This is a genomic window from Nocardia brasiliensis, assembly GCF_042691675.1.
Taxonomy (GTDB): Bacteria; Actinomycetota; Actinomycetes; order Mycobacteriales; family Mycobacteriaceae; genus Nocardia; species Nocardia brasiliensis_D.
The window spans coordinates 220,915-278,585 of sequence record NZ_CP170507.1; the positions used below are offsets into that span (position 1 = coordinate 220,915).

Below are 57,671 nucleotides of genomic sequence, written 5' to 3' on the forward strand. Positions count from 1 at the left end.
GTTCCGTGGTCCGGATGCGACCGGCCGGATAGAGACGGTGCCCCGCGACGTGGACGGTTCGGTCGGTGACCTCCCCCCGGGTCTCGGTGAGCGTCATCAAAGCCGAATCGAAATAGACCGGCAGCCACCGCGGCCGACCGGTTCCCCTGATCTCCAGCCAGGACCGGCTGAGCAGCCGATGCTGTTGCCGAATTCGGGAAACACCCACGCTACGTGCACTACCCGAAGGCCAGAACGCGAGCACCCCCACCGCAACAGCCATCCGATACCCCGAGTACCCGACAATCCCCAACCCCACCGTAGCCAGCCCCGCCACCTGGTCCAGATCGCCGAACGGCGCCCAGGCGAGGCATACCGCCAGGGCGCCGATCGTCACGCTGATCGGATAGGCCAGGGGATGGCCTGATCCGAAACTCACTTCAGGAAGCCCACTTTGGTGTAGTCGGGGGAGGCGAGGCCGAACGCGCCGTAGTTGGCGAGGTTGTCGCGGACGGCGTACGTTCCCGACGCCTGCTGCAGCGGAACGGAATAGCCCTCGGCCCAGATCATTTGATCGCACTGGTTGGCCAGCTCGATGGCCTTGTCCGGATCGAGTTCCGAGATGGTGCGTTCGATCAGCGCGTTCAGCTCCGGCGAACCGATGCGTGCCTTATTGCCCATCAGATTGTTGGGGTCATAGGCGTATATCTGTGGGAGTGCACTGAGCGGGAGAACACTGCCGCTCCAACTGAACTGGGCGATATCGAAATTGCCCGGGTCGATGACATTCTTGAACAACCCGGCACCGGGCACGGTTTGAATATTCACCTTCACCCCGACCCTCGCCAGGTTTTGCTGCACGATCTGGGCAGTCTGCACCCACCCGTCCTGCTGGTACATGACATCCCGGAGCTCGAGCTTGCGCCCGTCCTTCTCGCGCACGTCGCCGTTGAGCTTCCAGCCCAGCTCATCCAGCATCCGCGCGGCCGCGTCAGGGTCGTAGGCGATGGGTGCCGAATTATCTTGGTAGCCCTTCTGGCCCGCCATGAAGATGTGATTGTTGAGCGGCTTCGGATTGTCGACCACACCGTTCTGAGACGCGGTGACGATGCCCTGCCGGTCGATCGCCTTCGAGATCGCGATGCGCAGCTTGGGGTCCTCGAGCAGCGCACCAGGTGCGCCGTTGAAGGTCAGGTGTGACCAGCTCGGCTCTGGGGTACGTCGGATGACAATATTCTTGGAATTGCGTGCGCCGGTAACGTTCTCGATGCCGGACATGTAGGCGTAGTCGAGCTCGTTGTTCTGAATCGCGGGCAGCCATGCCGTGCTGTCCAGCACGCTGAAGGTGATCGAGTCCAGCTTCGGTGTGGGACCCCACCACTTCGGATTGCGTCCCAGGATGATTCGGTTCTGGCTACGGTCTATCTCGGTGACCACGAACGGGCCCGCGCTCAGCGTCAGACTGTTCCGATCACGGTCGTTGAACGCTTCAGGGGTCGCCGTGGTTTCCTTCGGGTACAGGTAGCCGAACTGGCCCTTCCATTCGGCATAGGGCTTGTTGAAGGTGACGATCGCCTGCCGATCGTCGACCCCGCGTTCAACCTTCTCAACACGTTCGAAACCGCTGGTGGAAGACACGAGGAACCGGTTGTCCCGGCCACTCTGCGCAGCGGCCTGCGAGCGCAGATCCTCCCAAGTGATCGGTGAACCGTCGGACCACACGGCCCTCGGATTGATCGTGTAGGTGACCTGCTGCGGGCTGGTACTTGTCAGCTTCACATCGGTGAAGAAGTTGTGATCCACGGAGAGCTCGCCCGCGGCGTTACTGGTGAACGGCGAGGGCATGGTCGGCGCGGCAATGGCCGAGGTGTTCTCGGTGCCCCCGTCGACGTGCAGATAGTTGAACGTTTCCGGCAATGCGGTCAGCGACAGCCGTAAATTGCCGCCATCGCGCAGTTCGCTCGGATCCTTCGGGTTGATGTCATTCGTGCTGCCGATGTCACTCGTGCCCGGCGTGACGCTGCCGTTGTCGGAGCAACCAGCCACGATCAGCCCGACGGCGACGCACGGGATAGCGAATCGCGCGCCTAGCGAGCGAATCCTCATACGGGGACCTTCCTATTCGATAGACAACCGGGAACGCCTACTTCACGAAACCGATCTTCGTGTAGTCGTAGGAGGCGAGACCGGCGGCGCCGAAGTTAGCGAGGCCGTCGCGCACCGCGACGGCCCCGGCAGACTGCACGATGGGCAGCGAGAAACCGATCTCGAAAATCATTCGATCGGCCTTGTTAGCCAGCTCGATCGCCTTCTGCGGGTCGAGTTCGGAGATGACTTCCTCGATCAGAGCGTTGAGCTCCGGGGTGCCGATTTTGCCTTTGTTGCTCTGCGGGAGCGCGGGGTCGTAGGCGTAGATCTGGGGCAGCGCGCCCAGTGGAAGTACGCCGCCGGACCAGGTGAACTGGACGATGTCGAAGTTGCCCGGATCGACGACATTGGTGAAGAGCCCATTGCCCGGAACGGTCTGGATGTTGAGTTTGACGCCCACCTTCGCCAGGTTCTGTTGGGCGATCTGCGCGATCTGCACCCAGGAGTCCTGCTGGTACATCACGTCGCGAAGCTCGAGCTTCCTGCCGTCCTTCTCACGGACGTCGCCGTTGAGTTTCCAGCCCAGTTCGTCCAGCATGCGCGCGGCCGCATCGGGGTCGTAGGCGACCGGGGCGGAGTTGTCCTGATAGCCCTTCTGGCCCTCCATGAAAATATGGTTGTTCAGCGGCTTCGGATTCTCGACCACCCCGTTCTGGGTCGCGGTGGCAATACCCTGCCGGTCGATCGCCTTCGAGATCGCCACCCGCAGTTTCGGATCCTCGAGAATCGAGCCGGGTGCGCCATTGAAAGTGAAGTGCGAGAAACGGACGCCGGGAGCACGACGCACCTTGATGCCTGCCGTGTTGGTCGCGGTCTTCACCTCATCGATGCCGGACACGGTCGCATAGTCGAGCTCGTTGTTCTGCAACGCATTGATGCGGGCCGAATAGTCGAGGACGCTATAGGTGACGGTGTCCAACTTCGGTGTGTCGCCCCACCACTTCGGGTTGCGGCTGAGGACGATTCGCTGCTGCGCCTTATCGATCGAGGTGACCATGAACGGTCCGGCCGACACCGGCAGGCTATTACGATTGACGTCGTTGAACGCCTGCGGCGACTCCATCGACGCCTTCGGGTACAACTCGGAGAACAGACCCTGCCACTCTGCGTAATGCTTACCGAAGGTGACGATCGCCTGCCGATCGTCGGCGCCGCGTTCGACCTTGTCTACTCGGCTGTAGCCCTGGGTTGCGGCCACCTGGAATTCGGTGTTACGGCCGCTCAGCGCATTCGCCTGCGCTCGAAGGTCTTCCCAGGTGATCGGGGTGCCATCGGACCAGACGGCCTCGGGATTGATGGTGTAGGTGATCTGCTGCGGGTTGGTGCTGGTGAGCTGCACATCGGTGAAATAATTGTGATTGACGGACAACTCACCCGCCGCGTTCGAGGTGAACGTGCTCGGCACAGCCCAGGCAACCAGGTCCGATACCTCGCCATCCGCGTCGACGTGGTGTGGATTGAAGGTCGGCGGGAAGTTGGTCAGGGTGAGCCGCAGGTTGCCACCATCCCGGAGCTCGCTCACATCCTTCGGATTGATGTCATTCACCGCGCCGATGGTGCTCGAACTCGTCTGCGGATCACCCTCCGAGCCGCACCCCGCCACGATCAGCGCCAGAGCGACGGCTGGTGCGGCGCATCTAATTCCGATGGATCGAACGGTGCGGGCTTTGCCAGCGGATGATTTCATTTCACAAATCCGATCTTGGTGTAGTCGTAAGAAGCGAGTCCGGGGGACCCGAAGTTGGCGATGTCGGCGCGTACGCCCCAGTTACCCTCCGATTGCGTCAGCGGTAGGGAATGGCCGATTTCGAAGACCTTTCGGTCGACCTCGTTGGCCAGTTCGATCGCCTTTTTCGGGTCCAGTTCGGAGAGGGTGCGATCGATGAGGGCGTTGAGTTCCGGGGAGCCGATCTGGCCGAAGTTGTTCTGCCAGTTGCCGGGGTAGTAGCCGTAGGTCTGCGGAATGCTGCTCAGGGGGAACGCATCGCCGACGTAGACGAATTGGGCGACGTCGAAATCGCCGGGGATGATGACATCGGTGAAGTAGCCTGCGCCCGGCTTGGTATCGATGACCAGTTTGACGCCGAGTTGCGCGAGGTTCTGCTGGATGATCTGGGCGATCTGCACCCAGGTGTCGTCCTTGTACATCACGTCGCGGATGACCAGCTTGCGGCCGTCCTTCTCGCGGGTATCGCCGTTGAGTCGCCAGCCGAGCGCGTCGAGTTCCTTTGCGGCGGCGGCCGGATCGAACGGCAAGCTGTTGTCCCGGTAGCCCGCCTGTCCCGCCAGGAAGACGTGGTTGTTCAGCGGCTTCGGCTGCTCGACGAGACCGTTCTGCACCGCGGTAGCGATGCCCTGCCGATCGATCGCCTTCGAGATCGCCACGCGCAGTGCGGGATCGGCGAGAATGGAGCCCGGTGCGCCGTTGAAGGTGAGGTGCCGCCAGCGATTACCGGGTGCGCGGCGGATGACGACGCCCGAGGAATTCCGGACGGTCGTCACGTCGTCGAGGTTGTTCAGCAGCACGGCGTCGAGTTCGTTGTTCTGCAGGCCGCCCACCCAGGCGTTGCGGTCGAGCACGCTGTAGGTGATGGTGTCGAGCTTCGGTTTGTCGCCCCACCAATTCGGATTGCGGCCCAGCACGATTCGGCCCTGTCCGCGATCGGTGGACTGCACCAGGAACGGGCCCGCGGTCGGTCCCATGTTGTCGACAAGGCCCTTGTTGAACGTTTCCGGGTCGGCGGTCACCGATTTGGGAAACAGCGCCATGTTGCCCGCGAACTGTCCGCGCCATTCGGTGAAGGGCTGTTTGAACGTGATGACGGCCTGCCGGTCGTCGACACCGCGCTCCACCTTCTCCACCCGGTCGAAGCCGACGGTGATGGCGATCAGGAAACGCTTGTCGGTGCCGTCGAGTGCCTTGGCTTGCGACCGAATATCTTCCCAGGTGATCGGATTGCCGTCGGACCATACGGCTTTCGGATTGATCGTGTAGGTGACCTGCTGTGGGTTGGTGTTGGTCAGCGCGACATCGGTGAAGTAGTCCTTGTTGACGCTGAGCTCGCCCGCCGCGTTGGTATCGAACGCACGCGGCATCAACGGCCGCTCGATCTCGGCGATCTCGGCATCGTTGCCGTCGACGGACAGGGTGTTCCAGTTCGCCGGGTAAGCGGTGGTGGCCAGCCGCAAGTTGCCCCCGTCGCGCAGTTCATCCACGCTTTTCGGGTTGATATCGCTGGTGCTGCCGATCGCGCCGGACACACCACTGGCCGACTCGTTGTCACCCGAGCCGCAGCCTGCCGCGACCAGGCCTAGCGCGATCACCGGTATCGCCCATCGCAGTGCCGGTATTCGGCTCGCTCGGATCGGCATCGCGCTCTCCTTCTATCGACTGACGGCGGGGACGGGCACCGCTTCGATCAGCTCACGCGTGTACTCGTGCCGCGGGTCGGCGAAAATCTGTTCCGCCGGACCGGATTCGACGATTTTGCCGCGGTACATCACGGCGATATCGTGGGCCAAGTTGCGGACCACCGACAGGTCATGCGAGACGAACAGATAGGACAGTCCGCGCTCGACCTGCAGGTCGCGCAACAGGTTCAGCACACCGGCCTGGATGGACACGTCCAGCGAGGACACGGGCTCGTCCAGCACCAGGATCTCCGGGTCCAGCGCGAGCGCGCGGGCGATGCTGATCCGCTGTTTCTGGCCGCCGGAGAAGTCGGCGGGATAGCGTTCGGCGTGATCGCGGCGCATGCCGACCTGTTCGAGCAGTTCCGGCACCCGGCGGCCGATCTCGTCGCGTGAGCGTCCGTCGATGCGCATCGGCTCGGCCAGCGCGTCGAAGATCGGCAGTCGCGGATCGAGGGACGCGGTGGGGTCCTGGAAGACGATCTGCATCTTCCGGCGGATCTCCCGCTTCCGCGCCTTGGTCAGGGTCGCGACATCGCTGCCCATGATTTCGATGGTGCCCGATTCCGGCTCGACCAGGTCGAGAATCTGGCTGAGCGTTGTCGATTTGCCGGAACCGGACTCGCCGACCAAGGCCAGCGTGCGGCCCGCCCGCACCTCGAAGCTGATGCCGTCGACCGCGCGGATCTCACCCTTGCGGCGCTTGAACAGGATGCCGGAGGTGATCGGGAAGGTTTTCACCAGCTCCGAAACGCGCAGCACCACTTGGTCGCTGATCTCGGCCTCGACCCGCGGCTCGGTCACTTCCTGGCGGTAGGCCTCGAACAGGTCGTCGGTGCCGACCTCCGCGGTGCGGATGCAGGCGGCGGAATGCCCGGGATTGGTCTTCTCCAACGGCGGTTCGGCGACCCGGCATTCATCGATCGAGATCGGGCAGCGCGGCGCGAACGAGCAGCCGGGCGGTAGCGCGTGCATGGCCGGTGGTGCGCCGACGATCGGGATGAGCGGCTGCCGGGCCGGGCGGTCCAGCCGCGGGATGGAGCCGAGCAGGCCCACCGTGTACGGCATCCGCGGTGCATTGAAAAGCTCCGTGGTGGTGGCGGTTTCGACGATCTTCCCGGCGTACATCACCGCGACCCGGTCGGCCAGCGTCGCGGCGATGCCCATGTCATGGGTGATCATGATGACGCCGGCGCCGGTGATGTCGCGCGCCTTGCGCAGCAGGTTCAGGATCTGCTTCTGCACGGTGACGTCGAGCGCGGTGGTCGGCTCGTCGCAGATGATCAGCGCGGGATCGTTGGCGATCGCCATGGCGATGACCACACGCTGGCGCATGCCGCCGGAGAACTCGTGCGGAAACGCCTTGGCGCGCAGCTCGGGTTCGTCGATGCCGACCAGTCCGAGCAGTTCGATCGCCTTGGCCGCCGCTTCGTTCTTGGTCATCTTGCCGTGCGCCAGCAGGGCTTCGGCGATCTGCTCACCGACCCGGTACACCGGAGTCAGCGCCGAGAGCGGGTCCTGGAACACCATGCTGATGGAACTGCCACGCAGCCTGGACAATTCGCGGTCGCCGAGGCCGAGCAGCTCGCGGCCGCGCAATCGGATCGAGCCGTTGATCCGCGCCTGCTCCGGCAGCAGGCCGATCACCGCCAGCGACGACACCGACTTGCCGGAACCGGATTCGCCGACGATGGCGAGCACTTCGCCGTCGGAGACGGTGTAGTCGACTCCGCGCACCGCCTCGATGCGGCCCTCTTCGCTGGGGAAGGAGACGCGCAGGTCGGTGACCTCCAGTAGCGGTGCGGTGAGGTCAGTCCCGGTCATACTTTCGCCTTCTTCTTCGAGCGCGCCCGCTTGGCACCGGGATCGAATGCGTCGCGCAGTCCGTCACCGACCAGGTTGGCGCACAACACGATGGTGATCAGCAGGCCACCGGCGAACAGGAACAGCCACGGATAGGTCAGCGCCGACTTGGTGCCGGACGCGATCAGTGAACCGAGCGAGACGTCCGGGGGCTGGACACCGAAACCGAGGAAGCTGAGCCCGGTTTCGGCCATGATGGCCGCGCCGACCGCGAGCGTGGTGTCGATGATCAGGATCGAGGCGATGTTCGGCAGGATGTGGCTGACGATGACGGTGCGCGTCGGCGCGCCCATATACCGTGCGGCCCTGACGAATTCGCGATCGCGAAGGCTGAGCGTCAGGCCGCGCACGATGCGGGCGCTGATCATCCAGCCGAACACGCTGAGCAGCAGGATCAGCAGCAGAATCGAGCCGCTGCCCTTGGTCCGCGGCGCGAACAGCGCGACGATGATGAAGCTGGGCACCACGAGCAGCAGGTCGACCAGCCACATGATCGCGCGGTCGGTCCAGCCGCCGAGCAGTCCGGCGGTCGCGCCCGCGGTGGCGGCGATGGTGGTGGAGATGATGGCCACGCACAGGCCGATCAGCAGCGACTTCTGCATGCCGCGCAGGGTCTGGGCGAGCACATCCTGGCCGATCTGCGTGGTGCCGAAGGGGTGCTCGGCGCTGGGCGGCTTCAACAGCGCGGTGTAGTCGAGCTGCTGGTAGTCATACTGCAGTAGTGGCGGTAGTGCGAAGCTGGCGATGAAGAGCAGGATCAGGATCACGCCGCCGATCACCGCGGGCTTGTTGCGCAGGAAGCGGCGCAGGACCAGCTTGCTCCGCCCGGCCGCGGCGGGCTCGGGAGCGCCTTGGACGATGATTTCGGCTTCGGTCATCGCACACGCACCCGGGGATCGAGAATCGCCAACACGATGTCGGAGAGCAGGCCGGACACCAGCACCACCAATCCGGCGAACGCGGTCACCGTGACCACCACGTACAGGTCCTGGGCATTGATCGAATCGACCAGCCACTCGCCGACGCCGTGCCAGCCGAAGATCTTCTCGGTGAACGTCGCGCCGGTGATCAAGCCGAGCAGGCTGTAGGCGAACAACGTCGCCATCGGGATCAGCGCGGTGCGCAGGCCGTGCTTGTACAACGCCTTGCTACGGGTCAGTCCCTTGGCGCGGGCGGTGCGGATGAAATCGCTTTGCAGCACGTCGAGCATGGCGTTGCGTTGGTAGCGGCTATAGCCCGCCATGCCGCCGAGCGCGAGACCGGCCGTCGGCAGCACCAGATGCTGGAGGCGGTCGAGCAGTTGTGGCCAGAATCCGTCGATCCGGTTCGCCGAGGTCTCCCCGGTGTAGAGGAATATCTGCGCTCCGGTGAGCGAATTGATTTCCAGTGCACCGTATTTCAACAATGTCGCGAGTAGGAACACCGGGGTGCTGAGCACGAGTAGCGAGATGACCGTGGTGAAGTAGTCACTGAATTTGTATTGTCGGATCGCGCCCGCCGCACCGATCAGGACGCCCAGCACGGTGCCGACCAGCGAACCGATGATCAGCAGCCGCAAACTCACCGCGACCCGGCGCGGCAGCTCCTCGCTCACCGGCTGACCGGCCAGGGTCTTGCCGAAATCCCCTTCCGGTATGCCCTCGAGCCAGGTGAGGTAGCGCTGCGGGATCGGGTCGTTGAGGTGCAGCTCCTCGGCCTTGGCATCGATCACCGCCTGGGGTGGGCGCGGGTTGCGTTGTTCCAGACTGTCCAGCGGACGAAACGTCAACGACGCCAAGCTGAAGGTCAGGAACGACGCCAGCAGCAACAGCACGACATAGTGAAGCGCGCGTCGTAGCAGGAAGCCGGTCATCAGTCCTCGTGGTCTTTCGGCTGGCTGGACCAGCGTCGAGTATTAGCCCCTGATCATAAGGACGAAGACCCCGCCGTGTGCGGCACGCGGGACTCGGGCATGTCCTTTATTGCGACACCCGCGTTGATAGTCGTTCGACGCCGCAATGGAGGGATCATGGGATATCTGCAATTCCCAGGTGGTAAACCAGTATCCGGAGTGTCGGCCCGATCGGGGCCACGGCCATTACCGCGAGTGCTGGCATGTGTCGGCAGTGCCGGGCAATTGCTGGTGGTGGTATCGGTTCATGGACCGTGGCGGTGTCGGACGGCAGACGCGGGGGTGTCGGGCGGCCTGCTGGTGATACGCCCGCCACTTCGAGACGGTTGTCCGGCAGGATGGAATGGGTGACCCTCCTGCACCTGCCCAAGCCGAAGATGGTGGCCACCGATGTCGACGGCACCCTCATCGATCACGACGAGCGGGTCACCGCGCGCACCAAGGCCGCGGTCGACGCGCTGATCGGCGACGGTGTGCCGTTCGTGCTCGCCACCGGTCGCCCGCCGCGCTGGATCGATCCGGTGGTCGACGGACTCGGGTACGCGCCGCTGTGTGTGTGCGGGAACGGGGCCGTCATCTACGACAGCGCCACCGATCGGGTGCTCGCCAGCAGGACGTTGGACGTGGAAACCCTGTCCTGGATCGCGGACCTGGCCGAGGAGGCCCTGCCCGGGTGCGGGCTCGCCGCCGAACGGGTCGGCGAAAGCGCGCACGACGCGGTCACGCCGCAGTTCGTCAGCTCCCCGCTGTACGAGCACGCCTGGCTGAACCCGGACGACACGTCGGTCGCCCGCCACGAGGTCATCGACGCGCCGGCGATCAAGATGCTGGTCCGCCTACCCGGCGCTCGCAGTACCGACATGCGCACGGTGCTCGCCCCGCTGATCGGCGAGCGCGCCGATATCACCTACTCCACCGAACACGGACTGATCGAACTGTCCGCGCCGGGCGTCACCAAGGCGTCGGGTCTGTCGATCGTCGCCCAGCGGCTCGGCGTCGAGTCCGCGAACATCATCGCCTTCGGCGACATGCCCAATGACGTCCCGATGCTCACCATGGCCGGGCACGGCGTCGCCATGGCCAATGCCCATCCAGAAGCCATCGAGGCTGCTGACGAGGTTGCCGAATCCAACGCCGACGACGGCGTCGCCCGCGTACTCGAACGCTGGTGGATCTGAGCGGTTCGCCCGAATCCGGCTCATACGCATCGGAAGTCGATGTCCGGTGGGTTTCCGATTCGTGTGCCGTATGCCAGAAGGTGTGCGGCCTAGTGCCGTGAACGTGCTCGGAGCTCGCGGCCGGTGACGAGGTTGCGGCGGCGAGCTCCGAGGCTGTGCGTGATCCGGGGTCAGCCTGCTGGTTCAGGGGCAGGCGTGGGGAGGAAGTCTTCGGGGGCGGGGAACTGGAGGACTCCGGGTTCCGGTTCCGTGACCTCAGCCGGGGCCGGGACCTCGGCCGGAGCCGGAGCAGGTGCAGGAGCCTGAGCAGGCGCCGGAGCCGGGACCGCAGCCGGAGCCGCCTGGCCGGGCACCGGACGACTCGCTTCCTGCTGGTAAGTGTCGTTGTAGGTCTTCCAGATCGTGGTGACGATCCCGGTCACCTGATTGAGGATCAGCGAGCCCTTTTGGAAGTCCGAGCGCAGCCCATTCGGTACGACATAGGAGTCGCTCAGCGGAAGGCCGAGCACGCCGGCGTCGCCGCCGAGCTGCAGGAACCGATCGAGGATCGCCCCGATCACCTCGATGACCTTGCCGTCCGGCGCGGTGTAGACGTAGCCGTTGGCGAATTTCGCGTACTGCTGGCCCTGCGCGGCGGGCAGCGGTTCGGTCTGCGCGGGCCCGAGCGGTCCGCGGGGACCACCCTTGTTGGCCCAGTGCTTGGCGATGGGGTTTTCGTCCACCATGCCGAGCAGCTTCTCGGTCAATGCGGCGAGCGCGGCGAGGTCCGGTTTGGCGCGCGGGGTGGCCTGCGGGGCAGGACTGGTCCCGGTGCCGGCGTTCCCGGTGCTGTTGCTCGCGTAAGCGTCGCTGCTGTTTCCGTTGGTCGCGAGGCCGCCGCCGCCCGCGACACTCGCGGCGATATCGCGGATTCGATCCATCAGGTCGTAGGCGGCGTCGCCGGGGCAGCTGGTGTTGCCGACATCGCGGTGGGCGAACACGATCGGCAGATTCACCGCCTGGCCGAGGGCATAGGAGGTGAACTCCGTGCCCTCGGAGTACATGACCGTCTTGCCCTTCGGATCGAGGTGCGCGACCTGGGCGCGCCAGCCGATGAAGTTGCCGATGGCGTCGATCGACTCCTCGCTCGGCTCCTCGGATTCGTAGTTGCCCATCAACGCGACGCCCGCGGTGTTTTCGTTGAAGCCCCCCGCGTGCGCGCCTTGCACGGCGCGGTCGAGTCCGCCCGCGCGGCCCTCGAAGATCTGGCCGTACTTGTCGACCAGCGCGTTGTAGCCGATGTCGCACCAGCCCAACGTCTTTGCGTGGTAGGCGTAGATCGCGCGGACGATGCCCGCGGACTCTTCCTTGCTGTAGTCGTTGCGTCCCGCGGTGTGGTGCACGGTGATGCCGCCGAGGCCGTCCTCACCGGGTTCGTCGTCGTACTCGGGCTCTTGGCAGAGGATGTCCGGATCGGCGCCCCACTGCGCGCGGGTGATCACGGCCGGTCCGCCCGCGGCCACCGGTGCGGCGACCTTGTGCAGCGCACCGTCGATGGCTCCGCGGCCCGGGTCGATGAGCACGGCGGTCAGGTCGACGCCCGACATCTGGGCGGGGTCGTCCGAACGTGGTGTGGCGGCGTCCGGCGCGACGGTGCCGTCCGGGGTGGTCGCCGCGGCGGGCTTGCGGGTCACCAGCATCTGCACGGCGTTGGTATTGCCGACGTAGAGCGGTTCGGTACCGGTCTTGCCGCCTGGCGTGGTGCGATCGGTGCGGCGGGTGTCGACGGGTTCGGTGTCGAACCATGGACCCCAGCTGCCATCGGATCGGCGGGCGCGGACCAATGCCTTCGTGTTGGTCAGATCGGCGGCGGTGAGTGCGACCACGCTGAACGGGGTTTCCCGGGAAAGTTCTTTGACCTGCGCTCCGACCTGTTCGGCCAGGTCGGGCGGGACCGCGCCGGGAGCCAGCGCGGGCGTGTCGGGCGTGGTGCCCGGTTCGAGTCGAGCAGGGTCCGCGATGAATCGGGTGCCGCCGGGAATCGACGGGGTGGGCGCCTGTGCGGTTTGCCCGGGGTTGGGGATTTGTCCAGGATTCGGGTGCTGGCTCGGCGCGGCGGCTTGTCCAGGTAATGGAACTTGCCCCGGTGTGCGGCTCTGTCCGGGAGTGGCGTTCTGTCCAGGTGTAATGCTCTGACCTGGCGCGCTCTGCTGGCCGGGGGCGGCGGGGTGGGGACCGTTTAGCTTGGGGAGCGGAATTTCTCTGGGTAGTTGCACTCCCGGCGGCAATGGTAGGCCTTCGGGAATCGGAATGGACGCTGGTAGCGGCAGCATTCGTAGATCCGACAGACGTAGATCCGGTAGATCCAATCCGGTTAGTTCGCGTAGCGGAAGCACGATGTCGGGGGCCGAATTCAAGACGACCTCGGCGAGTTGCGCCGGTACGGCGGCTAGCTCGGTGCCGGTGGTCGCCCGATAGTCGGGCGAGTCGCTCATCGTGAGCGTCGCGAGCGGGGCCGCTACCGCAAGCGTGGTGACAACCGGGAGGACGTAGGAACGTTTCGGTTTGCGGTAGGGCACGAGCGTCTCCATTCAGGTCGAACCAGTGATCGTGTGCAAAACCAGGGTTGCTTCCTGATGTATCAACGATCACAATAGTCACAACTGTCACATATCTAAACCTGTTGTTGAGGATTATGTGATTGCTCGAATGTAGCTCTCGTAGTGCGGCCGGATGGAACGACATGCCGACAGGTATCGAATCCGCCCGGCCCTGGAAAACCGTGGGAGTGAACGGATGCGACGTCAAACAGCACCGGAACGAAAGAGCACGGGGGGAGCACAAATGCGGGTGAAATCTGCGCGCAGGGGCAAACGGGCATTCCGTCGCGGGCGGGGCAGACGTCCACAACCTGGGCTATCGCTACGTCCGGTACTGGTCTCCGGCGGTGCGGCGCTGGCCGCGGGCACCGTGCTCGTGTTGTGGGCTTGGCCGGGGGAAGCGCCGTATCGAACGTTGGCGGGGCCGGGGCACGGGCGCGGGATGAGTCAGCTCGGGGCGTTCGAGAATGCCCAGCAGGGGTGGATGGCCGAACGAATCCTCGAGCACTACTACCCCGGTGCCGCTCTCGGCACTGTTCCAGCAACCAACGTCGGAGTCCGGCTCACCGCACAAGACGACTCCACGCTCGACACCTACGCACCCGCCGGTCTTCGGGTCGCCGGTCAAGTGGTTCAGGCCGGGCAGGCCGCACATCTCACCCCGCTGCCCGATGGGGGCGCGAACGTGGTGGTGACCCTCGGCTGCGACGGCGAAGTGCTGTGGCAGGCGGCGACCGATGATCCGTGGGTCTACCCGGTCGCGCCGGGCCCGAACCGTCCCGCCGCGGAACACCTGACGCTCTGCGGTGGCACGGCGTATCGCGGCGCGCTCGGTGTGGCCACCGAGAACGGGGCGGCGCGCACCGTGAATCGCGTCGATGTGGAGGACTATCTGCTCGGTGTCGTTCCGGCCGAAGTGCAGGCCAACTGGGCGGACAAGGGCGCCGGCGAGGCGCTGCGGGCGCAGGCGATCGCCGCACGCTCGTATGTGCTTGCCGAGCAACGCTATTCGTACGCGCAGAGTTGTGACAGCAGCGATTGTCAGGTGTATCCCGGCACCGTCAAGGAAGATCCGCGCGCGGCCGCCGCCGTCGCCGCCACCGCGGGGACCGTGCTGCTGCGCGACGGCCGGATCTTGCGGTCGGAGTATTCCTCCGCGCCGGGCGGGGGAGAGCCTGCCGATATCTACACCTTCGACGTCGGCCCGGCGGTGCGCGAACTGGTCCCTACCGCACCCAGCGCTCCGCTGGATCCGCGGAAACGGGCGGCCGTCGGCGAATCGGCGATCGACGTGGAGTACCGGCGGATCGGTGGTGCGGCCAGCACGGTCGGTCGGCCACTCGGCCCGGAGATGGTACTGCCGGAAAACGCCGGGACGTATCGCTTGTTCACCAACGGCGTCATCATTTCTACGGACACCCTCGGCGCCCAGGTCGTCGACTTCACCACCCTGCTGCAGTTGGTGCCGGATCCTGCCGCGCAGGAATCCAATCCATCCGGTTCTGTTGCGCCCCCGGTCGTGTCGCCACCACACGAGTCGGCACCTTCCGGCATCACCTTGTCGCCCTCGACTTCGGTACCGCCCGGCAGCACGGCGGCACCGACAACGGCCTCCACTCCGACACCACCTCCGACACCGGGAGTCCCGATTCCGTCGGGTGCGACGAGCGGTGCGCCGTGGCCCGGAGCGCCGGCGCGAGATACGGCGTAGCGGCGACGAGCGGGCCTGTCGCTCAGCTCAGTCGGGCGCCCCATCGCCGAGCGATTCGGCCAGCGTCCGCAACAAGCCCGCGAGCTGCTGTCGCGATTCCGGGTCCAGCGCCGCGAGTAGCCGCTGCTCGTTCTCCATGTGTTTCGGGAGCAGGTCGTCGATCATCTTGCGACCTGCCGCGGTGAGCCGGACCCGGATCACTCGGCGGTCCTGCGGGCATGGCACGCGCTCGACCCAGTCTTTGGTCACCAACCGGTCGATCCGGTTGGTGATCGCGCCCGAGGTCACCATGGCCACCTTGATCAGCGCGCCCGCGGTGAGCCCCTCGTCGCCGCCGGAGCGGCGCAGGGTGGCGAGCACGTCGAACTCCCAGAACTCCATCCCGAACTCGCTGAAGAACCGCTTCAGGTCCTGCTCGATCAACCGCGACAGCCGTTGGATGCGGCCGAGCACCGCCATCGGCGAGACGTCGACCTCCGGGCGCTCCCGGTTCCAGTGCTGGGTGAACAGATCCACCGCGTCCGCCATGGCTTCTCCTCTCGACTGTAAGAATCTTAACATTGATCTACTTGACGCTGAGACACCTGGGCGGGTAGATATTTCAACGTTGAGATTATCAATGAGGAGCGAACGACATGACCATAAGCACCACCCCGCGCACCGGAAACTCGTACGCGGGCACCCTGGCGCTCACCGCCCTCACCCCCATCGTCTGGGGCTCCACCTACGCCGTCACCACCGAATTCCTGCCGCCGGACCGCCCGCTGTTCACCGCGCTGGTCCGCGCGCTGCCCGCCGGTCTCGCGCTGCTCGCCATCACCAGGATCCTCCCGCGTGGCATCTGGGTCGGGCGCGCCGCCGCGCTCGGCCTGCTCAATATCGGGGCCTTCTTCCCGCTGCTGTTCCTCGCCGCGTACCGGTTGCCCGGTGGCGTCGCGGGCGTGCTCGGTGCGGTCGCGCCGATGTTCGCGCTCGGTCTGGCCACCGTCGTACTCGCCGAGAAGCCCAACGGGCGCAAGGTGATTGCCGGTCTGATCGGCGTCTTCGGGGTTGCGCTCGTGGTGCTGCGCGCCAATGCGCAACTCGATACCGTCGGCGTCGTCGCCGGACTGGCCGGTGCCGCGTCCATGGCGGCGGGCACCGTGCTCACCCAGCGGTGGGGGCGTCCGGAAGGGGTCGGTCCGCTCGCGCTGACCGGCTGGCAGCTCACCGCCGGTGGGCTGTTCATCCTGCCGCTGGCGCTGCTGATCGAGGGTGTGCCGCCCGCGCTGGACGGTCAGGCGGTCGGTGGTTACCTGTACATCGGCATCGTCGGAACCGCGGCGGCCTACTGGCTCTGGTTCCGTGGCATCTCCAAGGTGCCCGCCACCTCGGTCGCCTTCCTCGGTCTGCTGAGCCCGGTGTCCGCCGCCGTGATCGGGTGGATCGCGCTCGGCCAGGCGCTCAGCCCGCTGCAACTGCTCGGCTTGGTCATCGCGCTGGTCGGCACCGTGCTCGGTCAGCTGGCGGGCAAGCCGAAGGTGACCGTCACCGTGCCGAAGCCGGTCGTGCCCGTCTTGGTGGCAGCCCGCTGATCTGCTGATAAAGCGGGTTGACCTTGACGTAACGTCAACTTGCATGCTGGGTACACCGACGAGATGAGAAGGGAGAAAGGTCGTGCGCACCGAATGGTCCATCCAGGATCTGGCCAAGGCGGCCGGTACCACCAGCCGCACGCTGCGCCACTACGGCGAGCTCGGGCTGTTGCCGCCCAGCCGGATCGGCACCAACGGGTACCGCTACTACGACCAGAACTCCCTGGTGCGGCTGCAACGCATCCTGTTGCTGCGAGAACTCGGCCTCGGCCTACCGGTCATCGCCGAAGTCCTTGCCGGGGAACAGGACACCACCGTCGCATTGCGCACGCACCTGGAACTGCTTCGGCAGGAACAGGATCGGATCCGGCGCCAGATCGAGTCGGTGCAAACCACGCTGCACAAGACGGAAAGAGGTGAACAACTGATGGCCGCAGAGGTTTTCGACGGCTTCGACCACACTCAGTACAAGGACGAGGTGATCGAACGCTGGGGCAAGGACGCCTACGACAGCGGTGACAAGTGGTGGCGCTCGCTGAGCGAGGAGCAGAAGCAGGCGCACTTCCAGACCCACCTGGACATCGCCGCCGACTACGGCAGGGCACATGCCGACGGGCTCGCGCCCGACAGCCCCGAGGTCCAGGCGATCGTCGCCCGTCACCACGCGTGGATCGGCGACGGCTGGCAGGGCAGGGCCGTGCTCGAGGAGGCCTTCATCGGCCTCGGCGAGATGTACGTCGCGGACCCCCGGTTCGGGGCCAACTACGACGTGCACGGCAAGGGCACCGTGGAGTTCGTCCGCGACGCCATGAAGGTCTACGCCGAAGCCAACCTGTAGATACACCCGACAGACGGCCGGTACGCATACTTGACGCGTGCCGGCCGTCGCCGGTCCGGCCACCACCGATGGGGAGGATGTTCGACATGACCTACCGAAATCCGGCCGTGGCCGCACCGGCGGTCCCGAGCGGGCTCGTCCCGAAGACCGCGGGCGTGTTGGCATTGCTCGTCGGACTGTGCAACGTCTGGGGTGCACGAACTCTGCTGGAACCGTTCGGGCACGGTCCGGCGGATCTCGACAACTCACTGGCGATCTTCGGCGGACTCGGCGGGTTGCTGGCCGCGTTCGCCCTCATTTACGGTGCCGCCCTGATGTTCCGCCATGATCAGGCCGGTCGGTACACGGTGCTGCTCGCCTCGGGCGTGCTGTCGGCGATCGCCCTTGTGGGTCTTGTCTGTTCGCTTACCGGCTACCAACCGGACTACGCCATCGACTGGTTCCCGGCGCAAGGCCCGATAGCCGATCCGCTCACCAGCGCCTTCGGCGGCCTCGTCGGGATTCTGACCGCCTTCGTCCACCGCGACTGGGTGGCCGGCGTCGCAGGGCTCGCCCTACCGCTGGCCGTATACCTGCTCACTTCCGCCCACTACACCGAAACCTGGGTCGAAGCAGGTTCGGGAGTGGATGGCCGGCGGGAAATGTCCGGCTGAGGGGTGCGGGCGGACATTCAACGGGGGGACCGTGGCCAGTAGGTCTGCTTTTGGGAAACGGGCGGGGAAATTCGGGTGGCTCGGGCACGAAATCGGGCACCGGCGCGGTGTGGGTCTGTGCGTCTCGCGACTCCACCGGGGCCCGGCGCGGACTTCCGATACTCTGGGCTCCCGTGACCGTCGCATCGTCCCCGGGTAACTCCGCCAACTCCACCTCACAGTTCGATCTGATCGTCGTCGGCTCCGGTTTCTTCGGGCTGACCGTCGCCGAACGCGCCGCTAACGAACTCGGCAAACGCGTGCTGGTGATCGATCGTCGCTACCACCTCGGCGGCAACGCCTATTCGGAGCCGGACCCGGACACCGGGATCGAGATCCACAAATATGGGGCGCACCTGTTTCACACTTCGAACAAGCGGGTCTGGGACTACGTCACCCAGTTCACCGAGTTCACCGGGTACCAGCACCGGGTCTTCGCGATGCACAAGGGGCAGGCCTACCAGTTCCCGATGGGCCTCGGCCTGATCTCGCAGTTCTTCGGCCGCTACTTCACACCGGAAGAGGCGCGCAAGCTGATCGCCGAGCAGGCCGCGGAGGTCGACACCAAGGACGCGCAGAACCTCGAGGAGAAGGCGATCTCGCTGATCGGCCGCCCGCTGTACGAGGCATTCGTCCGCGACTACACCGCCAAGCAATGGCAGACCGACCCGAAGGAACTGCCCGCGGGCAACATCACCCGGCTCCCGGTGCGCTACACCTTCGACAACCGGTACTTCAACGACACCTACGAGGGCCTGCCCAAAGAGGGCTACACCAAGTGGCTGGAGAACATGGCCGCCTCCGACCTCATCGAGGTCAGGGTGAACACCGACTGGTTCGAGGTGCGCGAGGAACTGCGCGCCGCGAACCCGGACGCCCCCGTCGTCTACACCGGCCCGCTGGACCGCTACTTCGACTACCAAGAGGGCGAACTCGGCTGGCGCACCATCGATTTCGAGACCGAAGTGCTCGAGACCGGCGACTTCCAGGGCACCTCGGTGATGAACTACAACGACGCGGACGTGCCGTTCACCCGCATCATCGAGCCGCGCCACTTCCACCCCGAGCGCGACTACCCGAACGACAAGACCGTGATCATGCGCGAGTTCTCCCGTTTCGCGCAGACCGGCGACGAGCCGTACTACCCGATCAACACGCCGGAGGACCGGGCCAAGCTGGCCGCCTACCGCGCCCTGGCCAAGAAGGAAACGGCAACGGAGAAGGTCCTTTTCGGCGGCCGCCTCGGCACCTACCAGTACCTGGACATGCACATGGCGATCGGTAGCGCGCTGAGCATGTTCGACAATGTGCTGCGGCCGCATCTGGAGACCGGTGCGCCGCTCGCTGACGAAAGTGCAGAATGACCTCCCAATCCATTGTGGAAGACATGACCACCGAGACCCGCGCGAAATCGCTGCTGCAGCGCATCATCCTGCCGAGGCCGGGTGAGCCGCTGGACGTACGCACCCTCTATGTCGAGGAGTCGGCGACCAACGCCAAGCGCGCGCACGCCACCACCCGCACCTCGCTGTCGATCGGCGCGGAGTCCGAGGTGTCGTTCTGCACCTACTTCAACGCGCTGCCCGCGAGCTACTGGCGCCGCTGGAGCATCCTGGGATCGGTAGTGCTCCGCCTGGAGCTGGCCGGTCACGGTCGGGTCGACGTGTACCGGTCGAAGGCGGATGGTTCGCGAATCCACGTGCAGGGCAAGGAATTCGCTGTCGCGCGCGGTGCGGAGTCGGTGCACGTGGAGTTCGAAACCGATCTGGGCCCGTTCGAGGACGGCGGCTGGATCTGGTTCGACATCACCACCGACACCGCGGTCACCCTGCTGTCCGGTGGCTGGCACGCGCCGGTCGAAGCGCCCGATGAGGGCACCATCGCGGTCGGCATGCCGACCTTCAACCGGCCGACGGATCTGGTGAAAACCCTTGCCGCGCTCGGCTCGGACCCGCTGGTGCTGGAGAAGATCGCCGCGGTGATCGTCGCCGATCAGGGCAACCGCAAGGTGGTCGACGAGGCCGGTTTCACCGAGGCCGCCGCCGTGCTCGGCGATCGGCTCGCCATCTACAACCAGCCCAACCTCGGCGGCTCCGGCGGCTACAGCCGGGTGATGTACGAGGCGCTGAAGACCACCGACGCCCAGTACATCGTCTACATGGACGACGACATCGAGATCGAGCCGGACTCGATCCTGCGCGCGCTGGCCTTCGCCAGATTCGCCAAGTCGCCCATGCTGGTCGGCGGGCAGATGCTCAACCTGCAGGAGCGCTCGCACCTGCACAGCATGGGCGAGGTCGTGGACCGCGGCATCTTCATGTGGACCTCCGCGCCGAACGTCGAGTACGACCACGACTTCGCCAAGTACCCGCTCAAGGACCGCGACAACTCCAAGCTGCTGCACCGGCGCATCGACGTCGACTTCAACGGCTGGTGGACCTGCGTGATCCCGCGCCGGGTCGCCGAGGAGATCGGGCAGCCGCTGCCGCTGTTCCTGAAGTGGGACGACGTCGAATACGGTCTGCGCGCCCGGGTGCACGGCTACTCCACGGTCACCCTGCCCGGTGCCGCGGTCTGGCACATGGCGTGGAGCGACAAGGACGACGCCATCGACTGGCAGGCGTACTTCCACCTGCGCAACCGGCTGGTCGTCGCCTCGCTGCACCTGCCGGGCAACGGCCGGGCCATGGTCGCGAACACGATCAAGGCGACCCTGAAACACCTGCTGTGCCTGGAGTATTCGACGGTTGCCATCCAGAACCTGGCGATCCGCGACTTCCTGGCGGGTCCGGAGCGGCTGTTCCAGCTGTTGCCCAGCGCGCTCGGCGCGGTGCACGAATTGCGCAAGCAGTTCCCGGACGCGGTCATCCTGCCCTCCTCCACCGAGCTGCCGCTGGCCAGCCACGTCGAGGTCGGTGCGGTCGGCGAGCCGGCCAACCCGATCGCCAAGGTGGTCCGGCTGGCCAAGGGCCTGGTGCACAACCTGCGCCCGGCGCACACCCAGCACCACCAGACCCCGCAGCTGAACGTCCCGACGCTGGACGCGCGCTGGTTCTTGCTGTCGCAGGTCGACGGCGTTACGGTCACCACCGCCGACGGCCGCGGCGTCGTCTACCGCAAGCGCGACCCGCGCCAGGCCCTCGGCTTGTTCAAGGAAGCCATGCGTCTGCGCAAGGAATTGGCCGCGCGCTTCCCCGAGATGCAGCAGCGCTACCGCGCCGCCCACCCGCAGCTGACCAGCACCGCGGCCTGGGAAAATGCCTTCGGCATCGGCGCCGAGACGAAGGGTGACGAGCAGTGAGGGAGCGTCAGCGAGCGAACCGGGGCTACAGCGTGCCGAGGCGCACGGCGGAGCCGAGCGTCAGCGAGGCGGAGTCGTGAGTCTCGCGGACAACACCGCGGTGAACCAGCCGCTGCAGAGCACCAACGGCCACGGCGGACCGGTGTCCGCGGTGCCGGCGGCGCGGCAGGCGCCGGCCGAGGTGAAGATCCTCAACGCGGTGCAGGCCAGGATCGGGACACCCGAGGTGGTCAAGGCGGCGCGCGGCATGTCGCACTTCGGTGAGCACGCGCTCGGCTGGGTCGGCATTGCCGCGGCGGGCTGGGTCGTCGACAAGCCGCGGCGCAGGCAGTGGGCCGGTGTTGCGGTCGGCGCGGTCGGCGCGCACGCGGCCTCGATCGTCATCAAGCGGATCGTCCGGCGGCCCCGCCCCAACGATCCGTCGGTGCAGGTCAATGTGTCGACACCGAGCAAGCTGAGCTTCCCGTCCTCGCATGCCACCTCGACGACCGCGGCGGCGGTGTTGCTCGGCAGATTGACCGGGCTACCCTTTCCTGCGGTGCTCGTCCCGCCGATGCTGCTGTCCCGGGTTGTGCTCGGGGTGCACTATCCCTCCGATGTGCTCGCCGGTTCCGCGCTCGGTGCCGCGTCCGCCGCCGTAGTGCTTGCCGCCGAAAAGAGACTCGATGACCGCCACAGAAAGAGCCTTGGTAGTTGACATGAGTGAAGAGCCAACCGGAACCGACCTAGCCGAAGCGGTCGTCAAGGGTCCGCCGAAGACATTGGCCGGTGGGCTGTTCAAGGCTGTCCGGCCACGGCAGTGGGTCAAGAACGTCCTGGTGCTCGCGGCCCCGCTGGCCGCGGGCACGGCCAACGAGCTCGACGTGCTCAGGCCCATCGGGATCGCGTTCGTGGTGTTCTGCATGGCGGCCTCGGGCATCTACCTGATCAACGACGCGCTCGACGTGGATGCCGACCGGGCGCACCCGACGAAGCGGTACCGGCCGATCGCCGCGGGTGTCGTCCCGATCAAACTGGCGTACCTCCTCTCGGTGGTGCTGCTCGTCGGCTCGATCGCCGGATCGTTCCTCGCCTCTTGGCATCTGGCCGTGGTGATGGCGGTTTACATCGGCATCCAGCTGGCCTACTGCCTCGGGCTCAAGCACCAGGCGGTGCTGGACATCTGCATTGTGTCCTCGGGCTTCCTGCTGCGTGCCGTCGCCGGTGGCGCGGCCGCGAATATCATTCTGTCGCAGTGGTTCCTGTTGATCATGGCGTTCGGTTCGCTGTTCATGGCGGCGGGCAAGCGCTATGCCGAACTGCAGATCGCGCTGGGGACCGGCGCCAAGATCCGTAAGTCGCTGGAGTACTACACGCCGACTTACCTGCGGTTCATCTGGACCCTCGCGGCAACGGCCGTCGTGGTGTTCTACGGTCTGTGGGCGTTCCAGCAGGACGGTCTGAAAGACACCAATTGGTTCTCTATCTCTATGATTCCGTTTACCATCGCTATCCTGCGTTACGCGGTCGACGTCGATGGCGGCGAGGCCGGTGAACCCGAAGAGATCGCGCTGGGGGATCGCGTCCTCCAGTTCCTCGCAATTGCCTGGATCGGAGCGGTAGGTGTCGCTGTCTATCTCACCTGACGAGATGCTGGTAGCGGAAGTGGAGCGAACGGAATACGCGAACGAGGGGCCGGCTGAACAGCCGGCCCGCTCGGCGTCGCGGTTCGCCCGCCTATCCACTGCCACGTTCGTCGGTGGGGTCGCGCTCACCGTCCTCCTTTTCGCCGTCGGCGGCTGGCAGCGTCGCTGGATCGCCGACGACGGCCTGATCGTGCTGCGCACGGTGCGTAACCTGCTGGCCGGCAACGGGCCCGTCTTCAACGAGGGCGAGCGGGTCGAGACCAACACCAGCACCGCGTGGACCTACATCGTCTGGTTCTTCAGCTGGCTGACCGAGGCGCGGCTGGAGTACGTCGTGCTCGGTGTCGCGTTCACGGCGTCGATGGCGGCCGTGGTGTTCGCCATGCTCGGCGCGGCGCGGCTGTGGGGCGGCACCGAGTCGGCGCTGCTGCTGCCCGCCGGGATGCTGGTCTACATCGCCGTCCCGCCCGCCCGCGACTACGTCACCTCGGGCCTGGAGAGCGGTCTGGTGATCTGCTGGCTGGGTCTGCTGTGGTGGCAGCTGATCCGCTGGAGCCAAGCGGAGCGCGTCCGACTCCCGGGTCTGCTCGGCCTGGTGTTCCTCGCGGGGCTGGCCCCATTGATCCGGCCGGAGATGACGCTGGTCGGCGGGCTCGCGCTGCTGATGATCGTGATCGCGCCGATGCCGGAATTCCGGTTCGGCCCGATCGTGTTGCGTGCCTTGATCGTTGCCGTCGCCGGACTGGTGCCGCTCGGCTACCAGATCTGGCGGATGGGCTACTACGGCCTGCCCTACCCGAACACCGCGGTCGCCAAGGACGCGGGCGGTGCCAAGTGGGGTCAGGGCTTCACCTATCTGTGGGATCTCGTGGGTCCGTACTACCTGTGGGTGCCGCTGCTGGTGCTGCTCGTCGCGGGAGTGGTCGCGGCGCGCGGAAAGCCCGGCGCGCCCGCGGATCCGGGCGGTCGGCATGCCGCACCGGACGAACAGCCCCGGTGGAGCGTGCGGCGAATTCGGGTGTGGTTGCGCTCGCCCGGTGCGGTAGTCACCCTGGTGCTGCTGAGTGGATTCCTGCTCACGGTGTACGCACTGCGCGTCGGCGGCGACTTCATGCACGGCCGAATGCTGTTGGCGCAGTTGTTCTTGCTGCTGCTGCCGGTCGCGGTGGTGCCGATCCGGCTGCCCGCGGGTGGACTGCGGTCGGCGACGGCCGTCGACTGGTCCTTCGCGGTGGTGCTCTTCGCGTTGCTCGGCGCTGCGGGCTGGGCGCTGTTCGCCGCGAACACGACCGCGATCAAGACCGGCACCAAGATCAGTTCGTCCGGCATCGTGGACGAGCGCGTCTACTACGTCCTCAACACCGGCCACGACCATCCGATCCTGGCCGAGGACTACCTGGACTACCCGCGCATCCGCGCCATGGTCGACAACATCGCCGAGACCCCGAACGGTGGCCTGCTGCTGAACTCGCCGTCGTTCATGTTCTGGTACATCGCCCCACCGCCACAGCCGATCCCGGCCGGCGGCGCCGGACACACGGTCTACTTCCTCAATCTCGGCATGACCAGCATGAACGTTCCGCTGGACGTGCGCGTCATCGACCAGATGGGCCTGGCCTATCCGCTCGCCGCGCATACCGAGCGGCTCACCGACGGCCGGATCGGGCACGACAAGAGCCTGTACCCGGACTGGGTCATCGTGGACACCGGCATGGTGGACAAGAAGCCGTGGATGCCGTGGTACCTGGACGAGAAGTGGGTGACCCAGGCGCGCACCGCGATGTCCTGCCCGGACACCGAGGCGTTGCTGGTCTCCTATCGCGACCCGTTCACCTTCGAGCGCTTCCGGCACAATCTGCGCAACGCGCTGCGGTTCGCCAAGTACCGGATCGATCGGGTGCCCAAGTACGAGATCCAGCGCTGCGGTCTGGTCGATCCGTTCCCCAAGGCCCCGCAGGCACCGCGCTAGTCAAGCGGACTGACAAAGCCCCACTGGGCCCTCCTTTCACAGGGGGCCCAGTGGTCGCATTGGTAACCCTCCACAACGTGGCATGCACCGCTCTGTCTCGGTTCGATAACGCCCATGTATCGATGACACGCTAGGCTGCGAAAGTACGCCCGCCATGACGTCGACTAGTTGTGGGCATCGGCGGGTCATCGTGATAGACGACGGCCGATGCCGTTGCGTGAACGAGAGGTCGAAACTGATGCGAGGCGTGATCGGGCGTCTGAATACTCGAAGAGCCGGATCCTGGCTGAAACGTTCGGTGCTGGTATCGATGGCGATTCTGCTACCGCTCGGGGTGTCGGTGGCAGGCCCGGCCGGACCGGCGTCCGCGGCATTCAACCCGGACGGCTTCGATTTCTGGGTCGACTCCGAGATGGGTCCGATCAAGAACCGGGTATTCCGAGCCGCCGACGGCAACACCAGTCGCGTGGTCTACGCGCTGGACGGCATGCGGGCGCGACCGGACTTGAACGGCTGGGAAGTCGACACCGAGGTCGTGCGCGAGCTGACCAAGTGGAACATGAACGTCGTCATGCCGGTCGGCGGTCCGTCCAGCTTCTATGCCGACTGGACCGGGCCGAGCAACTTCTTCGGTCTCGGCAGCGCCGGGTCCTCGTCCACCGGCTCCGCCAACTCCGGCTCCGGCCTGCTGTCGGGCTCCGCGGGCATGGGCAAGACGAACACCTACAAGTGGGAAACCTTCCTCACCCAGAACCTGCGTTACGCGCTGCGGGACCGTCTCGGCTTCAGTCCGACCGGCAACGCCGTGTTCGGCCTGTCCATGGGCGGCAGCGCCGCGCTGACCCTGGCGGCCTACCACCCGGACCAGTTCCGTTACGCCGGTTCGTACTCCGGTTACCTGAACATCTCGGCGCCGGGTATGCGCGAGGCGCTGCGGGTGGCCATGCTCGACGCGGGTGGCTTCAATATCGACGCGATGGCGCCGCCGTGGGGCCCGCAGTGGCTGCGGATGGATCCGTTCGTGTTCGCCCCGCGCCTCAAGGCCAACAACACCCGGCTGTGGATTTCCGCGGGTAGCGGTCTGCCGAGCGCGGCCGACGGTCTGAGCTTCAATACCGTCAATGCGATGGGACTCGAGGCGCTGGCACTCGCCAACACCCGCGCGTTCCAGGTCCGGATGCTCACCTTGGGCGCCAACAACGCCACCTACGACTTCCCGGCCGTCGGTGTGCACAACTGGACCTACTGGGCCGACGAGGTCTACCGGATGATCCCGGATATGTCCGCCAATATCGGGTGATTTCGGGTAAGTCTGTTCGACCGGACCGTCCGGTGCCGAGTGCACCGGGCGGTCTTTCGTTTGCCAGTCGTCCAACTCGGGTTTGGTAACGAATGTGGAGGGGTAGCGGTAGGCGAGTTGTGGCATGGGTCACTTTCCAGCAACATATAAGCATCCGGTGCCGATTGATACACGGAGAACATGCACAGAGGTCGATTCGTCCGGATAGAGCGGACGGCGGCTCTCGGTGTCCGAAGAGGGGGCCGGTGGAGATCGCCAGTTGTTTGCCCCCCGGTCGCCCGAACGAAAGGTCGAGTTTGATGCGAATTGCCCGCTGGAAAGGTAGACCCGGTAGGTCCGGAGTGACTGGTTCGTGGATGAAGCGGTCCGCACTGGGGATCGCTGTGGCCCTTTTGCTGCCCTTCGGAATAGCGGCAGCAGGCAGCGGCGCCACCGCATCGGCGGCCTTCGATCCCGCGGCGTTCGACTTCTGGGTCGACTCCGGCATGGGGCCGATCAAGTCCCGGATCCTGCGCGCGAGGGACGGCAACACCAACCGGGTCGCCTACGTGCTGGACGGCATGCGCGCCCCCGAGAACCTCAATGGCTGGGAGATCGAAACCAACGTTCCCCAGGTGCTGGCGGACTGGAACATCAACGTCGTCATGCCGGTCGGCGGTATGTCCAGCTTCTACGCCGACTGGAACGCGCCGAGTGAGCTGCTCGGCATTCCGGCGGGCTCGGGCTCGTCCTCCGGCTCCGGCGCACTCAACATCTTGGCCGCCGGGCCCGGCAAGAGCTACCGGTACCAGTGGGAGACCTTCCTGACCCAGGACCTACGCAACGCGTTGCGCGACCGGCTCGGGTTCAACCCGAACCGCAACGGCGTGTTCGGCCTGTCCATGGGCGGCAGCGCGGCGCTCACGCTGGCCGCCTACCACCCGGACCAGTTCAGCTTCGCCGGTTCGTACTCCGGTTACCTGAACATCTCCGCGCCGGGCATGCGGGAGGCGATCCGCATCGCGATGCTCGACGCGGGCGGCTACAACGTCGACTCGATGGCGCCGCCGTGGGGCCCGCAGTGGCTGCGGATGGATCCGTTCGTCTTCGCACCCAATTTGGTCCGCAACGGCACCCGTTTGTGGATCGCCGCGGCGAGCGGCTTGCCCGCGGCGAACGACCCGCCGAGCTTCAACACCCTCAACGGCATGGGCCTGGAGGCGTTGGCACTGGCGAACACTCGCGCGTTCCAAGTCCGCATGGCGACGCTGGGCGGCGGTAATACCGTCTACTCCTATCCCGCCTTCGGCATCCACGCCTGGAACAACTGGACCGATGAGGCATACCGGATGATTCCGGACATGTCCGCCAATATCGGCTGACGAAATCCTGGTAAACAGACCGCCCGGCGCTACCAAGCGCCGGGCGGTCTGTCGTTTCGGCCGGCCTGCCCGCACTGAGCCAGTCGATTGTCTGATTGATCGCTGGGAAGCTATTCCGGTCTACGCGGGCCGAGTCGTTCGGGGAAAACCTTTAACCGCGGCAAATCTTTGGTTTTCATCACGATCCCGCATCGCTGGGCGTTTTCCAGAGGGCAGAGAACGAACAAGTGCCTATGAAGAGCGATAAGGCCGAGAACTTCGCGCTGGAAGCCCTCGGTGGCGTGTATCGATCTCCATGCACCACAGTTGCGGTCAACGACGACCGCGCGGGCGAAAGGTCGAATCGATGCGTTCAGCCGAAGTACGCGGAATGGTAGCCAGTACGCCCGATATGGTCGGCCGCCGCCGGCTTCGCCGCGGCGTCGCAGGTCTCGTGCTCGCACTGGCGCTGCCGTTCGGCGCCGCCCTCGGCGGCCTCGGCCCGGACGCGCAGGCCGCGCACAATCCCGATGGCTTCGACTTCTGGGTCGACTCCAGCATGGGCCCGATCAAGTCGCGGATCTTCCCGGCCGCGGACGGCAACACCCACCGGGTGGTCTACGCCCTGGACGGGCTGCGGGCCCGCAACGATCTGAGCGGCTGGGAAGTCGACACCGAGATCTCCCGCGTGCTGCCGCAGTGGAACATCAATCTGGTGATGCCGGTCGGCGGGCAGTCCAGCTTCTATTCGGACTGGATTGCGGCCAGCAATACCAATGGCCAACAGCGGCCCTACGCGTGGGAGACCTTCCTCACCGACAACCTGCGCTGGGCGCTGCGCGACCGCCTCGGGTTCAACCCACACGGCAACGGCGTGTTCGGGCTGTCCATGGGGGGCAGCGCCGCGCTCGCCCTGGCCGCATACCATCCCGACCAGTTCCGTTATGCCGGTTCGTATTCGGGCTACCTGAACATTTCCGCGCCCGGCATGAAGGAGGGGCTGCGGCTGGCCATGCTCGACGCGGGCGGCTACAACATCGACGCCATGTGGGGCCCGCCATGGGATCCGCGCTGGTTGCGTAACGACCCGTTCATGTTCGCGCCACTGTTGCGCGACAACGGAACTCGACTGTGGATCGCCACCGGCAACGGCGTGAACGGGCCGCGCGATGTGATCAACGCGCCGATCGACGTCTACCACCTCGGCAACGCGATGGCGCTGGAAACGATCGCGCTCGCCAATACCCGTGCGTTCGAAGCGCGGATGAACAGTCTCGGACCGAGCAACGCCGTGTTCGTCTACACGCCGGTGGGTGTGCACAGCTGGAACTACTGGCAGGACCAGGTCTTCCAGATGCTGCCCGATCTCAGCGCGAATTTGGGCTGAGTTGAATTCGCGGCACTCCCTGGGCCCTGCGTGGTTACGCTCCGCTGCCTCCTCCGGGCCTGACGCTCGCGCCGCGGTGCTGACACTTCCGGCCATCAGGTAAAAATTTGGTGCTCCGGCACGACAATAACCAGCGGAACGCGATAGGGTCACCGCACCATCACAGATTGCGTACGGGCGGATTTCGGCCACCTGGTTGCCTCGGCCTTGCTAAGGCTTCAGGCGTCGAATATCGTCCAGCGAGCGCAAGTGTGACCAGATCGTTGTAGCGCTGCCACGTGTGCCGGAATGTCGGGGTCCGGTGCGACGTGGCAGGCGTCTCGTTGGCAGCACTGGTGCGGTTCGACCCCTCGGGGTCGCGGACGGCACCACAACAGGCAGAAAAGCAGAAAGAGAGCAGGATTCATGCGTTTCGGCAGGGCGGCCGCGCCGATGAGAACGAAGTCGGGACGGCGAGGCGCACCTCGTAGTTGGCGTAATCGAATTCTGGCAGTCGGTGCCGCTGTGATGGCGCTACCGATCGCCGCGGGTATGGCGGCCCCGATCGCCACCGCGGCGCCGGTGCACGCACCGGTATTGCGTGCTCCCGCAGGCGGATTCGAAGATCTGATGGTCCCGTCCAGCATGGGCCCGATCAAGGTTCAGGTGCAGTGGGCATCGCGCGGCGGCAACGCGGCGCTCTACCTGCTCGACGGACTGCGGGCGCGTGACGACCGCAATGCGTGGTCGTTCGAGACGAACGCACTGCAGCAGTTCGCGAACGACAACATCACTTTGGTCATGCCGGTCGGCGGTCAGTCCAGCTTCTACACGGACTGGTACGCACCGAGCAACACCAACGGTCAGAAGACCACCTACAAGTGGGAGACCTTCCTGACCAAGGAGCTCCCGGCCTTCCTCGAGGGCTACGGCGTCTCGCGCACCAACAACGCGGTGGCCGGTCTGTCCATGGGCGGCAGTGGCGCGCTGGCACTGGCCGCCTACCACCGGGACCAGTTCAAGTTCGCCGCCTCCTACTCCGGCTACCTGAACATCTCCGCGCCGGGCATGCGTGAGGCCATCCGCATCGCCATGCTGGACGCGGGCAAGTTCAACGTCGACTCGATGGCGGCGCCGTGGAGCCCGGCGTGGCTGCGGATGGACCCCTTCGTGTTCGCACCGCAGCTCAAGGGCCTGCCGATGTACATCTCGGCGGCCAGCGGCCTGCCGGGTCAGTACGACGCGCCGAACTCGGCGATCGGCGTCTTCAACACCGGCAACGCGATGGCGCTCGAGGCGCTCTCGCTGGTCAACACCCGCGCGTTCCAGGCTCGCCTGGCCTCGCTGGGTATCCCGGCCCGGTTCGACTTCCCGGCCGTCGGCACCCACTCCTGGAAGTACTGGGAGGGCCAGCTGTTCGCCTCCCGCAACCAGATCCTGGACGCCACCGGCGCCTGGTGATATCTGACTGACGATTCGGGCCGTACCCCATCGGGGTACGGCCCGAATCGTTTTCGTGCGTGTCCTCCCCGGAACATGCCGAACAGCGGAGTAGAAAGCTCTTGTGGCAGGGATTCGGCGCGGCAGATGGGGGAGACGCGAGCGTCGCGGCGTGCGACCGGCTCGCGGGCGGTTAGCGGTGCTCGCCACCGCCATGGTGATCCCCTTGGCGGCGGGCATTTCGCCCGCGGCCGCGCAGCCCGCCGCTACCCCGGAAGCCGTCGCCCCGGCAACCGTGCAGAAGGTGGTCTGGCTGACCGACCGCCGGGTGGCGCTGTGGATCAACTCGCCGTCCATGGCCACGCCGATCCAGGTGCAGTTGCTGCTGGCCAGGGACTGGAACACCCGCCCCGACGCGCGCTTCCCGGTGCTGTACCTGCTGGACGGCCTGCGCGCCACCGACGAGGAGAGCGGCTGGACCAAGGACGCGGGCGCCGTCGATTTCTTCGCCGACAAGAACGTCACCGTGGTGCTGCCGATCGGCGGTCAGTCCAGCTTCTACTCCGACTGGCTACAACCGAACAACGGCAAGAACTACAAGTGGGAAACCTTCCTGACCAAGGAGTTGCCGCCGCTGCTCGAGGAAGCCTGGCGGGCGACGGATGTCCGTGGCATGGAAGGACTTTCGATGGGCGGCACGGCGGCCATGTTCCTGGCCGCGCGTAACCCCGGCTTCGCCAGATACGCCGCGTCCTACTCGGGCTTTCTCACCACCACCACGATCGGCATGCCGCAGGCCATCCAGTTCGCCATGCGCGAGGCGGGCGGTTTCGACGTCGGCGCCATGTGGGGCCCGCCGACCAGTCCGGAATGGGCCGCGCACGATCCGTACACGCTGGCCGAGAAGCTGAAGGGGGTCGCCCTCTACGTCTCCAGTGGCAGCGGCGCGAGTGGTCCGTTCGACCAGGCGTCCGGCATCCCGGGGGTCAGCACCAATTACGCGGGCATGGGATTGGAGATCCTGTCCCGGCTCACCTCGCAGAACTTCGTCACCAAACTCGGCAAGCTGGCCATCCCGGCCCAGGTGAATTACCGCCCGTCCGGCACGCATTCCTGGCCGTACTGGGACTTCGAGATGCGCCAATCCTGGACCCAGGCCGCGTCCGCGCTCGGCACCGACCCGGGTAAGCCCGCGTGCGCCGCCGCGGGCCAGATCGCCACGGTGGCCGCCGCCAACGGTTGGCTCGGTGACTGTGTCACCGGCGAGTACCCGGTGGCGGGCGGGGTGGCGCAGGACTTCCGGTCCGGCCGGGTCTTTTTCGCGCAGGGCGGCGGCGCGCACCCGGTCGGCGGCATGATCGGCGGCGGGTATCAGGCGGCGCTCGGCCCGGGCGGGCCGCTCGGGCTGCCGACCGGCGACGAACGCGGACTGCCCGACGGCAAGGGCAGAATGCAGACTTTCCAGCGCGGCTCGCTCTACTGGACGCCGCAGACCGGCGCCCAGGTGGTGCGCGGCGCGATCCTCGACGAGTGGGGCAAGCAGGGCTACGAGGGCGGGCCCGCCGGTTATCCCATCGCACCCGAGGTCAAGACGCCGAACCGGGACGGCGCCGTGCAGGCCTTCGAGAACGGCCCGTTCTACTACAGCGCCAAGACCGGTGTGCACCGGGTGCAGGGCATGATCCTGGGCAAATACGCCGAGATGGGTTACGAGAACAGCTGGCTCGGCTTCCCCGCCGCCGAGGAACAGCCGCTGAAGGACCTCGGCCGGTACAGCCGTTTCGAGGGCGGCAATATCTACTGGAGTCCACTGTCGGGTGCGTGGGCCGTGCGCAACGGCCCGATCATGGAGGCCTGGCAGGTGCTCGGCTATGAGAACGGCAAGCTCGGGTATCCGATCAGCGACGAGTTCCCGGTTCCCGGCGGTGTGCAGCAGAACTTCCAAGCCGGGTTCATCATTGTGCGAGATGGCAAACCGGAGGTTCACGGCCTTTAAATCGGACCGGTCTGTTTGTTGTCTGCCCCCGGTTGCTCAGGTCTTGCCGCTAGCCTGGTGGGCGACCTCCCCCGTTTGCGAACAGATCGAGGACAGAATTCATGCAGAGGACCCGTGGAAAGGTATTCGGCGTTGTTGTGGCGATCGCCGCTACCGGCCTGCTTGCCGCCTGTGGCGGCAACGACTCGACCGCGTCGAGCACGCCGACGCTGACCCGCACCACGGCGGCGACGCAGCCGCCCGCCTCGTCCACCACCAGCGCCGATACCGGACAGCCGGCGCCGGCCCCCGAACCCGAGCAGACGCCGGAAGCCACGGTGGCGCCCGAGCGGCCACAGCCGGTGCCCGCCGAAGCGGCGCCGCCCGCCGACACCTCGAAGCTCAGCGACAAGGACAAGAAGTACCTAGACGCGCTGAAGCAGCAGGGCGTCACCCCGTCCACCCCTGATATCGCGCTGAGCGTGGCGAACTACGTGTGCCAGGGCAGCGCGTCCGGTGCGTCCGATCAGGACCTGATGACCTTCGTGAGCGCGATGGCAGGTTCCGATCCGTCCTTCGATCCGGCGAAGATGCCGGTGGAGAAGGCCGGGCAGATCTACATCAGCGCCGCGAAGCAGACGTACTGCCAGTGAATGCGCGCCGCGGTTCGACATCCCGCCGGTCGCGGCCGGTGGGATGTCTCCTGCTGATCGGGATTCCCATCCTGATCATCGTCGTGGTGCTGCTGCTGTGGTACCTGCTGGCCGGGCTGCTGCGCCAGCCGAAGCCGGGGCCGAAGCCGCCGAAGGAGCCGACCTCGCAGTCGGCGACCTGTCCGGATGTGCAGATGATCTCGGTGCCCGGCACCTGGGAGTCCAACAGCAACGACGACCCGCACAATCCCACCGCGAACCCGGTGTCGCTGATGCTCAATATCTCCAACCCGGTCGAGCAGCGATTCCCGAAGGAACGGCTGGACGTGTACACCGTCCCGTACGTCGCGCAGTTCTCCAATCCGATCGCGATCCCGCCGGACGGTCAGCAGTCCTATAACAACAGCCGGTCCGAGGGCACGCAGCGGATGGTCGACGCGATGCAGGCGCGATACCGCGAATGTCCGCTGACCACCTACGTGATCGCCGGGTTCTCCCAGGGCGCGGTGATCGCGGGCGATGTGGCCGCGCAGATCGGCGCGGGCAAGGGGCCGGTCCCGGCGAACAAGGTGCTCGGCGTGACGCTCATTTCGGATGGTCGGCGCACCGGGGATACCGGTCCGGGCCAGCCCATCCAGATCGGCGCGGTGCCATCGGGGGTCGGTGCCGAGGTCGCGCTGAAGGGCCTCAACGTGCCGGGCATCACCATGACCGGGCCGCGACCCGGCGGCTTCGGTGAACTGGCCGATCGCACCTACACCATTTGCGCGCAAGGCGACCTGATCTGCGACGCACCGCGAGAAGCGTTGAGCCCGTGGAACATCATGGGCAGCGTCGGCGCACTGGTGCGCGCGGCGGGCAATCCGGTGCACGCGCTGTACAACGGTTTCGTCGTCGACGAGAACGGGACCACCTCCACCCAGTGGACCGTCAACTGGGCGAACGGTCTCATCGAATCCGCGCCGCATCCGCCGCATTCGTGAGTGAGCGTCAGCGAGCGAACCGAGGATGCAGCGCGTTCTTCGCACGACGGAGCCGAGCCTCAGCGAGGTGGAGTCGTGAGAAGTCACAGGCAATTCCCGGGTCGGCAGGCAGTACACCCAGTACTGCCGTGACAAGCGCGACTCCGGTTGGCCGGCACGCTGTAAAGTGCGCTGGTGATCGCGACGCAGGCAACCCCGACTCCGCGCTCGGGGCAGGACCGGCCTGCACCGTCGCGCCCGAATTTCCTTACAGCCAGGAGCATGAGTTCATGACAGAAGCCGCCGCACCAGCCGGTGAGTCGACCGCGCTTGGTACGCCGTTGCGCAGCTTCCGCTTCGCGGCAGCCGGCGAGGGAAATAAGCAAGAAGGTGGCGCCCGCAAGTTCATCCAGACGGCGCAGCAGGCCGAGGAATACGGCTTCGACACCTTCGTCGTGCCCGATCACCTGGGTGACCAGATCGGCCCGATCGCGGCCCTCGGCGCGCTGACCCAGGCCACCGAGAAGATCCGCCTCGGAACATCGGTGCTGGCCAACGGTTTCCGGCACCCCGTGGTGCTGGCCAAGGATCTGGCCACCATCGACGTGCTGTCCAAGGGCCGGCTCGAGGTCGGTGTCGGCGCGGGCTGGAAGCAGGACGAGTTCGTCGCCGCGGGTCTGCCCTACGAGACACCCGGCGTTCGGCTGGCGAAACTCGACGAGACGCTGACCATCCTGGACGTGCTGCTGCGCGGTCAGGAGTGCACCTTCGAGGGCGAGTACTACCAGGTGCGCGGGATCAAGGGCACGCCGCGGCCGCGGCAGGGTCCGCGCCCGCCGATCTGCACCGGCGGCGGCGGCCCGAAGATGCTGCGGCTGGCGGCCAAGCACGCCGACATCATCTCCGTCGTGCCGGTGACCACGAAGAATGGTAAAGGCCTCTTGTCGGGCATCACGCTCGAGAAGACGATCGAGAAGGTGAACCTGATCCGGGAAGCCGCCGGTGACCGGTTCGCCGACATCGAGCTGAACTGGGCCATCACCGCCATCGTGATCACCGACGATCGCGAGAAGACCGCTGAGATGGCGCTTTCCGCGATCGAGCGCGGCCTGCACCCGGATCTCGAGGTGGACGTGAAGCTTTCGGTCGAGGACATCCTCAACTCGCCGTATGTGGCCATCGGCAGCTTCGAGGAAATCGCCGAGCAGATCCGTCGTGTGCGCCAACTCACCTCGATGTCGTATGTCGGGGTCTTTCCCACCCAGATGGACGCATTCGCCCCCGTTATTCCCCTGCTGCGAGACGAGTGAGCCGGTCTTCTCTGTAACATGACTCTGGTTTGAGTACATCTAGCCGATAGCGGTCACCGCGCAGACCGCCCAATAACTGCAGGCTGACTCGGGCACTTGGAGCCACCCGCGGGCGAAAGCGAGTCGGGGCCTCACAGATAACAGCGGCGTTGTCGCCGTCTTGCTGTGCGTGCCTCGGAGGAGAAGAAGGAATGGAAGAGACTTTCGACGACTACCTGGACGAGACCGGGAACATCCGAATTCCCGAGGATCACACCCTGGTCGATCACGTCGAGAAGCACACCCGGAACGACGCGAACACCCTGGCGTACCGCTACATCGATTACTCGCGTGAGCGTGATGGCGAGGCGCAGGAACTGACGTGGCGTGAGTTCGGCATTCGGCTGCGCGCGGTGGCCGCTCGACTGCAGCAGGTGACAAACCCGGGCGACCGGGTCGCGATCCTGGCCCCCCAGGGTCTGGATTACGTGATCTCCTTCTTCGCCGCGATCTACGCCGGCACCATCTCGGTGCCGCTGTTCGACCCGGACGAGCCAGGCCACACCGATCGCCTGCATGCCGTGCTCGGCGACTGCGAGCCCGCCGCCATCCTGACCGCCAGCTCCTCGGCGGCCGGTGTGCGTCAGTTCTTCCGTGCGCTGCCGGCCGCGCAGCGACCGCGCATCATCGCGGTCGACGCCATCCCGGACAGTGTCGGCGAAGGCTGGGTGCGCCCGGACATCGCGATCGATGACATCGCCTACCTGCAGTACACCTCGGGCTCGACCCGTACCCCGGCCGGTGTGGAGATCACCCACCGCGCGGTCGGCACCAACCTGCTGCAGATGGTGGACGCGATCAACCTGGACTGGAACTCGCGCGGTGTCACCTGGCTGCCGCTGTTCCACGACATGGGCCTGCTGACGGTGATCCTGCCCGCGGTCGGCGGCAAGTACATCACCATCATGTCGCCGAGTGCGTTCGTCCGCCGTCCGTACCGCTGGATCAAGGAACTCGCCGCGCAGTCCGACGGCGCCGGAACCTTCGCCGCCGCACCGAATTTCGCGTTCGAGCATGCCGCGGCCCGGGGCCTGCCGAAGAACGGCGAGTCGCTCGATCTGTCGAACGTGATCGGCCTGATCAACGGCAGCGAGCCGGTCACCACCTCCTCGATGAAGAAGTTCAACGAGGCGTTCGCCCCCTACGGCCTACCCAAGACCGCGATCAAGCCGTGCTACGGCATGGCCGAGGCGACGCTGTTCGTGTCCGCGACCAAGGCCGAGGACGAAGCCAAGGTCACCTACGTCGACCGGCACGAGCTGAACGCGGGCCGGATGGTCAAGGTCGAACCCGGCTCGGAGAACGCCATCGCGCAGGTCTCCTGCGGTTACGTCGCGCTGTCGCAGTGGGCCGTGATCGTCGATCCGGAGACCGTCGAGGCCGACGGCGGGCGCGAGCTACCCGACGGCCGGGTCGGCGAGATCTGGCTGCACGGCAACAACATGGGCATCGGCTACTGGGGCAGGCCGGACGAAACCGCGGCGACCTTCCATAACAAGGTGCCGCACCGGCTGCCCGAGGGCAGCCACGCCGAAGGCACCGACCGCGACGCCAACTGGATGCGCACCGGCGACTACGGCGTGTACCTGGACGGCGAGCTGTACATCACCGGGCGGGTGAAGGACCTGGTGATCGTCGACGGCCGCAACCACTACCCGCAGGATCTGGAGTTCTCCGCGCAGGAAGCCTCGAAGGCGCTACGCCCCGGCTTCGTCGCCGCGTTCTCGGTGCCCGCCAATCAACTACCCGCGCTGGTCTTCGAACAGGGCAGCCATTCGGGACTGAAGTTCGACGCCGACGACGCCTCCGAGCAGCTGGTGATCGTGGCCGAGCGGGGGCCGGGCGCGGGCAAGGCCGACCCGCTACCCATCGCGGACGAGGTCCGCGCCGCGGTGGCCTCGCGCCACGGCGTCACCGTTCGAGACGTATTGCTGGTTCCCGCGGGTTCGATTCCGCGGACCTCCAGCGGCAAGATCGCCCGGCGGGCCTGCAAGGCCGCCTATCTGGAGGGAACGCTGCGGGGTGGTTACACCCAGCAGGCATTCCCCGATGCACCGGAAGAGTAATTGCCCAGGGGTGCCCTCGGACAGCCGACATTCGCGGCGCGCCCGGTACGCAGACAGGTAGCTTGAGGAATTGATGGCTGACAACGAGGGCACGTCCAGCACGACGACCGATACTCTGCCCGCCGACGCGGACGCCGACCAGGCGCCCGCGCAAGCGACCGCCGCCGCGGCGACGGGCGGTGCACCGGCCGAGCTGTCGGTTGCCGAGTTGCGCGAGTGGCTGCGCAACTGGGTCGCCGAGGCGACCGGGCAGCCGATCGAGCAGATCACGGTGGACCGGCCGATGGAGGAGTTCGGGCTGGCCTCGCGCGACGCCCTCGCGCTCGGTGGAGACATCGAGGAGCTGACCGGTGTCGTGCTGACGGCGACCGTCGTCTACCAGCATCCGACGATCGCGTCGCTGGCCGAGGTGGTCATCAACGGTGAGCCGGAGGGCTCGCAGGACGCTACCGACGACGCCTTCTATACGGCTGGGTACACCCCGGGCGAGGCACACGACATCGCCATCGTCGGCCTGTCCACCCGGTTGCCTGGTGCGGGCGATACCCCGGAGTCGACCTGGGACTTCATCATCGGTCGCGGCGATGCGATCCGTGAGCTCCCCGAGGGCCGATGGGAGGAGTTCACCAGCGACCCGGCAGCGGCCAAGGCCATCGCCGAGGCCAACACTCTCGGCGGTTACCTCGATCAGGAGGTGGTGAAGGGCTTCGACGCGGAGTTCTTCGCGATGTCGCCGATCGAGGTCCAGCAAGTCGATCCCCAGCAGCGCCTGATGATGGAGCTGACCTGGGAAGCGTTGGAACACGCCAGGATTCCCGCGAGCGAGCTCAAGGGTGAGTCGGTCGGGGTGTTCATCGGCACCAGCACCAGCGACTTCATGATGGTTGCCGCGCTCGGGCTCGGCGACGTGGATCCGTCCGCGCCGGCGTCGGCCGCGGCCTATGGCATTACCGGTGCCTCGTCGGGCATCATCTCCAACCGCGTTTCCTACTTCTACGACTTCCGCGGCCCCTCGGTCGCCGTCGATACCGCGTGCTCGTCCACGCTGGTCGCCGTTCACCAGGCGGTGCGTGCGCTGCGCGACGGCGACGCCGATCTGGCGCTGGCCGGTGGCGTCAACATGCTGCTCGCCCCGATGGCGTCGCTCGGCTTCGACTCGGTCGGCGCGTTCGCGAAGAACGGCCGGATCAAGGCGTTCTCGGCCGATGCCGACGGCATCACCCGGTCCGAAGGCGCTGGCTTGGTTGTCCTCAAGCGTCTCGCAGACGCCGAGCGTGACGGTGACCGGATCATGGCCGTCATCAAGGGATCGGCGATCAACAACGACGGGCGGTCCAACGGCCTGCTCGCGCCGAACCCCGATGCGCAGGCCGACGTGCTGCGCCGGGCGTATCGGGACGCGGGCATCGTGCCGTCCACCGTCGACTACATCGAGGCACACGGCACCGGCACCCTGCTCGGTGACCCGATCGAGGCCGATGCGCTCGGCCGGGTGGTCGGCCGTGGTCGCGACGATGACAAGCCCGCCCTGATCGGTTCGGTGAAGACCAATTTCGGCCACCTGGAGTCCGCCGCGGGCGCGGCCAGCCTGGCCAAGATCGTGATGTCGTTGCAGCACAACGTGTTGCCGCCGACCATCAACTACGCGGGCCCGAACCCGTACATCCCGTTCGAGCAGGCACACCTGAAGGTCGTCGACGAGCCCACCGAGTTCCCGCGCTACAGCGGTAAGGCGACCATCGGTGTCTCCGGCTTCGGCTTCGGCGGCACCAACGCGCATATCGTTGTGCAGGAATATGTTCCGGCTTCGGCCGAGGTCGCGGCGACCCCTGAGCCGGTGGCGTCCGAGGCCGCGGCGGTCGACTCCGCCGTCGCCGCGCTCGATGCCGATCTCGACGACGAGACGACCGACGTGATCGCGGACGCGGACGCTGTTGTCGCCGAAGCATCCGAAGAAGCCACCGAAACCGCCGCGCCCGCTACGGAAACCGCCGCTGCGGTCACGGAAAGTGTTGCCCCCGTTGCCGAATGGACCGCCGAGCGCAGCGAGCCGTTGCCGGTGATCCTGCCGGTGTCCGGTTACCTGCCCTCGCGCCGTCGTCGCGCCGCCGCCGAACTGGCCGACTGGCTGGAATCCGAAGCGGGCCGCAATGTCTCGCTCGAGGATGTGGCCAGGTCGCTGGCCAAGCGCAGCCACTGGCGTTCGCGCGGTGTGGTGCTCGCCAAGACGCACGAGGAAGCCGTCGCGGGCTTGCGCGCCATCGCGGCGGGCAAGCCGGGCACCGGTGTCTTCACCGCCGACGCCCCGGCCGCCATGGGCCCGATCTGGGTGCTCGCCGGTTTCGGTGCGCAGCACCGCAAGATGGGCAAGCAGCTCTACCTGGAGAACTCGATCTTCGCCAAGGCCGTCGACGAGGTCGACGAGCTGGTGCAGGACGAGGCCGGGTACTCGATTCGCGAGATGTTCCTGGACGACACCCAGGACTACAACGTCGGCACCTCGCAGGTCGGCATCTTCACCATCCAGGTCGGCCTCGCCGCGGTGTTGCGCGCGCACGGCGCCGAACCCGAAGCGGTGGTGGGCCATTCGATGGGCGAGGTCGCCGGTGCCTACATCGCCGGTGGTCTCCCGCTCGAGGACGCGGTGCGGGTGATCTGCGCCCGCTCGCGCCTGATGTACGAGGGCGAGCAGATGCTCAGCGACGCCGACGTGCGCAATATGGCGCTCGTCGAATACAGCGCCGAGGACATCGAAAAGCTGCTCGTGGAGTACCCGGACGTCGAGGTCGGCGTGTACGCGGCGCCGACGAACACGGTGATCGGCGGCCCGCAGGACCAGGTCGCGGCGATCGTGGCGCGGGTCGAGGCGGAGGGCAAGTTCGCCCGCGTGCTGCAGACCCGCGGCGCGGGCCACACCTCGCAGATGGATCCGCTGCTCGGCGAACTGGCCGCCGAACTGGCGGGCATCGAGCCGACCAAGCTGAAGGCCGGTCTCTACTCGACCGTCGACAAGGGCGAGTTCTACCGTGCGGGCAGCGACCCGGTGCACACCGAGGCCTACTGGGTCAAGAACATGCGCCACGCCGTGTACTTCACCAACGCGGTGAAGCTCGCGGTGGACTCCGGGCACACCACGTTCCTCGAGCTCGCGCCGAATTCCGTTGCGCTGATGCAGGTGCTGGGCACCACCTTCGCCGCGGGCCTGCACGACGCGCAGCTCATCCCGACGCTCAAGCGCAAGGAAGACGAGTCGGCGGGCGTGATCGGCGCGCTGGCCCAGCTGTACGTGCACGGCCACAAGGTGGACCTGTCCTCACTGCTGACCGCCGGTTCGTACGCCGACATCCCGCGAACCAAGTTCGTGCGCAAGCAGTTCTGGCCGAAGGTCTCGCTGTCCTCGGGCGGCAACAGCCGGGTGCCCGGCGCGCACGTGGCGCTGCCGGACGGCAGGCATGTCTGGGAGGTGCGGGCCGGGTCGGTCACCGACCTCGCCGCATTGGTGAATGCCGCTGCGGCACAGGTACTCAGCGATGTCTCGCTCGGTGCCTCGATCCCACACGCCGCGGTCCCGGCCGCGGGCACGCTGACCACCACGCTGACCCCGCACCCCGGCGGCGCCTCGGTCCAGGTGCACGCCAAGGAGGGCAACGCCTTCCGGCTGCTGTTCGACGCCGTGGTCACCTCCGGTGCGCCGCTACCGGAACCTGTTGTGGCCGAGTCTGTTCCGGCGGCCACCGCGGTCGCGCCGACCAGTGATGCCGACCTCGAGGTCGTGGAGACCTTCGGTGAGCGGTGGGATCCCAATGGCACCCAGCCGCTGGAGGACCGACTCGCACTGATCGTCGCCGAGTCCATGGGCTACGCCGTCGAGGACCTTCCGATGGAGATCCCGCTGATGGAGCTCGGCCTCGACTCGCTGATGGCCATGCGCATCAAGAACCGCGTCGAATACGAATTCGACATACCGCAGCTGCAGCTCCAGGCGGTGCGCGACGCGAACCTCCGCGAGGTCGGCAAGGTGCTGCGCTACGCCATCGAGCACCGCGAGGAGTTGGCGGCGGTCGCCGCCAAACAGGCTGCGGGCGAAGAGACCACGATCGACGCCGGGTTCATCGAGGCGGCTCGTGCCGCCGTTGCGGCGGGCGAGGACCCGGCCGCGATCGCGGCCGCCGCAGCCGCGAATACCGCTACGCCCGAGGCTGCTTCGCCGACGGCCGAGACGGAAGCAGCGACCGGGTCCGCACCGGCCGATGCCGCACCTGCCGCGACGGAAACCCCCGTCGCTGCCGCGCCGACCGAAGCTGATGTGGCCGAACCTGTTTCGCCACCTGCGGCCGCTCCGGTCTTTGGTGGTCAGCAGTCCGCGGACGAAGACGATGTGCCGCCGCGTGATGCCGCCGAGCGCTTGACCTTCGCCACCTGGGCGGTGGTCACCGGCAAGTCGGCGGGTGGCATCTTCAACACCCTGCCGATCCTCGAGGAGGAGGTCGCCGAGAAGCTGGCGGCCCGGCTCACCGAGCGGGTCAAGGCCGAGGTCACCGTCGATGACGTGCTCGATTGCGAGACGATCGAGCAGCTGGCCGATATCGTGCGCAGGCTGCAGGACAGCGGCGCCGATGTGGACGGTTTCGTCCGCCCCCTGCGGGCACGGGTGGACGGCTCGAATGCGGTGCCGGTCTTCGTGTTCCACCCGGCGGGCGGTAACACGCTGGTGTACGAGCCGCTGCTGAAGCGGCTGCCTGCCGACACTCCGATGTACGGTTTCGAGCGGGTCGACGGTGCCATCGAGGAGCGGGCCCGCCAGTACGTGCCGGAACTGCGCAAACTGCAGGGCGACGGACCGTTCGTGCTCTACGGTTGGTCCCTCGGTGCGGTGCTCGCCATGGCGTGCGCGCAGCTCCTGCGCGCGGACGGCGCGGACGTGCGCGTGGTCGGTCTGATCGACCTCGCCATCCCGAGCAAGCCGGAGGACAACAGTCCCGAGGAGCGGGTGCGTCGCATCGAGCGGTACCAGGCCTTCGCGAAGAAGACCTACGGCGTCGACGGCGAGCTGCCGCCGGAGCAACTGGAGGAATTGGCTCAGGCCTCCGATGAGGAACAGTTCAAGATGATCTCGGACCTCATCAAGATCAGTGGCGCGAAGATCCCCGGCGGTGTACTCGAGCACCAGAAGACGTCGTGGATCGAAAATCGTGCGCTGCAACAGGTCCGGCCGACTCAGTACGACGGTGACGTGGTGCTCTATCTCGCCGATCGCTACCACGACGGCGCGATCGAGCTGGAGCCGCGTTACGCAGAGCGGCTGCCGAACGGTGGTTGGGACGAGTACCTTTCCCATCTGGAGATCATCCACATCCCGGGCGATCACCTGCAGATCATCGACGAACCGCGGATCGGAAAGATCGGAGCCGACCTCGCCGCGAAGCTTGCGGCGATCGCCCCCTAGGGGGTGCACCTTACGAAAGGGGCCACGTGAGCGAGCGTCAGCGAGTGAACCGAAGGCACAGCGCGCCAGTGCGCACGATGGAGCCGAGCGCTAGCGAGGCGGAGTCGTGAGCACTACTGCCGAAAAGCTTGCCGACCTGCGTAAACGGATGGAGCTCGCGCAGGAACCGGCGGGTGAAGCGGGGGTGGCGAAGCGGGCGAAGAAGGGGATTCCCAGCGCCCGTGACCGGATCAACATGCTGCTCGATCCGGGCACCTTCGTCGAAATCGGTGCGCTGGTGCGCAAGCCGGGTGACCCGACGGCGCTGTACGGCGACGGCGTGGTCACCGGGCACGGCTTGGTCGAGGGCCGGCCGGTGGCGGTGTTCTCGCACGACCAGACCGTCTACGGCGGTTCGGTCGGCGAGATGTTCGGCCGCAAGGTCGCCGGGATCATGGAGTACGCGGCGAAGGTCGGCTGCCCGGTGGTCGGCATCAACGACTCCGGTGGCGCGCGGGTGCAGGAGGCGGTGACCTCGCTCGCCTGGTACGCCGAGCTGGGTCGTCGCCAGGAACCGTTATCCGGGCTGGTGCCACAGATTTCGATGATCCTCGGCAAGTGCGCCGGCGGTGCCGTCTACGCCCCGATCAACACCGATGTGGTGGTCGCGACCGAAGAGGCGTACATGTTCGTCACCGGTCCCAAGGTGATCCGCGAGGTCACCGGCGAGGACGTGAGCCTGGAAGAGCTCGGTGGCGCGCAGAGTCAGGCCGAGTACGGCAACATCCACCACGTCGCCCCGGATGAGAAGTCCGCGTTCGAGTGGGTACGCGACTACCTGAGCTTCCTCCCGACCAGCTGTCAGGAGTTGCCGCCGATCGTGAATCCCGGCCTGGAGCCGGAACTCACCGACAGCGACCGGGAACTGAATTCCCTTGTGCCGGACTCGGATAACGCCGCGTACGACATGCACGACATCCTGCTGCGGATCTTCGACGACGGCAACTTCCACGAGATCGGCGCCACCGCCGGACGCAATATCATCACCGGCTTCGCCCGCGTCGACGGGCGGCCCGTCGGCGTGGTGGCGAACCAGCCGATGGTCTACGCGGGCGCGCTGGACGCGCGGGCGTCGGACAAGGCGGCGCATTTCGTGCGCCTGTGCGACGCGTTCGAGATCCCGCTGGTCTTCATCGTCGATACGCCCGGCTTCCTGCCCGGCGTCGAGCAGGAGAAGATCGGCGTCATCAAGCGCGGCGGCCGGTTCCTGTTCTCTTTCGTGGAGGCGACCGTGCCGAAAGTGACTGTGGTGATTCGCAAGTCGTACGGCGGCGGCTACGCGGTGATGGGCTCCAAGCAGCTCGGCGCCGACGTGAACCTGGCCTGGCCCACCGCGCGCATCGCGGTGATGGGCGCCGAGAGCGCGGTCAGCCTCATCGGCGGCAAGCAGATCGAGGCCGCGCCCGAGGAACAGCGGGTGGCCATGCGCCAGCAGATGATCGACTTCTACAACGCCACCATGGCGACGCCGTGGGTGGCGGCCGAGCGTGGCTACATCGACGCGGTCATCGAGCCCGCCGACACTCGGCTGGAGCTGCGTAAAGCGTTGCAATTGCTGCGCGACAAGTCGCTGGCGCGCAATCCGCGCAAGCACCACCTGCTGCCGCTCTGATCGAGCCGACTGTTCGGAATCGGGCCGCATCCCGTTGCGGGGCGGCCCGATTCACCCGACTACGACCTCAGCCGAGGCTGGCGGATTCGATGACGACGTCGTCGACCGGCACGTCCTGGTGCCCGCCCGCGCTGCCGGTGGCGACACCGGCGATCTTGTCGACCACCTCGGTGCCCTCGGTCACCTTGCCGAACACCGTGTAACCCCAGCCGGACGGCGTCGGCGCGGAGTGGTTCAGGAACTCGTTGTCGGAGACGTTGACGAAGAACTGCGCGGTGGCCGAGTGCGGGTCGTTGGTGCGCGCCATCGCCACGGTGTACTTGTCGTTCTTCAGGCCATTGTTGGCCTCGTTCTGGATCGGCGCCTGGGTGCCCTTCTGCCGCATGCCACGCTCGAAACCGCCGCCCTGGATCATGAAGCCGGGAATGACACGGTGGAAGATGGTGCCGTTGTAATGGCCCGCATTCACGTAATCCACGAAGTTCTGCACCGTGTTCGGCGCCTTCTGGTCGTCCAGTTCCAGGACGATGGGTCCATAATTCGTCGTCAGATTCACCTTTGTCATACCCCCTAGCTTGCCAGCCCGCCTCTCCGCGCCTTTTTGCCGGTCGTCGTACTCGGGGCAGTGTCGTCGCGGGCCGGCGGTCGGGAGCGGAGTCCAGTTCTGGGCGTACCCGGCGAGTTACCCATGTGCTCACGAAACCAGTTGCCGAGTTTCATCGAGGTGAACGGTCGGGCCCCTTGACGCCCGTTCGCACCTGCATCGGCACATTCGCGGCACTTCTCGACCGGCAAGGAACACGGAGAGGTGGACCGGCCCTATAGCATTGCCAACCGTGCCCGACGCCGCTACTGCTGTCTTGACGAAACCGCCCGCCGCGCCCGCGGCCTCGCAGGCCGATTTCCGGACCGCGCGAATAATCGCGCTTGTCGCCGGTGTGCTCGGCGCGCTGTTCGCCTTGGCGACCCCATTCCTGCCGGTGACGCAAACCACCGCGGAGCTCAACTGGCCGCAGAGCGGGACGCTCGGCAACGTGCAGTCCCCGTTGATGTCCCAGGTGCCGATCGACCTGAGCGCCACCATCCCGTGCGGCACGGTCGCGCAGCTACCCGAGCGGGGCGGCATGCTGCTGGCCACCGCGCCGCCGCAGGGCGACCGGGCCGCGTTGGAGGCCATGTTCATTCGGGTCTCGGACAGCACCGTGGATGTGATCGACCGCAACGCCGTGGTGGTGTCGGCGCCGCGCTCGGACATGGACCGGTGCTCGGCGCTGGTGCTCACCTCCGACCGCAACCGCACGCACGCCGTGTTCAACGGCCTGACCACAACGGTCACCAAGCCGGTCGAGGGCGCGGCGCCCGGGACCGAGCAACAGGTCGAGGTGCCGGTCGAGGGCACGCTGAACGGTGACCTGCGGCCGCAGGTGGTCGGCGTCTTCTCCGACCTGAAGGGCGCGGCCCCCGCAGGACTCGACTTCCACATGACCGTGGACACCCGGTTCTCCTCCAGCCCGACCGCGATCAAGCTGATCGCGATGATCGCGGCGGTGCTGTGCACCCTCATCGCGCTCGCGGCGCTGGCTCGGCTCGACGGCAGCGACGGGCGCGGGCACCGCCGGTTCCTGCCGTCGAACTGGCTGAAGCCGACCCTGCCGGACGGCGCGGTCATCGGCTCGCTGCTGGTCTGGCATTTCGTCGGGGCCAATACCTCCGACGACGGCTACATCCTCAGCATGGTGCGGGTCGCGCCGCACGCCGGTTATATGGCCAACTACTTCCGCTGGTACGGCGTGCCGGAGGCGCCGTTCGGCTGGTACTACTACGTCATCCAGGTCTTCTCGGAGATCTCCACCGCGAGCCCGTGGGTGCGGCTGCCCGCGCTGGCCTGCGCCATCCTCTGCTGGATGGTGATCAGCCGCGAGGTGGTGCCCCGGCTCGGGCGCGGTGTGCGCCAGAGCCGGGTGGCGCTATGGACCGGCGGTCTGGTGTTCCTCGCCTTCTGGATGCCGTTCGACAACGGCCTGCGCTCGGAGCCGATCGTCGCGCTCGGCGCACTGCTGACCTGGGTGTCGATCGAGCGGGCCATCGCGACCGGGCGACTGCTGCCCGCCGGTGTCGCGGTCTTGGTCGCGGCGTTCACGCTCGCGGCCGCGCCCACCGGACTGATGTGTGTGGCCGCGCTGCTCGCCGGTGTTCGGCCACTGGTGCGGATCGTGGTGCGCAGGCGTCGGCAGTTCGGCTCCGCGGGCGCGAAGTGGTGGTCGACGCTGCCGCTGCTGGCCCCGATCGCCGCGGCCGGGTTGTTGGTGCTGATCGTGGTCTACAGCGATCAGACCTTCGCCGGTATCCAGGAAGCCAACCGGGTGCGTCAGGTGACCGGGCCGAACCTGGCCTGGTACGAGGACTACCTGCGCTACTACTACCTGTTCGTGGAGAGCGTCGACGGTTCGCTGGCGCGCCGGTTCGCGTTCCTGGTGATGCTGCTGTGCCTGTTCACCACCATGCTGGTGTTGTTGCGGCGCAGACAGGTTCCCGGCATCGCGAGCGGTCCGACCTGGCGGTTGATGGGTGTCGTCTTCGGCACCATCTTCTTCATGATGTTCAATCCGACCAAGTGGACGCACCACTTCGGCGCGTACGCCGGCATCGCCGGTTCGCTGGCCGCGGTGACCGCGGTGGCCGTCTCGGCGTCGGCGTTGCGCGCACGGAAGAACCGGGCGATCTTCCTGGCCGGCTTGTTGTTCGTGCTGGCGCTCGCGTTCTCCGGCATCAACGGCTACTGGTATGTGTCCAGCTTCGGGGTGCCATGGTTCGACAAGCGGATCTCGCTGCACGGCTACCAGTCGAACACCTTGATGCTCTGCCTGTTCGGCGTGGCGCTGGCCTTGGTCGCCTGGCACTCGTTGCGCGAGGGCTACGCCAAACCGGAGGCCTCGCCGAAGTCGGCGCGAGGCAAGCGGATTCGCAAGTTCGCCGCGATTCCGCTGACCGTCGTCGCCGCGCTGATGGTCTTGCTCGAGATGATGTCGCTGGTCAAGGGCGCGGTCTCGCAGTACCCGGCGTACTCGCTGGCCCGCTCCAACTTCGACGCGCTCGGTGGCAACAGTTGCGGCCTCGCCAATGACGTTCTGGTGGAACCGGACCCGAACGGCGGCGCATTGCAGCCGATCGTCGATCCGGCGCACCCGCTGACCGATCCGAATGACCCGCTCGCCGGTGTCGACCCGGTCGGCTTCGACCCCAACGGGGTGCCCAACGACCTGTCCGCCGACACCGTCGAGGTGAAGCCGGGCACCGGTAACACGTCCACCCAGTCCATCGGCGCCGCGTTCGCCGATGGCGAGAGCGCGGGCACCGGCGGTGGTCAGGGTGCTCGCGGTGTCAACGGCAGCACCGTCGCCCTGCCCTTCGGGCTCGATCCGGCGACCACGCCGGTCCTGGGCAGCTACCAGGACGGTATGCAGCAGCCCGCGCATCTCACGTCCAGCTGGTACGGACTGTCGCCGCGCTCGGCGGACAGCCCGCTGGTCGTGATTTCCGCGGCCGGTCGCATCCTCTCGGTGGACGACACCGGCGACACCAGTTATGGCCAGTCGCTCACCGTGGATTACGGCAGGCGGCTGCCGGACGGCAGCGTCGAGAAGCTCGGCACCTATTTGCCGCGTGACATCGGACCGTTCCCGTCCTGGCGCAACCTGCGGGTGCCGCTCGCCGAGATCGCGCCCGACGCCGACGCGGTGCGCATCGTCGCCAACGACCCGATCCTGATCGGTGACCAGTGGCTGGCGTTCACTCCGCCGCGGATGCCGAAGCTGCAGTCGCTCAACACCTTCATCGGTGACAAGCAGCCGGTGCTGGAGGACTGGGCCGTCGGTCTGCAGTTCCCCTGCCAGCGGCCGCTCGAGCACAAGAACGGCGTCGCCGAGGTCCCCGGTTACCGCATCCTGCCCGACCGCCAGGCCGCCATCACCTCCACCAACACCTGGCAGGCTCAAGAATTCGGCGGTCTCCTCGGCTTCTCCCAGATGCTCGCCAAGTCGGTAACGGTCCCGACCTACCTGAAGGACGACTGGGCCCGCGACTGGGGCTCCCTGGAGCGCTACGACCAGTACGACCGCAGCGCCACCCCGGCCAAGCTCGACACCGGCACGGCCACTCGCTCCGGCCTCTGGTCCCCAGGCAACCTCCGCGTCTTCTAACCGCACCCCGCAGGCCCGTTGAGCAGGCACCCCAGCCGCCTCGACGGGCTTGCGGCCATTGCGGTCCGGCAAGCAGCTAGCGTCGCTGGTGCCGCGCCAACTCCTGCTCACCGGGCAGTAAGGTAAAGGAGGCGCAGTGTTTCGGTACGACCTGACGGAAGTGGCGATGGTCGAGTGTGGCTACGGTGGCAATCCCGAGGCGTTCGGCGACTGCGACGACTGATGCGTCAGCTGCACCGAGCGGAAAACCGCCGTACTGAATCACTAATTCGGCCATGCGTCCAAAGTCTGATGGCGTGAGAGTTTCGACCTGTAGTTCTTCGGCCGCCAAGGCTCGGAGGAATTGGGCTTCGGCCCGGGGCCCATGCTTGGCGAGCATGTAGCAGACCTCAGTGACGATGGTGGCGGGAACAATCAACGGGCCAGGCTCGCTGACGAGAGCGGCCGTACACGCGTTGTGCTCGGAGTCGCGGCTGTTCGCAATGGCTAGGAGCGGTCCGGTATCACAAACGATCACTCGTCACCGCCGAGCTCGCGCCGAAGCACCTCCTGGGATGTGGTGGCGAAGTCCGGTGCGGCCTCTACGGTCCCTGTGAATGATAGTCGGCGGGTAGGGCTGGTCGGATGTTGTTCGGTAGGCCGACCGTGGCTGGCGACCAACCGCAGCACGACGGGTCGAAGGTCCCGCTGCTCGTCCTCGGTCAATAGGCGGACAAGCGCGGGCAGGTCCATGTCGTCAAAGGCCGCCGTCATGGTTCCAAGGGTACCGTCGGGCGTCACCCATCGGGCTCTCCATCGGCGCAGCCAATCGGCCCGAGCGAATCAGCCGTGCTCGTGCATCGGCAGTCAGACCTTTGTCATGCGCAGGCCGAGTTCGCGGCGGAGGACCTCCTGGGCGGGGAGGCGGTCCAGTACGCGCAGGACTGCGGGGCGTAGTTCGCGTTGTTCTTCTGGGGTGAGCAGACCCACGAGATCGCGCAGGTCCATGTGGTCGAAGGCCGACGTCATAATGCACAGATTACGGTTTTTTGTGGGTTTCGTCCCGCGATCGTGCGGCGAATTCGGCGTCCAACCGGTCTGTTTACGACATCTTTGCGCCACCGCAACACCGAACCGAATGGTTCGGTGTTGCGGAAACCGTGGTGCTCCTAACGGACTCGGATCGGATCATCCTTCGCCAACCCGCTGCGGGTTTCGACGGTGACGCCGATCTCAGCCGGTTTTGCCTTCGGGTCGTAGGGAGTGAATTTCTCCAACGAACCCCAGTCACGCGACCAATCATGATCGAGATAACTGGGGATGGTCTCCGACTTCAGCAGCAACCCGGTCCAGCCGAGCGGACCGCCGCCGATGTCGTCCTGCCAGGCATTGGAGGCATCGGAACCGACACGGTCGGGCAGGATGCGCCAGTCGGGCACCTCGGCGACGCCGTCGTGGTGGTGGAACGGGCGCTGGCAGGGGAAGGCGAGCCCGACATGCCAGTCGAGCAGCACCGGATCCGTCGAGCCGACAACGGAATTCAGTGTGGCCAGCTTGGGCAGCCGGGGCGGCGTGACGGCCAGCCACTGCTTCGGGGTGATGTCGTTGTCCACCGCGACCAGCCGCACCGCGTTCACCTCGACCGGCAACTGGTCCAGTGGCACCCGCAGGTTGCGCCAGGACGGCGCCGGGCCGATGTCGATCGGATCGACCGTGCCGAGCTTGCGCACCGCGCCGTCCGCGTCCCGGACGCCGTATTCCAGGTGCAGTTCCTGCCCGTAGGTGACGACACCGTCGGCGTCGACGTGCCTGATCCGCCCCGCCGCGGTGATCGCGAGCACCTGGTAGGCCGGGTCGGCGCGCATGCTGTCGGTCAGGTCGAGGCGGTACCACTGGGAGGTCAGCGACGCCTGCTGCTGCTCGCCCTCCTGGTAGCTACCCATGACCGGAGTGCTCGCCGGATCGAGTCCGAACGGCAAAGCCACTGTGCTGCCGTTGATTCCGGTCTGCTCGGTGGTGCCGCCGCCGGTGCCCGCACCGGTGGTCTTGGTGGTCTTGTTCTTCGAATCGGAGTTGACCGAGTTGGCACCGCCGGACACGGTTTCGTCGGCATCCGCGGTGAGGTCACTCGCGACACCGTTCGGCGTGAATCCCTTCGATTCCGCGGCCAATCCGTCAGCGGGTGATCCTGAGTAGGGGAGCAGCAGCGAGTTGGTGGTGTTCGTCTCCACCAGCACTTCGTTCGCGAGCGCGCACGAATCACCCTTCAGTGACTGGAGATTCGACTTGGCGACCGAGTACGCGGGGTACTGGGCGACCGCCGCCTTCGCCAGCGAGGCGACCTCGAACAGCACGAGGATCGCGGCGGCGATGGTCAGCGGCGCGGTGGCGAACCGATCGAAACGCTTCGGCGTGCGAGCCCGCTGATACGGCTCCCGATAGTGCAGCCACACCGCCACGATCAGCGCGACCCCGCTGAGCCCGAGAAACACCGTGGAGAATCCCTTGCCCGCGAACAGCGGCGCCTTGTCCCACCACGGCACGCCGTAGCTGGACACATACCACCAGCCGTTCGAGCCGGTGAAGGTCACCGCGAGCAGGAACAACACCGCCGCCGCGAACAGCGCCCGGTTGCGCGGCGAGCGAATGCCCGCGCTGCCCACCGCCACCGCGGCAAGGGCGGCCAGCGATCCGGCCAATCCGGCGTACACGCCGAAGTGGTGTGTCCACTTGGTCGGTGTGAACATCATCAGCAGCAGCGACGCGAACACGATGCCGAGAATCCGCACCGACGGCCCGCGTGACGTGCCGGGGATGCGTCCCTTGCGCAGTACCTGCAGCACACAGACCAGCAGGCACAGCAGCATGACCAGCACACCGAACCGCCGCGCCAGCGACCCGTCCGGCGAGAGCATCAACAGCGAATCCCACCGCGTGCGTTCATCGAACCAGGCCACGTTCGGCCCGACGATCGTGCGCACCCGAGTCGCTTCCAGAACGGTCGACAGTGTCTGATCGGCGAAAACCACGACCAGCACCAGTGTTCCAGCGGACAGGCCAGGTGCGAGCAGCGCCAGGTAGCGGAAGAACGTCGTCGCCCAAGAGGGCCGCCTGGTGGCGTGCGCGCCGGACTTCGTTGCAACACCGCTGTTCTCGTCCGCAGCGGTCGATGAGGCGTCTGATTCCGCATCGAGTCCCATTGCACCGGACGGGCTTTCGGCGACCCCGCCGCCTACCGCCGGAACAACTCCGCGCGCCCGCTTGATGATGATCTGCAGCACCGGTCGCGACCCCGCGATCAGCGCCGCGATGCAGATGAGCCCCGTCGGCCCGGCGGCCAGCGAGAAACCGGCGATCAACACCGCGATCGCGGCGGGCAGCAGTCGCCCGGTGGCGATGGCGCGTTCGATCGAGCACCAGGTGAGCAGCGCGCCCGCGGCGATCAGCGGCTCGGGCCGCAGGCCGTTGTCATAGGGCAGCCAGAAGGCGAGGAATACCAGTCCGGCGGTCCACAGCGCGACTTTGTTCCGCCGCACCCGGGCACCCAAGCGCGGCAACACCTCCCGGCTGATCACCAGCCAGCACACCACGCCCGCGGCGACCGCGGGCAGCCGCATCCATGGGCTGGCATCGGAGATCCGGGTCATCCACGCGAGCACTTCGTACGACCAGCCGAACGGCGCCTCCGGCACGCCGAACCAGCGGTAGTAGTTCGCCATGTACCCGGCGTCCCCGGACGCGCGTGCCATGTTCAGGATGTAGCCGTCGTCGGAGGTGTTGGCGCCGATGAAGTGCCACAGTCCGAGCGTCCCGAGGACAACCGCGTCGGTCGCCGTGAACCGCCACCAGTGCGCGGGCAGGAAGCGGCGGGCCCGGCGGCCGTCGCTGGTGTCCAGCAGGTGCAGTGCGAGCAGCGCGATGATGGTGAACAGCACGGCCGCGATGATCGCCGCCAGCTTCAGCACCGTCGGTGACGAGGAGAAGCGCGAGTCGAGGTCGGCGTGCAACCGGGCACCGGCCAGCGGCCCCGCGTCGAGATCGGTGAACACGCCGACCACCTGCGGGCGGATGTCCCGCGTCACGACGTTGCGGAACGGCGTGCCGTCCTGCCGGGACGCACCGGTGATCTCGGTGGTCGTCGCGGCGGCCGTCGAGTCGACGGTGAGCGCGGTACAGCCCGCCGCGGTGATCTCGGCGACCGGCGCCGACAGCAGCGGAACGTCGCGCAGCACCACCGAGAGCACGCCGTCGGCGACCGAGACGACCAGTCCCTTGGTCGCCGCCTGGCCCGAGGCGACCGGCACGGTGGACACCACCGTGCCCGACCCCACCGCCTGCACGAGCGAGCACGGCAGCGTCGTGCTCAGCCGCTGCGGCTGATACGACACCAGTGGCGCCTCGACGCTGCTGACGCCGGCCTGGGGCCAGTCCAGCGTGGCCTGGTCCTGCCGCACCGGCAACAGCGGTGTCAGCAGCGCCAGCACGAATCCGAGGAGCCCGGAGACGAGGGCGATCAGGCGGTAACGGGTGAACGCTCGAGTTGATCGGTCCGGTCGCACGGGGGTTGATGCTAGCCACCCGACCGACCGGGGCCGGTGATCACCGCACGATCAGCGCACGAACATCCCAAACCCACACGTCGTCGACTCTGGTCGGCGCGAAGCCGAGCAGCTGCGTCACCGTGGTGCGCAACGTGTCGCTGTTCTTGGTGGCGGGCAGCACCAGCACGTCGGCCTGCCAGAAGCGCAGATCGGTCAGCGCCCGCGCGCGGGCCTCGTCGCCGATCGGCGGCACGGTCCCGGTGTCTTGCGCTTGTACGAGCAACGCGGTGGTCGGGCGGGTCTCCGGGCCGTAGATGCCCTTCTTCTGCGTCCCGGTCGGGCCGACGAAGTAGCCGCCCGCGAGGGGGAAGTCGAAGCCCGCGTCGGCCTGCCAGCGCAACGCGCGCGCGTCGGCAGGCCGCGGTGGCGGCACCATCACCACCGATCCACCGCTGACGTAGTCGCGCACTGTCCCGTCCGCGAAGAATTCCGGTGTCGGCGCCCGCTCGGTCACCGGCAGGATCGTCGGAACCAGCGGCAGCAGCGCGAACGCGAGCGTGCCGAACCAGGCCAGCGGCCGCCAGTCCATCGGCGACTCGCGCCACCAGCGGACCGCCCGATCGGTCGCCAGCGCGAGGATCACCGCGATGGCCGGAATCGCCGCCATGGTGAGCCGGGTTTCCAGCACGGTACTCAGCAGCGGAACGTGTTCGGCCCAGCGCCAAGGCAATTCGATGCCGGTGTGCTGCTTGCCGAACATCGCGACCGCGCCGAGCGACAGCACGCCGAACACCGTGATCACCACGCCCGCCGCGCGAACCACCCGGTCCCGCCACAGCAGCGCGACCGTCGCCACCACCAGCAGCAGGAGCGGCCACCCGAAGTAGGCGTTCTGCTCGGTCTCGTTGATCGCCACGTACTGTCCCGGCGAGAACATGCCGCCCAGCGATTCGGAGGGGAACTGCACGATCGCCTTCAGGTCGTTGCCCATCGGCCCGTGGTCGATCGAGCGGTAGCTCTGCGGTCCGAAAAACTGCCACCACAGCGGTATTTCGGTGAGCATGATGGTGATCACCGCCGCGAGCAGCACCGTCGGCGTGATCCCGCGCAGGACGCGCAGACCGAGCCGCGGCGCGTGCAGGAAGTACACGACCGCGAACAGCCCGAACGCCAGCGCGAAGATCAGCAGCGGCTCCTCGCCGAGTGCGATCTGCAGTGCCACCAGCAAGCCCAGCGCCACCGCGTCGCGGACCCGCCTGCGCGGCCGCTCCGGACCGGTGAGACCGGCTCGCCGCGCCATCCGGATCAGCTGCCCCGCGATGATCGGAAGCAGCACCAGCACAACGAAGTTCGGGTGCGCGTTGGCATGCGAGATCATCGCGGGCGCGAAACCGCAGAACAGCCCGCCGATACCGGCCGCGAGCCTGGACTCGACGAGTTCCCGGGAGAACAGCCAGTACCAGCCGAACGCGGTGCTGGCGAGCCCGAGTGTGAGAACGAGCACGAAGGTGACGGTCGGCCCGAACAACAGGGTGATCGGCGTGAACGGCACCCCGACGCCGAACATGGCCGTGTTGGCCATCATGTTCACCCCGGCCGGGAAGTTCTGCAGGTTCGTGCCGAGCGGGTTTTGCAGATTCGCCACCGAATGCGCGGTGACGGCGAAGAACCACTCCCACATCGTCTGGTCCTGACCGCTCTTGATCAGGTACCCGCTCTGGGTATTGCGCCACTGTCCGGACAGGACGAGGGTGGCCAGCGCCAGGTAGCCGAACGCGGCGATCAGATCGACCCGGTTCAGTCCGATACGGGGGAGTCTTCGCCTGCGAACCGGGGTCGGTGACGCCGTGCCGAGCACTCCGGTCGACGTCGTTTCCTTGTCCGCGACCGCTACCGCCGACCCGTCGCGCGTGCCCAGATCGACCTGTACTGCCCGTCCCACCTGCAAACTTCTCCTCGAATAGCCAGAACTCAGCCGCCCACGGTACCGAACCACTCTGTGCTGTGCCTGGCAACCGGAACAGTCAGCACGGCTCTGTCATGTCCCATTCGTTGCGGCGCTACCGGCGGACGGTGATGAGCGTGAAGGGTCCGATTTCGGTGGTGGTGAAGTGCGGGTCGGCGAAGAGGGCTTTGGGGAAGGCGACCGTGTAGCGCTGCACGTTGGGATCGTTGGGGTAGACGTCCTTGGCCAGGCGCAGGGTGTAGTTGTCGCCGCTACTGCGGAACAGGAAGGCGTCGGGGGCGCGCCACGGGCACGTCGCGAGGGCGTCCAACAGCGCGTCGGCGGACTTCAGCTTGCTCCACCCCTCGATGGTCGCGGCCCGGCCCGCGAAGTCCGCGAGCGGGTTCGCGTAGTGCGAGGTGAGCGCCTGGAAGCCGAAGTACGGGTAGAAGGACAGGAAGCTGGTGTCGGCGGTGAGCACCACCGTGTCCGAGCGGGGTCGTCCGGTCTGCGCGGTGAGGGCAGCGTCCACCGCGCGGTAGTGCGAGACGGCCGAGGGGTTGCGCTTGTCGGCGCGGTCGCCGTTGCCGTCGGTGTCGGTGTACGCGGTGGTGATCTCCGGCGCGAGGATGTGCGGGATGTGCTGTGTGAACGCGAGCGCGCCGACGATGGCGACCGCCACCGCCGCGAGCCGGAACTGGCTCGGTTCGTTCAATGCCTGATAGATCGCCCTCGCGCCCTCCACGAACCCGAACGCACCCGCCGCGGCGAGCAGCACCAGCAGGACCGGCTCCAGCCGGAACGACAGCAGGGTGGTTCCGGCCGCGGTCGCCGCCATCGACAGCAGCGTCCACAGATAGATCGCCAGCACGCCGATGCCGAGTGCCTGCGCCCGCCGCGATGATGCCGCACGCACCACCAACCAGATGAGTCCGACCAGGCACAGCGCACCACGCAAGGAGAACTCGGCCATCGGGAAGAACAGCTCGGCACCGGACTCCGGCAGGTAGTGCTGCGCGGTCCCGGAACCGGCGGTCGGCCCGCGCAGCGCCTTCCACAGGTATGGCAGCCACACGATCAGCGCGAGCAGCCCGGCGAGCACCGCGATCGCCATCAGCCGCACCAGTGGCGGGATCGCGGCCCGCCACGCCGGTCGGGCAGCGTCATCCGTCGTCCGGGCCCGCCGGGGATGGCCCTCGGCGTATCGTTCCCGCACCGCGAACCCGGCCGCGACGAGCCCCATCAGCGCGATCGCGAACGCGGCGAGCAGAAAGTACAGAGTGTAGAAGGTGGCCGCCAGCCCGAGGAACAACCCGGTGCCGATCACCGCACCCCAGCCGCCCGCGGTGCGCGCGGTACCCCGCTCCGCCGGCCGGTACAGCGCGCCCCAGGCCAGGACGAGGGCGGGCGGGAGCAGGATCACGATCACCGAGCTGTAGGCCTCCGGCGACGAGTACGCCACCGCGACGGCGGTGACCGCGGCCGTGACCGCGATCGCCCAGTCCGCGCGAATCAGCTTGGTCCACAGCACGAGTGAGATCACCGCGGCCACCGCGATCGACCCGATCGCATATGGCTTGTAAGCCTCCCACCCGGCCATCCCGAGCACATTGGCGACGCGTCCGCCGATCCAGAACCAGCCCGCCGGATAGAACGGCGGCAGGTCCGCATAGGTCATGTCGCGCAGCGCAGCCGAGTCGGTGAGCCGAGTCAGGTACTCCGTACGGAACTCCTGATCCACCGAGACGCCGAACAGGTACAGCTTCGTCGCCGCCAGCGGCATCCCGAGGGTGAACGTGACGAACGTCGAAACACCAACCCAGGAAAGCAGTTTCGCCACCCACGGCCGAACGAACCACTTACCGGCCCGGTCGCCGCGCTGCCCCGTCCGCACCAGCGCGATCGCCACCACCAGCAGGACCGCGGCAACGACCTGTCCCACCGTGGTCAACGCCCGAGTCACATTGGAAGAGTTGAACGCAGGCCACTGCACCAGCGAAAACGCGAAGAGCCCAACCGTCGCCACCACGACCGCGACCAGCGCCGCGAGCACCGCCTCACCGACGCCGGAGCCGATGTGCCCGGCCAGCATGGCGCCTCGTCCGCGCACCGGGGCCGGTACCGCACCGCGCCCGGTGACCGTCGCTGTCATCGAACCGCTCCGATATCAGCGCCCACCTCGGCGTGCGGCGGGCACGCCGGGCCCCGGCCGGTGCGGCGTTCTCGGACTACTCGCATGGCATCTCCGGGTTCACTCGGGTCGGCATTCGCGTCGGACGATCGGCGATCATGCTGCCAGGTCCGGCCGCGGATGTGGCAACACGTGCCGGTAGTGGCGAACGAGAAAGCCGCACCCGCCCGACCCGCGGTGCGGGATTCGGGCTGAGGTGCGGCTTCGGGCAAAACTCAGATGGGGAGCTTGCGGAAGATCGGGCGCGGGATGTGGCGCAGGATCATCATCACGTAGCGGAAGGCGCCGGGGGCCCAGATCAGGTCCTTGCCCTTCTGCGAAGCGGAAACCGCCAGTGCCGCAACGTCTTCCTTGTCGACGGTGAGCGGAGCCTCCTTGACGCCCGCGGACGCCCACGCGTCGATGGTGGTCTTGGTGCGCACCTGACCGGGCCGGATGACCAGCACGCGCGGGCCGAACGGCCGCAGCGCCTCGCCGAGACCGAGGTAGAACCCGTCCAGGCCCGCCTT

The 57,671-nt window shown here is 66.8% G+C and carries 39 protein-coding genes (2 of these 39 only partly in view); 22 read left to right on the forward strand and 17 right to left on the reverse strand.

The annotated features are described in order from the left end of the window. The 7 genes in view from ACFK0J_RS01270 to ACFK0J_RS01300 are tightly spaced (at most 37 nt apart) and all read right to left on the reverse strand, a layout consistent with a single transcriptional unit that may run on beyond the window. Positions 1-418, reverse strand: partial view of a hypothetical protein gene (locus ACFK0J_RS01270; RefSeq protein WP_378735736.1) — the 5' portion only. It extends 245 nt beyond the left edge of the window; only the first 418 of its 663 coding nucleotides appear in the window; it begins with the start codon at positions 416-418; its stop codon lies beyond the left edge, outside the window. Further along, positions 415-2,085, reverse strand: coding sequence for an ABC transporter family substrate-binding protein (locus tag ACFK0J_RS01275; RefSeq protein WP_378735738.1), 1,671 nt, complete (start codon positions 2,083-2,085; stop codon positions 415-417). The genes ACFK0J_RS01270 and ACFK0J_RS01275 overlap by 4 nt, the downstream gene beginning before the upstream one ends. A gap of 37 nt (positions 2,086-2,122) precedes the next feature. Beyond that, positions 2,123-3,814, reverse strand: coding sequence for an ABC transporter family substrate-binding protein (locus ACFK0J_RS01280; protein ID WP_378735740.1), 1,692 nt, complete (start codon positions 3,812-3,814; stop codon positions 2,123-2,125). Continuing rightward, positions 3,811-5,499, reverse strand: a complete 1,689-nt coding sequence (locus ACFK0J_RS01285; RefSeq protein ID WP_378735742.1) for an ABC transporter family substrate-binding protein — start codon at positions 5,497-5,499, stop codon at positions 3,811-3,813. Before ACFK0J_RS01285 ends, ACFK0J_RS01280 begins: the two co-directional genes overlap by 4 nt. A gap of 12 nt (positions 5,500-5,511) precedes the next feature. After that, positions 5,512-7,362 (reverse strand): ABC transporter ATP-binding protein, encoded by a 1,851-nt coding sequence (locus ACFK0J_RS01290; protein WP_378735744.1) that lies wholly within the window; start codon positions 7,360-7,362, stop codon positions 5,512-5,514. Beyond that, entirely contained in the window at positions 7,359-8,279 is a 921-nt protein-coding gene (locus tag ACFK0J_RS01295; RefSeq protein WP_378735746.1) for an ABC transporter permease, read from the reverse strand. The genes ACFK0J_RS01290 and ACFK0J_RS01295 overlap by 4 nt, the downstream gene beginning before the upstream one ends. Next, a complete protein-coding gene (locus ACFK0J_RS01300) occupies positions 8,276-9,253 on the reverse strand; it encodes an ABC transporter permease (RefSeq protein WP_378735748.1) in 978 nt (325 codons plus the stop codon). The genes ACFK0J_RS01295 and ACFK0J_RS01300 overlap by 4 nt, the downstream gene beginning before the upstream one ends. 377 nt (positions 9,254-9,630) lie before the next feature. On the opposite strand from ACFK0J_RS01300, the gene ACFK0J_RS01305 reads away from it, so the two are divergent. Beyond that, on the forward strand, positions 9,631-10,470 hold the full coding sequence (locus ACFK0J_RS01305) for an HAD family hydrolase (RefSeq protein ID WP_378735750.1): 840 nt from the start codon (positions 9,631-9,633) through the stop codon (positions 10,468-10,470). A gap of 170 nt (positions 10,471-10,640) precedes the next feature. On the opposite strand, the gene ACFK0J_RS01310 is transcribed toward ACFK0J_RS01305, so the two are convergent. Beyond that, a complete protein-coding gene (locus tag ACFK0J_RS01310; RefSeq protein ID WP_378735753.1) occupies positions 10,641-13,028 on the reverse strand; it encodes an N-acetylmuramoyl-L-alanine amidase in 2,388 nt (795 codons plus the stop codon). Between the two features lie 265 nt (positions 13,029-13,293). Here ACFK0J_RS01310 and ACFK0J_RS01315 point away from each other — a divergent pair, with 265 nt between their 5' ends. Further along, complete coding sequence (locus ACFK0J_RS01315) at positions 13,294-14,760, forward strand: SpoIID/LytB domain-containing protein (RefSeq protein ID WP_378735756.1); 1,467 nt, start codon at positions 13,294-13,296, stop codon at positions 14,758-14,760. A gap of 27 nt (positions 14,761-14,787) precedes the next feature. Here ACFK0J_RS01315 and ACFK0J_RS01320 read toward each other — a convergent pair whose 3' ends face one another. Continuing rightward, positions 14,788-15,288: a MarR family winged helix-turn-helix transcriptional regulator gene (locus tag ACFK0J_RS01320; protein ID WP_378735758.1), complete on the reverse strand. Its 501-nt coding sequence runs from the start codon at positions 15,286-15,288 to the stop codon at positions 14,788-14,790. A 107-nt stretch (positions 15,289-15,395) separates the two neighbouring features. Here ACFK0J_RS01320 and ACFK0J_RS01325 point away from each other — a divergent pair, with 107 nt between their 5' ends. From ACFK0J_RS01325 to ACFK0J_RS01415, 19 genes are all read left to right on the forward strand, one after another. After that, a complete protein-coding gene (locus tag ACFK0J_RS01325) occupies positions 15,396-16,334 on the forward strand; it encodes an EamA family transporter (protein WP_378735760.1) in 939 nt (312 codons plus the stop codon). Between the two features lie 82 nt (positions 16,335-16,416). Continuing rightward, positions 16,417-17,172 (forward strand): MerR family transcriptional regulator, encoded by a 756-nt coding sequence (locus ACFK0J_RS01330; RefSeq protein WP_378735762.1) that lies wholly within the window; start codon positions 16,417-16,419, stop codon positions 17,170-17,172. A gap of 86 nt (positions 17,173-17,258) precedes the next feature. After that, the gene (locus tag ACFK0J_RS01335; protein ID WP_378735764.1) at positions 17,259-17,825 is read left to right on the forward strand and encodes a hypothetical protein; all 567 of its coding nucleotides are present in this window, start codon (positions 17,259-17,261) and stop codon (positions 17,823-17,825) included. A 173-nt stretch (positions 17,826-17,998) separates the two neighbouring features. After that, complete coding sequence (gene glf / locus ACFK0J_RS01340) at positions 17,999-19,228, forward strand: UDP-galactopyranose mutase (protein WP_378735766.1); 1,230 nt, start codon at positions 17,999-18,001, stop codon at positions 19,226-19,228. Next, a complete protein-coding gene (locus ACFK0J_RS01345; protein ID WP_378735768.1) occupies positions 19,225-21,165 on the forward strand; it encodes a glycosyltransferase in 1,941 nt (646 codons plus the stop codon). The genes glf and ACFK0J_RS01345 overlap by 4 nt, the downstream gene beginning before the upstream one ends. Before the next feature lie 142 nt (positions 21,166-21,307). Further along, positions 21,308-21,862: a phosphatase PAP2 family protein gene (locus ACFK0J_RS01350; protein WP_378743374.1), complete on the forward strand. Its 555-nt coding sequence runs from the start codon at positions 21,308-21,310 to the stop codon at positions 21,860-21,862. Between the two features lies 1 nt (position 21,863). After that, positions 21,864-22,790, forward strand: a complete 927-nt coding sequence (locus ACFK0J_RS01355; protein ID WP_218472610.1) for a decaprenyl-phosphate phosphoribosyltransferase — start codon at positions 21,864-21,866, stop codon at positions 22,788-22,790. A gap of 4 nt (positions 22,791-22,794) precedes the next feature. Continuing rightward, positions 22,795-24,759 (forward strand): flagellar motor control protein ZomB, encoded by a 1,965-nt coding sequence (gene zomB, locus ACFK0J_RS01360; RefSeq protein ID WP_378743376.1) that lies wholly within the window; start codon positions 22,795-22,797, stop codon positions 24,757-24,759. A gap of 238 nt (positions 24,760-24,997) precedes the next feature. Next, complete coding sequence (locus ACFK0J_RS01365) at positions 24,998-26,059, forward strand: alpha/beta hydrolase (RefSeq protein ID WP_378735770.1); 1,062 nt, start codon at positions 24,998-25,000, stop codon at positions 26,057-26,059. 299 nt (positions 26,060-26,358) lie between these two features. Beyond that, positions 26,359-27,420, forward strand: a complete 1,062-nt coding sequence (locus ACFK0J_RS01370) for an alpha/beta hydrolase (protein WP_378735772.1) — start codon at positions 26,359-26,361, stop codon at positions 27,418-27,420. A 370-nt stretch (positions 27,421-27,790) separates the two neighbouring features. Then, positions 27,791-28,786, forward strand: a complete 996-nt coding sequence (locus tag ACFK0J_RS01375; RefSeq protein ID WP_378735774.1) for an alpha/beta hydrolase — start codon at positions 27,791-27,793, stop codon at positions 28,784-28,786. Between the two features lie 405 nt (positions 28,787-29,191). Beyond that, complete coding sequence (locus tag ACFK0J_RS01380; RefSeq protein WP_378735776.1) at positions 29,192-30,226, forward strand: alpha/beta hydrolase; 1,035 nt, start codon at positions 29,192-29,194, stop codon at positions 30,224-30,226. A 193-nt stretch (positions 30,227-30,419) separates the two neighbouring features. Next, a complete protein-coding gene (locus ACFK0J_RS01385; RefSeq protein WP_378743378.1) occupies positions 30,420-32,201 on the forward strand; it encodes an alpha/beta hydrolase-fold protein in 1,782 nt (593 codons plus the stop codon). Between the two features lie 101 nt (positions 32,202-32,302). Beyond that, positions 32,303-32,833 (forward strand): DUF732 domain-containing protein, encoded by a 531-nt coding sequence (locus ACFK0J_RS01390; RefSeq protein ID WP_378735778.1) that lies wholly within the window; start codon positions 32,303-32,305, stop codon positions 32,831-32,833. A gap of 38 nt (positions 32,834-32,871) precedes the next feature. Beyond that, positions 32,872-33,816: a cutinase family protein gene (locus ACFK0J_RS01395; RefSeq protein WP_378735780.1), complete on the forward strand. Its 945-nt coding sequence runs from the start codon at positions 32,872-32,874 to the stop codon at positions 33,814-33,816. Between the two features lie 269 nt (positions 33,817-34,085). Next, positions 34,086-35,105 carry an LLM class F420-dependent oxidoreductase gene (locus tag ACFK0J_RS01400; RefSeq protein ID WP_378735782.1) on the forward strand — a complete coding sequence of 340 codons (1,020 nt, stop codon included), beginning with the start codon at positions 34,086-34,088 and terminating at the stop codon, positions 35,103-35,105. Positions 35,106-35,296: 191 nt separating this feature from the next. Then, positions 35,297-37,210 (forward strand): long-chain-fatty-acid--AMP ligase FadD32, encoded by a 1,914-nt coding sequence (gene fadD32, locus ACFK0J_RS01405; protein ID WP_378735784.1) that lies wholly within the window; start codon positions 35,297-35,299, stop codon positions 37,208-37,210. 73 nt (positions 37,211-37,283) lie between these two features. After that, positions 37,284-42,656 carry a polyketide synthase Pks13 gene (gene pks13 / locus ACFK0J_RS01410; RefSeq protein ID WP_378735786.1) on the forward strand — a complete coding sequence of 1,791 codons (5,373 nt, stop codon included), beginning with the start codon at positions 37,284-37,286 and terminating at the stop codon, positions 42,654-42,656. 148 nt (positions 42,657-42,804) lie between these two features. Beyond that, positions 42,805-44,307 carry an acyl-CoA carboxylase subunit beta gene (locus ACFK0J_RS01415; protein ID WP_378743380.1) on the forward strand — a complete coding sequence of 501 codons (1,503 nt, stop codon included), beginning with the start codon at positions 42,805-42,807 and terminating at the stop codon, positions 44,305-44,307. Between the two features lie 67 nt (positions 44,308-44,374). On the opposite strand, the gene ACFK0J_RS01420 is transcribed toward ACFK0J_RS01415, so the two are convergent. Then, positions 44,375-44,872, reverse strand: a complete 498-nt coding sequence (locus ACFK0J_RS01420; protein WP_218472621.1) for a peptidylprolyl isomerase — start codon at positions 44,870-44,872, stop codon at positions 44,375-44,377. A gap of 271 nt (positions 44,873-45,143) precedes the next feature. Between ACFK0J_RS01420 and ACFK0J_RS01425 the strand changes: the two genes are divergently transcribed. Beyond that, a complete protein-coding gene (locus tag ACFK0J_RS01425; protein WP_378735789.1) occupies positions 45,144-48,506 on the forward strand; it encodes an arabinosyltransferase domain-containing protein in 3,363 nt (1,120 codons plus the stop codon). A 76-nt stretch (positions 48,507-48,582) separates the two neighbouring features. Here ACFK0J_RS01425 and ACFK0J_RS01430 read toward each other — a convergent pair whose 3' ends face one another. The 7 genes from ACFK0J_RS01430 to ACFK0J_RS01460 all read right to left on the reverse strand — a co-directional run. Continuing rightward, a complete protein-coding gene (locus ACFK0J_RS01430; RefSeq protein WP_378735791.1) occupies positions 48,583-49,023 on the reverse strand; it encodes a type II toxin-antitoxin system VapC family toxin in 441 nt (146 codons plus the stop codon). Then, positions 49,020-49,259: a hypothetical protein gene (locus ACFK0J_RS01435; RefSeq protein ID WP_378735794.1), complete on the reverse strand. Its 240-nt coding sequence runs from the start codon at positions 49,257-49,259 to the stop codon at positions 49,020-49,022. The genes ACFK0J_RS01430 and ACFK0J_RS01435 overlap by 4 nt, the downstream gene beginning before the upstream one ends. A 93-nt stretch (positions 49,260-49,352) precedes the next feature. After that, complete coding sequence (locus ACFK0J_RS01440) at positions 49,353-49,514, reverse strand: hypothetical protein (RefSeq protein ID WP_378735796.1); 162 nt, start codon at positions 49,512-49,514, stop codon at positions 49,353-49,355. A 140-nt stretch (positions 49,515-49,654) separates the two neighbouring features. After that, positions 49,655-53,044, reverse strand: a complete 3,390-nt coding sequence (locus ACFK0J_RS01445) for an arabinosyltransferase domain-containing protein (protein ID WP_378735798.1) — start codon at positions 53,042-53,044, stop codon at positions 49,655-49,657. 40 nt (positions 53,045-53,084) lie between these two features. Further along, positions 53,085-54,884, reverse strand: a complete 1,800-nt coding sequence (locus ACFK0J_RS01450) for a glycosyl transferase (protein WP_378743382.1) — start codon at positions 54,882-54,884, stop codon at positions 53,085-53,087. 202 nt (positions 54,885-55,086) lie between these two features. After that, a complete protein-coding gene (locus ACFK0J_RS01455) occupies positions 55,087-57,063 on the reverse strand; it encodes a galactan 5-O-arabinofuranosyltransferase (RefSeq protein WP_378743384.1) in 1,977 nt (658 codons plus the stop codon). Positions 57,064-57,377: 314 nt separating this feature from the next. Beyond that, positions 57,378-57,671, reverse strand: the end of a protein-coding gene (locus tag ACFK0J_RS01460) for a decaprenylphospho-beta-D-erythro-pentofuranosid-2-ulose 2-reductase (RefSeq protein WP_378735800.1). The gene runs 486 nt beyond the window's last position; 294 of the gene's 780 nt are visible here — the last part of the coding sequence; its start codon lies beyond the right edge, outside the window — the gene reads right to left on this strand; it ends in the stop codon at positions 57,378-57,380.

Bases quoted from the DNA above. Each gene is read 5' to 3' on its own strand.
- ACFK0J_RS01275 (WP_378735738.1), bottom strand. From the start codon at position 2,085: ATGAGGATTCGCTCGCTAGGCGCGCGATTCGCTATCCCGTGCGTCGCC.
- ACFK0J_RS01280 (WP_378735740.1), bottom strand. From the start codon at position 3,814: ATGAAATCATCCGCTGGCAAAGCCCGCACCGTTCGATCCATCGGAATT.
- ACFK0J_RS01285 (WP_378735742.1), bottom strand. From the start codon at position 5,499: ATGCCGATCCGAGCGAGCCGAATACCGGCACTGCGATGGGCGATACCG.
- ACFK0J_RS01290 (WP_378735744.1), bottom strand. From the start codon at position 7,362: ATGACCGGGACTGACCTCACCGCACCGCTACTGGAGGTCACCGACCTG.
- ACFK0J_RS01295 (WP_378735746.1), bottom strand. From the start codon at position 8,279: ATGACCGAAGCCGAAATCATCGTCCAAGGCGCTCCCGAGCCCGCCGCG.
- ACFK0J_RS01300 (WP_378735748.1), bottom strand. From the start codon at position 9,253: ATGACCGGCTTCCTGCTACGACGCGCGCTTCACTATGTCGTGCTGTTG.
- ACFK0J_RS01305 (WP_378735750.1), top strand. From the start codon at position 9,631: ATGGAATGGGTGACCCTCCTGCACCTGCCCAAGCCGAAGATGGTGGCC.
- ACFK0J_RS01315 (WP_378735756.1), top strand. From the start codon at position 13,294: ATGCGGGTGAAATCTGCGCGCAGGGGCAAACGGGCATTCCGTCGCGGG.
- ACFK0J_RS01320 (WP_378735758.1), bottom strand. From the start codon at position 15,288: ATGGCGGACGCGGTGGATCTGTTCACCCAGCACTGGAACCGGGAGCGC.
- ACFK0J_RS01325 (WP_378735760.1), top strand. From the start codon at position 15,396: ATGACCATAAGCACCACCCCGCGCACCGGAAACTCGTACGCGGGCACC.
- ACFK0J_RS01335 (WP_378735764.1), top strand. From the start codon at position 17,259: ATGACCTACCGAAATCCGGCCGTGGCCGCACCGGCGGTCCCGAGCGGG.
- ACFK0J_RS01345 (WP_378735768.1), top strand. From the start codon at position 19,225: ATGACCTCCCAATCCATTGTGGAAGACATGACCACCGAGACCCGCGCG.
- ACFK0J_RS01355 (WP_218472610.1), top strand. From the start codon at position 21,864: ATGAGTGAAGAGCCAACCGGAACCGACCTAGCCGAAGCGGTCGTCAAG.
- zomB (WP_378743376.1), top strand. From the start codon at position 22,795: ATGCTGGTAGCGGAAGTGGAGCGAACGGAATACGCGAACGAGGGGCCG.
- ACFK0J_RS01365 (WP_378735770.1), top strand. From the start codon at position 24,998: ATGCGAGGCGTGATCGGGCGTCTGAATACTCGAAGAGCCGGATCCTGG.
- ACFK0J_RS01370 (WP_378735772.1), top strand. From the start codon at position 26,359: ATGCGAATTGCCCGCTGGAAAGGTAGACCCGGTAGGTCCGGAGTGACT.
- ACFK0J_RS01375 (WP_378735774.1), top strand. From the start codon at position 27,791: ATGGTAGCCAGTACGCCCGATATGGTCGGCCGCCGCCGGCTTCGCCGC.
- ACFK0J_RS01380 (WP_378735776.1), top strand. From the start codon at position 29,192: ATGCGTTTCGGCAGGGCGGCCGCGCCGATGAGAACGAAGTCGGGACGG.
- ACFK0J_RS01385 (WP_378743378.1), top strand. From the start codon at position 30,420: ATGGTGATCCCCTTGGCGGCGGGCATTTCGCCCGCGGCCGCGCAGCCC.
- ACFK0J_RS01390 (WP_378735778.1), top strand. From the start codon at position 32,303: ATGCAGAGGACCCGTGGAAAGGTATTCGGCGTTGTTGTGGCGATCGCC.
- ACFK0J_RS01400 (WP_378735782.1), top strand. From the start codon at position 34,086: ATGACAGAAGCCGCCGCACCAGCCGGTGAGTCGACCGCGCTTGGTACG.
- fadD32 (WP_378735784.1), top strand. From the start codon at position 35,297: ATGGAAGAGACTTTCGACGACTACCTGGACGAGACCGGGAACATCCGA.
- pks13 (WP_378735786.1), top strand. From the start codon at position 37,284: ATGGCTGACAACGAGGGCACGTCCAGCACGACGACCGATACTCTGCCC.
- ACFK0J_RS01415 (WP_378743380.1), top strand. From the start codon at position 42,805: ATGGAGCTCGCGCAGGAACCGGCGGGTGAAGCGGGGGTGGCGAAGCGG.
- ACFK0J_RS01420 (WP_218472621.1), bottom strand. From the start codon at position 44,872: ATGACAAAGGTGAATCTGACGACGAATTATGGACCCATCGTCCTGGAA.
- ACFK0J_RS01435 (WP_378735794.1), bottom strand. From the start codon at position 49,259: ATGACGGCGGCCTTTGACGACATGGACCTGCCCGCGCTTGTCCGCCTA.
- ACFK0J_RS01440 (WP_378735796.1), bottom strand. From the start codon at position 49,514: ATGACGTCGGCCTTCGACCACATGGACCTGCGCGATCTCGTGGGTCTG.
- ACFK0J_RS01455 (WP_378743384.1), bottom strand. From the start codon at position 57,063: ATGCTGGCCGGGCACATCGGCTCCGGCGTCGGTGAGGCGGTGCTCGCG.